The sequence below is a fragment of the Vibrio sp. 1F279 genome, from assembly GCF_041439815.1.
GTDB classification, from domain to species: domain Bacteria; phylum Pseudomonadota; class Gammaproteobacteria; order Enterobacterales; family Vibrionaceae; genus Vibrio; species Vibrio tasmaniensis_A.
In genome coordinates, this window is sequence record NZ_JBGOOU010000037.1 from 1 (window position 1) to 55,467 (window position 55,467).

Below are 55,467 nucleotides of genomic sequence, written 5' to 3' on the forward strand. Positions count from 1 at the left end.
GATCTTATTCTTCGTGCCGGTTAATTAGAATGCGGGGTTCATGACGCGCTTACAGATTAATCGTTGAATTAGCCATTTTAATTTCCTCTCTTAACTGAACTTTTCATATAACAAACATAAAACACCGCAAAAATAACGGCATAGACGGCGAAACTGATCATTGGGCCACTCCTTTTGCTGGTGGCATAATTCGTACTCGGTTTGTTGTGTGCCAACACATTGCATCCCCATTAAACAAGCCGCCTTCGCGTAACTTAGCGCAGCCTTGTGGTAGTTGTTCACCACACTTACCGCAGCAACCGAGATCGCTTTCAATCTTTGGTATCTCGGCATGAACACGGTGAATAAGCGACTGCAAAGCTTCAACTTGCGTGTAAGGTTCGCTTGGGTAAGCGAAGAGCTGGCAAATATCATCAAGCTTTGTCATTTCATTGGGTGATAACGTCACTCTGATATCGTTATTGCCACTGGTCTTACGCTTATCCCTTAGGCGCTGTGCACGAACAGCAGCTTGTTTGCGCTTGCGTTCTTCATTCATTTTTCGGCCTTACGCTTACGAGAGTTCGCTGTCTTTTTCATTGGAGAAAGTAACTGGCGAGCTTTTGCTAAGCAAAAGTCGAAACACTTTCCACCACGGCCTCCGAACGAAGCGGTGGTTCGATAGGTTTCAATTGCGAAATTACATGCGCGATTTGCTTCATGGTGTTCGTAACCTTCACCAAGTAATATTTGATGAATATTTTTATGGATAAACTCTTCCTGAGAGTTTCGAAGTAGGGAATGCGTCATTACACAAAGTTCCTTTGGTTTCTGGGTGAAACCTGGCAATCAGTCTAAGTACTTGAAATTGGTGGTCAGCCAGTTATATACTGATTGCGAGGCTTGGTTCTTTAGTTCTAAGTCTCATTGCACAAAGTAAGCCCTTATTGGTTTGGTCACCGATAAGGGTTTTCTCTTTTTGAGCCTTTCAAAATTTCATTTCATTCAACTTACTACTCAATTGGTCAGAAAGAGCATTGAACTGATGGATCGTTTGGGCGTCTTCTGTGCCTACGCTTACTTCCAAGTTCTTGCACTTATCGCTTAGCTTAACGAGCTGTTCTAGCTCGTCATAAAACGGATCGCTTTTTGGCATTTTAGCTAGGAAGTGTTCGAAGCTCGTTCTATGTAATTGAATGGCTTTAGCGCCTTCTAGAGTTTTGTTGATAGCTGTAAGAGATAAATACGTCATAGGACTTCCTTTTTACTTTAGGTACATTGTTATTTATTGAAATATACCAGTAAGGTACTAATCATATTTGTCCTTGTAAAGTACATTTTTGGGGTTTTATTCGAATTCCATAAATTTAAGGTACAAAAAAAGCCGCTATTGTGAGCGGCTTTCCTTGAGTGATTTTTTGCTACAAGTTCATAATGACTTGTTTTACATAGCCTACTATTCGGCAATTCCCACTGATTGGGATGGGGTCATATTTGGGGTTCAGCGGGACCAAAAACTTATGTGGACCGTCAATCTCTAGCTTTTTAATCGTTGCCTCTGGAGCATCATTAAGTGTAGCTACGACAATCTTTCCATTATCAGGGCAGTTGCATGGTTCAACTACTACAATAGAACCTGCTGGTATAGACGGGGAACCGTGTGGATTGGTCATAGAGTTGCCCGTAACACGCATGGCAAAGGCTTCCTCACTGATATTGCTTGAGGTGGTTTGCCAGTCTAACTCCTCGTAAATAATATCTTTAGAGTCGATTTTACCCCAAGAACCTGCTTGCACATGACTAAGAATAGGTACTCGTCTAGTTTGTGTCGAAGTGAATAGCGTCGAAGCTTCTTTTAGGTCCTCTTCAGTATGATCTGTATCTAACCAACCTTCAGGCATGTTGAAAGATTTCTCTATGTGTCGAGCAATTCTTGGCCCAATAGCGCGTGTGGCGCCTTTTCCCATAAATCGACTGGCTTGAGTTGTAGAACGGTCAATTTTGTCTGCAAATGCCGTAGTACCACCAACTTTTTGAGCGAGAGTTCGTGCATTTTCTCTTCTAATATCTTCTGCAGTTTTCATTACATCTACCTGAGCATTTTTAGCTACTTAGAACATGTTGTTACTTTAAGATTTTGTTCCTAAAAGGTACATGTCCTTGAAGGTACGTTTTGTTTGTGTATTATGTACCTTAGAGGTGCTTAAAATGTATAAAAAATACTGGTGTCAGTTATCTGATACGCAAAGAAAATCTATGGCTAAGAAGCTAAAAACAAGTACAGGGTACTTACGCTTGGTGATTACTGGACACAAAATCCCAGGGGCTTCATTAGCAAAAAAATTACATGACATAACTAATGGAGAAGTCGATAAACATCAACTGAGGCCAGATATTTTCTAACATCATATTAAATTTTTTTAGGTCAAGGCTGACGATCAATATTCTGGATAAACATCCAGTAAGGAATAACCATGCAACCCAGTTTAAAAAGCGTTACGCATAACGCGGTAGTCGCTTGGCGAAGTAACGCGACGAAAGAACAAATTGCAGAATACATTTCTCGTTTCTATCACAAGATGAAAATCTACGAGGAGGAAGACTGCCAAAGGGAACACCTTCTCAAAGTACCGTCGGCTTTGAACAATCCAAACAACACACAAAATCTATTTCGCTATGTCAGCAGAACAAGCACAGAGGCCAAAGCTAATGTTATGGACTTACTGCCAGCCATTATTGCGGCAATGCCTAAAGCTAGGGCAACAGCGGCATTGAATCAGTTCTTAAACCCGCTTGGGTATTCAGTTGCGGCTATTGGCTCCAGCCACGCCATGGCGAACCGTGACCAATTACTGGCCGATTTTAGTAAAGAGTCATCAGAAGCATTCCGCTCGATACTCTTACTCAGTGAACATGCTACGTCTGACCAACTTCGCGATGCTTACCGAGAATTACAAGAGAGTGCCGGTTCTCACGATCCATTACTCAAATACTTAGAAACATTGATGGCGCAAAAAGGCTGACCACCTGAATGCATTTATTCACCACGCTAATTAGCAAAACAAGAGAACTTTGTGCAATGAGTCTTTCTTATCAAAATTACCACGGCCAAATGCTGTGGATAGCAAATAACGGTAACTGTCGTTATGTCGTATCGCGTAGTAAAGCCAAGCAAATTTTACAAACCATGAAGGCGAGGGTGCAGTTATGAAAAACAAGTTAGCTGATCTTAATAACCACCTTTTTGCTCAAATGGAACGCCTGTCTGATGAGGATATAACCGACGATAAATTGAATGAAGAAATTAATCGTTCAAAGGCTATTACCACAGTGTCAAAGCAAATCATCGATAACGCTCGCCTTGCTCTGGATGCTCAGAAGTTTCGTACAGAGTACGCGGGTCGAATTGAATTACCCGAAATGATTGAGGGTAATAAACATGCCTAAAGGTCAATCACATCGTTACACAGAAGCGCAGTGCGCATTCTTAAAAGAAAATAGCACCATGGTGCGGCGTGAATTGACTGAGGCCTTTAATCATCGCTTTGGAACAAGTTTGACGCTCGCTGCAATTAACAGTCGCTGTAAACGCAAAGGTTGGTTTACTGGCCGCGACGGGAAGATAGAAAAAGGGAACAAGCCTTGGAATAGCGGTACAAAGGGCTTGATCAAGGCAAACGCAGGAAGTTTTAAGCCAGGTCAAAAACCAACGAACAGCAAGCCATTAGGGCATGAGCGTATTTGTTCTAAAGATGGGTTTATTCTCGTCAAAGTAGCAGAGCATGATCCGTACACAAAAGCCAAAACGCGTTATAGGGCAAAGCATCAAGTTGTCTGGGAACGTGAACATGGTGAGATACCGGATAACCATGTGATTCGTTTTAAAGATGGGGATAAGCTGAACTGTGCTACCGACAACCTCATCTGCGTTTCATTGGCTGTCAATCTGCGTATGAATCAGAACCGAGTTCAGGACATGCCAATAGAGCTTAAAGCGACAGGGCATGCCATCGCAGAGCTCGAAGTCGCTGCTTTCAACGCAGAGAGGAAAGTCAGATGAGTATGCTCCTTACCGCTCAAGCCATGCAGTTAAAAGTCGGTAATGCGACTCGTAAACTCGTATTACTTAAATTAGCTGACAACGCCAACGACAATGGGGTGTGTTGGCCATCTTATGAATATATTGCTGATATGTGCGAGGTAGACCGCCGAACAGTGATGCGCCATATCAAAACGTTAGAGGAAATGGGGTTTGTTTCAGTTCGCACCCGAAAGGGAGAAAAGGGCAATTCGAGCAATGTATACCAGTTAAATTTAGGTAGTGACAAATTGTCACCCCCTAGTGACACACGATCACGAGGGGTAGTGTCACAGGATCACCAACCTAGTGATCCTATGTCACCCGGAATCAGTCATAGAACCAGTCAATTAGAACCAATAAAAAATAAACAAAAAAAATCGAGTGAACTTGAACCTTGCTTTGACCGTCTCTGGGCGGCATACCCAACCAAGAAATCGAAGAAGAACTCGTTAGCAAAATTCAAAAGTATCGTGACAGCGCAAAGTGAACCTCCGGAAGTGTTCACCGAGATGCTCTGTCGAGATGTAGAAACTCGCGTGGCCAATCGACAGTTTGGTTTCGATAAGCTGCACCTAACGACCTACTTGAATCAAGAACGATGGAACGACGACCATGAAAATACTCGAACAAGTCAGGCTGCACCAAAAAATCGAGTCGAGCAATACAACGCAGAGTTGCTCGAACGATACGGACACACTGCCACATCGATTGGGCGACAAGGTGATTCTTTTGAACTTGGAAGATTGGATCCAAGTCAAGTTTGTGGAGGCTTACGGGACGAAATGGCCGCATCAGGCACTACCATCGACTTGGACTCAAGCGATTACAACGATGTCGGCCAGTGAGATTCGTCGTGCAGTCAATCAGGCTTTGTTGGAAGGGGGTGCATGGCCGCCAAGCTTGCCAGAGTTTGTGTCTATGGGACGTGAAGAGCTGGTTGATATTGACGAGGCATTTATTCGAATGCTTCGTTGTGAACCAAAGGGTGATATCGAGTACTGGACATCGCAAGAGGTGGGTTTTGTTTGTAGAGGCTTGCTAAGCGAACGTGAAGCCAGAGCGAAGTACCGAAAAACGTTGAAGAAGTATGCAGATAAAGCTAAGGCTGGCTCGCTCCCCTCAAGAAACGCGATGCGTTTGACCGATAAAGCTAATGTCAAACCACTCAATGAGATTGAGCGTCCCAATCCTAAGAAGTTTCGTAAGAACTCAGTATTCGCAAGGGTCGCAGCTCTGGGAGCAAAGGTGTAATGCAAATTGAAAAGCTACTGACAAAGTTTAATGCAAAAGGGATCAATTACGAACCCTGTTCTGGCGGTAAGGGGGTACTTTCTCAAGATGAACATCTGGCAATTGTTGGTCTAGCCTGGAAGGAAGCACCAGTAGGTTTTTTGGTGTTATTCGTTGAATATTTGCAAGATAAGCCTGCACTTAAAAAGCTTTACCAAATCACCTTACAGGAAGCCAACATGCTGATGGAAAAATGGCGCGGTCCATATCCCGATAGAGCATTGGAAGCGTTAGTCAGGACAGCTATTGCAGAAGCGACCCAGCAGTTTGGCCAAGTTTGCCCCGAATGCAGTGGCAGCGGTAAGTACATTGCGAAGAACCGAGCAAGAAGAACTTGCCCTTGCTGCGATGGTGGCCGTATAGGCTGGACACAAGAAACCCGCTTTGCTTTCTTCTGCCAAACCTTACCCGTTACTTTCTCCCGCTTTAAAAAGTACGAATCGATTTTAGGTAAGTTGGTAAAACGCTTGGTAGATAGACGCAACGCAGCCGCTTTGGCGTTGCAGGGTAGGTATGAGCAAGAAGAAAGTGTGGCAAGGTGTTAGAAGCAGAGGCGTAATCCTGATTGACAAGCGCCTATTCACGGGGCTAATCTAAAAAGGCACCGGCAAAATCCGGTGTCAGGTTTAGGACCCTGTTTTTCACAAGGCGCATGTCGCCAGCTCTTTGCTGGTTTTTTATGCGTATGCTTCGGCACATCTAAATTATGGTGGGCTGGGCAAGGCTGCTTCGGCAGGCCGTACCTTGTGAGCGGTAGTCCTAACCTTGTTCAGTTCGCCACCCGAAGTTTAGGACCTTTGAGTGGTGATGAAATATTATTCACAAGGAGTCCGTAATGACAACTCTATCTAGCCCAATTGCCTCTGCTACATCATCCGATCTTGTTTTTGTATCAAGTACCAACGGTCTTGTTACGGATTCGCTTCATATTGCTAAGTATTTTGGAAAAGAACACAAAAACGTTCTTCGCAAGATAAGGGCATTAGAATGTTCTGAAGAATTTAGGTCAGCTCATTTTTGTGCGTACCCTTATACGAATGAACAAAACGGTGAAACTTATACAACTTTTCAAATGACAAAAGATGGCTTCATGTTTTTAGTTATGGGGTTTTCAGGTAAAAGAGCCGCTGAAATTAAAGAGCGCTATATAGGGGCTTTCAATGATATGCAAAAACAGTTAACTGTGGCTCAACCAACGTCTGCAATGCTCCCTCAGCAACTTCGATTACTTACTATCATGGAATATGGACAAGTGGTTGGAACAAGTGTCGTTCCGAACGATGCCATGATTTTCAGTCGTTCAGAAATCCCAGCCTTGCTAAGTGAATCCGGTTACTTCAACTCAGAACAACTGGTTGAGATCGCCCAAGCCGCCAATACTCAACTGATTGAACGTGCAAAGCATGGTTATTTCTAACCAACCATCGTAATATAAACATATAGTAAGTTAATCAAACCGCCAGTTAGGAGGGTTTAAAAATGATTAAACAGAAACAAAAAGCTGTGAAAACTCCCACAAAATTTGATGTGAGAACATCAATGAAAGCCATGCTTGCTTTTGAGCGCTTACCTACTAAGGTTCAACGTCAGATTCGGATTGCAGTTGAAGAGCTTAAACGTGGGCATGAGTTTGCTTTACGCAGAGAGAAAATCGAGAATGCTTCGAGAACTTTGTATTCTGGAAGAATAAACAAAAAATTACGCATGATTTATCGTTACAAAGATGATCACGCAATTGAGATTGTCGGCTTTGTAGATCAACGCGAAAACCCTGAATTAGTTAAGGTGCGTGCGTAATGATTCAACTGCTTCAGAATGAGTTGTATGAAGATGAAAGTCGTAAGCAGCTAGATGACTTGAAAGTGTTCTTAGATGCCAAGGATGAATATGGCGAAAAAGAAATACATGATTTTTTTAAAGCTCGTCCTCAGCTTATTTTATTGATGGGAAAGGTTTTACAGGTTAAGAACCCTAGTCGTTACAATGATGAGCTTCCGGTCATTGGGAAATACCGAGCAGATTTCGCCATTACAGATGCAAAGGCTGAGTTCTATGCATTTGTTGAATTTGAAAATGCAGAGAAAAGCTCGATTTTCCAGGTGAAAAAAAACAAAAAGACAGATACATACTTTTGGGCGGCAAGATTTGAGCATGGCTACAGTCAAGTTGTTGATTGGTATTTGCATTTAGCGCGTAACAACGATACTAAGAATATGAAGTCTGAGTTTGGTTCCCAAGAGATTGAATATTATGGTGCGCTAATCATTGGCCGCGACTATAACCTTGATGCTGGCGATAACCGTGACCGTTTTCTCTGGCGAGTAAAAAACTCATTGATAGATAGTCATCCAGTCTATTGCAACACATTTGATGGATTGCTTGATGATATGGAAACTGAGTTTATGACAACCAAGATGCCATCAACTCGGCCATAAACTCCGGCTTGTTAAATCAAGTAGTAAATGGATTCTGAAAAATACATCTAGTGGCTCAACATTGACATTCACACAAGTTGGTGCATAATTACTACATTAGAAAACCTCGTCCACTCGGCGGGGTTTTTTCGTTTCTACTGTTTATAACTGACAAAGCACCCGTTTTCATGTGAAAGCCGGGTGCTTTTTTGTGAGCGCAATATGCAAGAGAAAATCAGTTCTTTCGTTTCATACCTGAGTGCTCTGGCCTATGCAGGCTTTGGTGCATTGACTTTGCAAGATTGGGTCAGCGTAATAGGTTTGATTTTTGTGATAGTGACTTATTTTACTAACCGGTATTACAAAAAAAAGATCGTAGAGATAATCAAAGCGAATCCAGAAAAAGCGGTGAAAGTTTATGCGAAGCGCGATCTCTAAGGGTGTGTGTTCAGTCGCTGTCGTGCTCGCGCTTGCTTTTAACTTAATTTCGGATTTGCGAACTAGCCAACAAGGCTTAAGGCATATTGCCAATTTCGAAGGGTGTCGAACTCAAGCTTACCGATGCAGCGCTAAAGTCTGGACTCATGGCCTTGGCCATACTCAAGGTGTCAAGCAAGGCGATACTGTGACCCAAGAGAAAATCGCCCGCAATTTCATCGCTGATGTGAAAATTGCCGAAAATTCTGTAAATAAACACCTAACCACTGACGTTACTCAAGCTCAGTTTGATGTGCTAGTGAGCTTTGTGTTCAACCTTGGCGTTGGCAACTTTAAACGTTCCACCATGCTTAAGTTATTTAACCAAAACCAACCTTTAAAAGCGTGCCTCGAATTTTCACGTTGGGTCTATGTTAACGGTAAAAACTGCAGGGCCCCTGATAGCCAATGTTCAGGGATCGTGAAACGTCGCGAATTAGAACAACAAGCTTGTTTGAACGGTTGGTAATAAGGGGCTTCATGAACTTCTCTATCAAAAATGCTTTGTTGATAGGTTTGGTTATTTTGCTGCTTGGTAGCTTCGTTTTCTCTGCGTATCTACTTGATTTAACCAAGGTGCAAGCAAAGCGCTACGGTGAGCTTCAGGGGCAGTTTCAAGACTCACTTAACAAAAATAAGTCACTTTCTATCACCGTTAAAACCTTAAGTAATGAAGTTCGGCAAGCGCAACGGGCAGCTGATGTTTTGCTGCTAGCTAAGGCCGAGCGGAATGTTGAAACGATTCGCACAGTGACCCAAATAAAAGAGGTACTGGTTCATGAAGAATGTTCAGATGTGCCTATTCCTGATTCTTCTGAGTGGTTGTACTACCACTGAGGTCATCACTGAATACCAAGACCGGTTGGTTCTTCCTCCTGCGGTTTATCTGACTTCTTGCCAACAGCCTTTTACTGCTCCGCCGCAAACCTATGGCGAAGCGGTAGAACGTGACCCGATATGGCTAGAAGCCTGGCGCAATTGCGCTGACCAAATTGAGCACTTACGTGACTTTTACGGTTACGACAGTGCGCTCCCTAATACGGGTAAATAACACTTACTACTTGGGTGGTCGTCCACCGTTATCCGTTGTTGCCCGTAATTCATTCCTTACGAGGGTGTGCAAGCGTGGGTTCCTCGCTGTCTTGCTTGTTAGCCATGATCATATTCAGCTCGCTGCTGAAACTCCTTATATGTTAGCGCAAGTCCAGATTCAAAAAGGAACAAGCAGAGTTTGAGAGAACTTCATTAATAGGTAACGTCAGCTTAATGCGAATAAGGGCGTGACACTCGGAGAGACGAGACTCATTCAAGAGGGCTTTCAATGAACAATGAAAAACGACTTTGGAATTTAACCGAGTTGGAAGCGTTCGATTATCACCGTTCCACGATCCGCAAAAAGCTTAAGTCTGCAGGTATTGAGCCTATCGCATTTAAGGGACAAACCCCGCTTTATGATGTGGTTCAGGTGACGCCTTATTTATGTAAGGCGCCTTTAAAAGAAAGTGATGCTCCCGATTTGATGGGCTTTAAAACCGCCGCTGAGCTGAGAGCTTACGTTCAGTCTGAACGAGAGAAGTTAGCACTGCAGAAAGACTCAAACGAGTGCATTGCAAAAGAAGACTACGAGAATGAAATAGCCATTTGTATTTCAGGTGTGAAGGGCTTTAAAGACAAAGTGATAACACGCATTGAATCGGCGATCCCAACGGCAACAACGCAGCAGCTAGAAGATTTAGAAAGCTTACTTAATTTTGATTTAAAGGCGGTATCTGATGGGCTTGAACAAGTTTGATTCACGCCTTGGTGTTCAATTCGCCGATGCGGGCAAGATTCGGCGAGAGCTCGCTTATCTCTGTGCACCAACCGATAAAACTCCCATTGAAGCTGCTGACGAAGATTTGTGGATCTCTGATGGGACGGACGTAACGAAGTTTTTGTCCTCATTGGTGCCTTATATGAAAGAGCCAATGAACTGTTTGGCAAGGCGCATTTATGAAGCGGTGATTGTGGTTGGCCCTGCTCGTTCAGGTAAAACCAAAGCGTTAGTCGAAGGGTGGATTAATTACACAGTAACGCAAGCCCCTGGCGATATGCTGCTGATCTACAGCACCAAGACCAAAGCGGCAGATATGTCTAAAGCCGATTTAGACCGCTGCTTTTCAGCGACGCCAGGTATTGCACGTTTAAGAACGGGGCGAAAGTCCGACGATAACATAACGTCTAAAAAGTTTAAAAACGGCATGAATCTCAAGTTAGATTCTGCAACAGAAACCAGCTTATCGGCGTCGACGTATCGTTATGCCGGCGCGACCGATTACGACAGAGCTGATGATGGAGTGGGCCAAGAAGGCTCGAAGTTTGAACTGATGTTAATGCGCGTTCAAAACGCCAAATCTTCAGGCATGGTGATGGCCGAAAGCTCTCCTGGTCGTATTGTTAGGCACCCTAAACCGGAAGAAGAATTACTAGCCCATGAGGCACAACCATGTGGCGGCATCGCATCGTTGTACAACCAAGGCGACAGGCGCCGTTTTTATTGGTCGTGTGACGATTGTCATACGCACTTTAGACCAGAATTCGAAACCTTAAAATGGGACGACAAAGGGGATCCTTTGCTCTCGTCTCAAACCGCATATGTGGCTTGCCCAAGGTGTGGTCATCGTATTGAAGAAGTCGAAAAACATTCGAAGAATCTGAGTGGGCATTGGTTTCGTGAAGGTGCGGTCAGTCAATACGGTGAGTTAGTTGAAGACGAATCAGAGATACGCACAACCAAATGGGCCACGTTTTGGTTTGAAGGGGTGATAGCCGCTTACAGCAGTTGGCAAAACTTGGTGTATCGTTATCTCAATGCCGAAGCCATTTATGAAGACAGTGGTGATGAAGATGCGCTGATCTCCTTCATCAATACCCGAATGGGGCGCTCTTATATTCTGCAATCTCAAGGGCAAGATATTGGTGCTCATGAGCTAATGGAAAAAGCCAAAGGCAATCCTTATCTGCGCGGTGTGGTGCCTGTCGGTGGCCGCTTCTTGATAATGAGTATCGATGTTCAAGGTGGTAAATCCAATGCTCGGTTTGTGGTGCAAGCTCAGGTGTTTGGCGAAGGTCTGCAGCGCTGGGTGATCGACCGCTTTGAAATTTTAACGACACCGCATCGAAATGGTGACCGTATTAACCCTGCCATTTACGCTGAAGATTGGGACCTACTTATCGAGCAGGTGATCAAGAAAACGTATCCCGTTGCCGATGGCAGTGGGCGGGTAATGAAACCGATATTAACGCTGTGCGATTCTGGCGGTTCGGCTTCTGAAAAAGACGGCAAGAAGACCTCCGTGACCGATTTTGCTTACCAGTTCTATAACCGGCTCAAAGCTAAAGGGTTGTCACATTTGTTTCGCCTCGTAAAAGGCGCCAGCAACAAAGATATGGATTCATTGATTAAAGAGTCATACCCAGATAAGCGCAGCAAATTGGCGCATGGCGAGATCCCTTTATTAATGTTGCACACCAATCGACTTAAGAACCGTGTCGTGGCCAGCTATTCCCGTGAAGAATTTGGCTCTCGGTATTTCCATTTGCCCGCCTGGGCGGAAAGAGAGTGGTTTTATGAACTGACGGCGGAATTCATCGATGAAAAAGGCCAATGGATTTGCCCTGATAAGACGCGTAACGAAAGTTTTGATTTATGCGCGTATGCCGAAGCGGGGATGCACTTTCTTGGTGGTGATGACATCCATTGGGAAAGCGCACCCCCTTGGGCGTGTGAATGGCAGATTAACCCGAATGTGATTGATGCTGACTTACAGCCTGTTTTCGAGCGCAAGCCTAAGAAACGTTATAACCACTCAAGAGGTATTTTCGGATGAGTTTAGTGATACCGACCAATCAAGAACGTTTGCAGTGGTACCTCGAAGCCGAACAGAAAATCTTACAGCAACAGTCGGTGAAGACGGCAGAAGATGAAGAGTTGACCTTGGCGAGTTTAGCGACGGTGCGTAAAGAGATAGAGCGTTTGCAGCGCATTATCGCTCTGCAAGTTCAAGGGGGACGACGCTCTATGATACGGAGAAATTATCTTGAGTAGCCAAAACTTGCTCGACAAGCTCGTGGCCATATTCAGTCCTAGGAAAGGGTTGGAACGTGCCTACGACAGACGGCTTTTGAATAAATACAATGCAGCACTTCCCCGTAATCCGCACACCAAAAAGACAAATAAACAATCAAAAGGCGATGCCAATTCGTTGAACAAAGGCGCGAAAGCGGTGTATCAACGTGCCCGACATATGGATGAAAATAACCCGTTTGTTACGGCCATTTTGGATGAGCTTTGCGCCAATGTAATTGGTCCGAATGGCATCATGGTGGAGCCTCAGCCTTTAAACCACAAAGGGGAAGTGCATGTCGAATGCGCTCAGGCGATCATGACCTGGTGGGAGAACTTTTCTTTAAATCAAAACATCGATGCTGAACATTCTCGCGCGGAAACGGAGTGGCTTGCGGGTCGAACATGGTTTCGTGATGGCGAGGTGTTTTGTCGAATGTTCATGGGTAAGCACAGTGATTTGAATTACCCAACAGAGACGCCCTTTGCGGTGCAACCCTTTGAGCCTGATTTTATTCCTTCCCACATAACGGAAGCTGAAGGGGGACTGTTTGAAGGTATCAAGCGAAACAAGCTCGGGCAGGCTGTGAGCTATTTGATTCAGAGAGACTCAAGAGGGTTTGAGTTCGTTGATGTCGATGCGCAGTTTGTCTGCCATTTAAAGTTTACTCGGCGTTTTCATCAAAACCGTGGCATTTCCCTTTTGCATTCCATTTTAGATTTGGTCGATGACATCGAAGATTACGACCAATCTGAGCGTATTAGTGCTCAGATAGCGAGTCGTTTTGCTTATTACATAAAACGAGATCCGACATTGAATTCAAATGCAACGGACGCGTTCGATCGCGGCGGCGATTTGTTTTTAGGGATGGGAAACTCGTTTGAACTGGCACCCGGTGAAGATGCAGGGGTGGTGGAGAACAACCGAAAAGAAACCATGAGCAGCCCTTTTCGAAATGCCCAACTTCGATTAGCCAGTGGCGGCGCGGGAGTGAACAACTCTAGTGTAATCCGAGACTATAGCAACGGCAGTTATTCCGCTCAGCGCCAAGAGTTAATCGATTCGTTCAGTCGTTATCGAGTGTTGCAGCGAAAGTTCGTTTTAGGTTGGACTCGTCCACAGTATCGACATGCTTTGCAGATGGCGATGTTAGCCGGTGAAGTCAACATCCCCGCAGGGGTTAAGCGAGACTCTATTTTGAATGCAATCTATCAGGCACCAGTGATGCCATGGATTGACCCTAGCAAAGAAATGGTAGGCGTCGAAAAAGGAACCCGTTTAGGTTTGCATTCCTTAAGTCATGCACAACGTGAACGTAATATTAACCCGTTGTCGACTCGTCGCGAAATTCAATCTGAACGTCAACAAATGAACGATATGCACATCGTGAGTACGTCGGACCCTGCTCATGCGGTGAAGCTCAACAATCAAAAAGAAGAGGCAAACAATGCCAAAACCAAAGAATAGCTGGTACACGCTTAAGAACGAAGCCGATGTGATTAAGATTTGGGTGCATGGAGATATCAGTGCTTGGGATATTGATGCAATGGAAATCATTGCGGCGTTGCAAGTGGCCAACAATAAAGAGGTTGAATTGCGAATGCTCAGTGGTGGGGGCAGCGTTTACCAAGGTCTTGCAATGTATAACGCACTGAAGGCGCATAAAGGAAAGGTGATGGGCATTGTCGATGGCATGGCCGCAAGCATTGCGACTTATGTCCTGCTTGCCTGTGACTCTATCCGTATGCCTGAAAATGCCATGTTGATGATCCATAACCCTACTATCGGAGCGTGGGGCGGTGAGAAGGAAATCAACTCAGCGTTTCAACAGTTGCAAGCGGCGACCAAGACCATTTCTGAAGCGTACGCTGAAAAGTCGGGTCAACCTCTTGAAGAGGTACTGACTGCCATGGACAAAGAAACGTGGTTCACGGCGCAAGCCGCTAAAGAGTGGGGGATTGTTGATGAGGTGGTTGAAGCGGTCGACCTTAGTAACGCATTACAAAACCTCGATGAATCTGATTTTAAGAATTTCAAACAAGCGCCAGCCGAGTTGATGAATTCGCTAACGCAACAGGTGAATGAACCGACACCTTTAGCAGCGTCTGCTCAGCCAAATGAACCTCAAATAGACAAACCTAAGCAGGTAAGCGACATGCCGAAACCAAATGAAGAATTACAAAACGCTGTAAAAGCAGAGAACCAACGCCAAGCAGATATTCGTGCGTTGTGTGCTCAACATAAAGTCAGCGAGGCACTCACCAATGAAATGCTGGCTGACTTATCGTGCTCAGTGGGACAGGCATCCACTAAGATTTTAGAAAGTATTGGTAGCCAATCAGCGGCAGGTCAGCAAGAGCCTGAAGCGAATTTGACGGCTATACACATGAGACTTAGTAACGGTAACCATGTCAAAGACGAACTGCAAAATGCATTGAATGCACGTTGTGGTGTTGAGGATTTAGAAAAAGACAACGCGTTCGGTCATGAGTCATTATTGAATATGGCGCGCGCTTGCCTCGATGTGAATGCTCGAAGCGCTATTACCAAGAATGAATTGGTGAACCGAGCGTTTAACTCCGGTGATTTTGGCGACATCATCACCGAAGGTATCCGAACCGTGATGCGCGATGAAGCGCAAGCAAGAGCCCCGATGTGGCGTGAACTGGCTAACGTAGAGAACCTGACGGATTTTCGTGAAACTGAGCTAGTGATGGTTAATGACGCGCCGGACTTGATGAAAATAGCGGAAGATGGCGAATACAAAGCGGCGATCTTAAAAGGCAGCGGTGAGCGCATTCAGCTTGCGACCTTTGGGCGTGAAATCCAGTTCACTCGTCATGCCATCATTAATGATGAAATTGGCTTAGTGGCGAAGGTGCCTCGTAAATTCATGCAGTCCGGTTATCGTCTGTCAGACAAGCTGATGTTTAACGCTATCCTCGCAGGCAAGATGGCCGATGGTGGCAATGTATTTAAAGCGGGCAAAGACAAAGGCTGGGGTAATTTCATCAATGACATTCCAGCAGGCGATTACGCGGCGATGATTATGGCTTTGCATAAGGTCTTTGCGACGGCAACCACCATCCCACTGGATGGTGAAGCGGGTCAAGGCGATGCGTTAGATCTTCGTGGTGAGCTCCTGATTGCGAGTCCGGATCATGCTTCAATGTTTGAAGCGGTTTTGAACACCGCGAGCAAACCGGATGCCTTTAACCCAGCCTATAAAAAATTCGGCAAGGTGATTGAAACTGCGCGTTTAAGCGAGGTGAATGGCGCACTGGCGCTGACAGGTAAAGATTTTGATACGGTAGTGATGGGCTTCTTAGATGGCCAGCAAGACCCATGGTTAGAAACGGGCGACGGTTGGAGCAGCGATGGTGCCAAGTTCCGTATTACTTACGACTTAATGTCGAAGGTATTAGACCGCCGTGGTATTGCCCAAGCGGTCTTTAAGTAAAGCTTGGAAGAACAGTTTGATTTGATTGATAGGGTGAGCATGGCTTGCCCTTTTTTAATGGTGACAATATGCGTTTAAGCGATGGGAAAAAGATTGTGGCGACCGTGCCAACGGGTGGTTTTAAGAAAGATGTCCCTTGTCTACTTGGAGCTTTATTAGTGGTGCCCAACTTTACGGCGAAAGCTGGCGATACGGTGGTGTGTTACACACAAGGTCATTTTGATGGCCCGATTAAAGCCGGTGATAGCGTGAGCTTTGCCTCCGAAGCGGCTTACTTTAAAAACGGTGAGTTTACCAAGACAAAGCCCACGGCATCGGGGGACGTATCTCAACCGGTTGGGGTGTTCATTGATGGTGGGGTGCTTCTGACTGGCGGCGTACTCACTGAGTTTGTGACTTAATGAGTTGTGATGAGTGAGTTTGAAGCGGCTCGGCGTCTTATTCGTCAATCTATCCAACGCTGTTTTGGTCGTCCTCTTTTTGTGATGACCCCACAAGGGAAGCAGATTGAAGTGATCGGATACATCCGAAGTCACGAGAAGGGCGTGAATCAAGTGCATTTACTGGCTACGGATTCTGAGCTCCCTGAAAGCTGTACTTTGCTTTATCGCGATAAACGGTACCGGTTAGTGTTTAATACAGCGGCTAAAAGTCCCAACGGGACGAGTCAGCTTATGAGGGAATACGTCCTGGTCTTCGATCCCCAAGGTGCGCAGCATGAGTGGTCTGAATTTTAGTCGTTCCCAATTGCTTTTAGATACGGAGTTTATTCGTCGTTATGAAGCGTTTTCAGAAGAAATTCCGAAAGCAGTACTTCGCGCGGCTTCGCTCACCTCTCGATGGTTACGAGGGGTATCGATGGCAGAGCTTGGTTATGAGCTCAGTATTGATAACAAAGCGCTGCGTTCGCGATTTCGAGTGTACAAAAACGGTCGTGTGTCGAAGCTATGGATTGGTGTGCGTGAGATTGGTGTTCATCGACTGGGTAAGCCCGTTCAAAACCGCTTAGGTGTCCGAGTGGGTGAGCATTTTTTTGCTGGCGCGTTTATTTCTCCGATGGATAGCGATGAACTCTTGGTATGGCGAAGGCGCGGTAAGTCGAGATCTCCCATAGAAAGAGTCAACATCGATATTGCGGATGATGTGGATTCGATTGTTGAGAACTACTTACCCGATATTAATCGTAAATTTGAGGCGTTTTTTCATCGTGAATTCAAACACGTTCTTTCGCTCGCCGCGTGAGTGGGTCTTATTGGTGGTCAATCACTTAGAGCAGCGGCTTACGCTTAAGGTCGATACTGTTTATCGACGCCAAGCGGTGGAGTTGGCCAACACCACCATCAGTTATCACATTGGCGAGGCCGAGCCGGTTAATGAATATGCCAACGACGGGCGTCACCTTCATGACATTGAATTAAGGTTCTTGGTTGAAGTGCCTATCTCCATGGATGAGTTTGATTTGGAAGCGTTGGACGCTTCAACGCGTGTAGAGCGAGAATTGCTGCATCAACAATTTGGTGCGTCGAGCGATTTAGACGGTGCGGTAGTAGTGTCGAATCTTCCTAGCAAATTTGATCCAAAAAATGGGGTGTTTGCACGAACCGTGACGATGAAACAGCGTATTCGATTAGGCCCAGTGGAAGAGAGCTGGCATTACATTGATGGGGGCTCCCACCATGCTAACCAAGCTGATGAAACATGTGAGCGCATTAGAGAAGAAGGTTCTTGAATTACATGAAGAGTTAGAAGAGAACAATCGCGCTTCGGCCAATCTACTACGCCTAGGTGTTGTTGTGAAAGCAGAGGCAAACACCGTCGATATTCAGACAGGGGATAATCTTGTAAAGAGGATCCCTTTTTTTGTGCTTGCGGCAGGAAGAGTCAGCCATTATCGGCGCCCTTCAGTTAACGAGCAATGTTTGCTGATTAATTTGGGAAGCGGTGACAGCTTAAACAATGCCGTGGCGTTAATGGGGTTACCTTCTACTCACTTTCAAAGCCCAACACTCAAAGATAACGAGGTGATGACCGATTACGGTAACGGCATGTCAGAGCTTTATAACGTCGATGACGGCTCTATTATTTGCCGGTATCCAGGGGGCATGAAGATCTATGGTGATACTTGGCAAGATGGGGATTATCAAGCAACGGGAGAGGTCACTGATCATACTCGTTCGATGCAAGCTGACCGAGAGATTTATAACAAACACGAGCATCCAGGCATACTTCCTGGTCCTGCGAAAACCAAGCCAACGGAGCAACAACAATGATTGGTATTGACCCCAAAACAGGACAAACCGTAACCGGTGCCAGCGCCTTGAGCTGTCGTTTTGCAAAGATACTAACGACAGAAGTCAGTTCACGAGTAAAACGTCGAGGCGTTGGAAATCGAGCGGTTTCGCGTTTGGGAAAGCAGCAGACACCCACCGAAGCCATGATAGTTCAAAATCTAACGTTAGAGGCTTTGTCCAACCCATTGAATGGGTTAACGGATTATCAAGGCATTCAGTGCCAAGCAATCCCACACTTGAATGGATTCAGAGTGAAAGTCTCGGGAACATGGCGCGGTGAACCTCTGCAATTAAGAGGGGTATTATGAGCAATAAACCTCAAGCTTTCAGTGAGCCTAACTTTGAATCTCTGCTGGATGAATACAGCAATTTTGCGGTGGAATATTGCGCTCAGCGAGATGAAGATAAAGCGAAACAATTACGCGAGGCCTTTAATAATCAAGGTGAGCTGCTCGCTCAGGTGACACAAGCGTTTGTCTTAAAACGAACCGCTGAAATACGAGAGCAGAACCATCAAGCTTTGCAGATGTTTCGTAAGTACGTGACCGATACCGAAATGGTAGATTTGTTGGCGTTGCAATACAGTTTAAAGCGTCAGGTCATAGAAGCCAGTGATGATACGGTTTTTCCCACAAAGCCTGCAGTCATGGAGTCTAATCAAAGCCTGCTTCAGCGTTTTGATTTAGCGCCTTTCCAGTTTCATACAACGGGCACTCGGCTTGGTTATCGTTTTCATGCCATGACTTTAGAAGAGCGGCCCACCATTACGGTGAATTCTGAAAAAGATGCTCTGGTAATGCGTTATGAGTTTCCTGAAACCTCCTTACCTAACCCTATCAAAGATGCGCAAGCTAGGATGCTAGAACCTAATTCAGGCAAAGTTTGTGTGGCGTTATTAAGCCGCACATCACCCAATGGTGTTCCAAGTGCGGCATTGCTTGAAAGAGCAAGACAATACCTAAACCGCGATGACATCGCGCAAGAGTCGGATGAGGTCACGGTAAAAGCGGCAACGCCTAAGCCTTATCAAATTGAAGTGACGCTTTTTACAGGAGCGGATCCCAACAATGAGGTCGAAAAGGCGTCGGCGGTCGTTGTGGCTTGGCAGTTTGCCGAAAAAGCACAAAGGCTTGGCGGCATTATTGACCGGGAAGAAGTGGCCCATATCTTTTATGAGCTGGGTGCGAAACGGGCCAAGGTTCAAGCACCGGCAGTGGATGTGGTGTGCGCTTGGGATGAAGCGCCACATTGTACGGAGGTGATGGTGAATGTCCGATCTGAATAAGGCGTTTCTATCGGTTCAGCCCAATAATGCTTCTCTTATTGAAGAGGCTTTGGAGTTTGCTTGGACAGAACTTATTCAATCCACTTTTTGTCCGTATCCCAACCTCAAACAACCTTTATTGACGGAGAAAACCTTTGTGGTTTTGCTTGCGGGTGAGCGAGGTGTAACGGATTGGCAGCCAAAAGACACGCTAGAAAGTCAACGTAAAACGGTGGATAAGGCGTTTGATATTCATCGAAAAGCCGGAACGCGATTTGGTTTGTCTATTGCACTGGATGCGATTGATTGTGATGTGGAAGTGACACCTTGGCATCAAATGCAACCAAGACACGCGCCGTATCATATTGAATGTATCGCATGGCAACGAAACCAGCCGCTTGATAAGGCGGCGACAACCCGAGTCTTAAGTCGTATTGAGAGCACTAAGTCTGAGCGAGACACGGTTGATTTCATTATGGCCCTTGGCGCTGAATTTGGGTTTGAATTTTCAGCGGTGAAGCAACATAGCGTTATTGCGAAAGACGATCACTGCAGCGGTAACATTAAAGCATCATCAGGCTTTGCTCCTCTGTATTGGTGCGCAGCCACACGCCTAATTTTTACAACTGATTTTGAATTTGGAGCAGTAGGATGAGTTATATCGTGCAATACACCGATGCGGGGCTCGCTGAGCTTATTAGCGCTCGTCACCAAGGGCTAAAAGGGGCAATTAAATACATTGCCGTTGGTGATCGTAGTTATACACCGACGACAGATCAGAAGGCGTTGAAAAACGAACTTCAACGCGAAGTCATTTTAGATTGGGAGGAGCTCAGCCCAACACAATTGAGAATGGGCGCCGTATTCAAAGGCAGCCAAGAATATGAAGTTCGTGAAGTGGGGTTCTTTTTAGAATCCGGTACTTTGTTGGCGGTGTATTCCGCCCCGAATACATTACTGACATACAAATCGGCGAATTCGAGTTGGTTACAGAAGTTCACACTGGATGTGTCGCCACTGCCGAGCAGCAGCGTGACAATCGAGGTCGGGACCGAGAATGTGAATTTACTGATGTCTGAAGAGGTGCTGACCGCTGCTATCGCAACGATCTCTTTAGGAACAACACAAATTAAAATAGCTCACCAGCATTTGTTGCTGAGTGAGCGGCTAAGAACGGAGCTGGGTTAATGAGTATTGAACAAAAGATTACAGATTTACAGCGAACTTCGGCAGAGCAGACAGCAGCTTCACAAGCGTTGTCGCAAGAAGTGGCAGGTAAAATGGGGGAGATTGATCAAACATTTGTTGAAGCCAAAGATAGCTTTGAGCGTTGGCGTGGCGAAGTTCAAGCAAAAGATATTAATGGTCAAAGTGTCTATGAGTCGGTGATTGATTTGACGGGGTTGAGTACCGACTATTTTTATCCCGTCTGGTGGAAAATGCCAGGTAATGAAGAGGGAGGATCAAGAATCACTATTTCAAGAAGGTACTTGGAAGACCGAAATCTAGATCCTTTCGGAACAAGGAATGTTTTTATTGCAGGGTTAAATCTGCAAATAGAAGGCGCGGGATACCCATTAAGTGGGGATGCAAATTATCTGACCATCAAACGACTTTTTCAAACCTACCGAAAAACTGTCCGAGCCGTTCAGTTTGGCATGAAATGTATTGCTCGCCCCATTTACAATACTAAGCCTTTATATTCAGGGTTTGTCTCCGGGCAGGTCGTAAAGCATGGTCTACGAAGTGGGTGTTACCTCAGAGGCGGGCTGACTTATCACGTAAGAAAAAGTTTCAATAATCAGCTGTGGTATAGCCGAGAAGAGGGGGAGGTGTCAGCAGGAATATCTTCGCCGGCAAATTATGAAATTGACTGGAAAGTTAAGGCGTATCATATCGATGACCCATTTCTTGGCCCTGACTATGAAGAGCGTTGTCTAGCTTATACGTTAGATAACGATAAACGTTATGTAACAAAAGACTGAGGGCGACATGAGTTACTATATCAAAGAGTTGACTTATTCTAATGGAGAGACACTTTACAATGTGCCCGCAGAACTAGGCATTTTGATCGAAATGGGCTTTAGTGAAGATCGAGCTTCAGAGATTTGCCTAGAGGCTGAACATGAGGCTCTATGGGAACTTATTCGAGCTGAGCGTCATTCAAAGCTTATGGAGACGGATTTTACTCAAGTGGGTGATGCTCCAATTACAGAAGAAAAGAAGCTTGCGTTTGCAGCGTACCGTCAAGCGCTTCGCGATTTACCCCAAAACTTTTCCAATCCAAATGACGTCATTTGGCCAGAAAAGCCAACCCTATAAACCGCTTCTAATAAGGCGGTTTTTTTGTATCTAGACAAAGCCCTTTGCAGCAATGTGAAGGGCTTTTTTATTGGAGCGTTTGTCTGTGCAGAAATCAAAAGTGAAAACACTGGAATACCCGATCATCAAAGAGTTTCGATTGAATGGTCGTTGGGTATCTCCAAATGAAAAAACTATCCATCTTTTGCCTCAACAAACGGCCTTCCTTATTCAAAACGGGAAATTAGGGCCAGCGATTGAAGTCAAAGTATCGTCTAAACCCACGGAAAAAGAGGGCAAGTAATGCTCACGCCAATCCAAGATTTTGAACTCAATGGGGTAGAAGTTAACACCATTGAGCCTCAACCAAGCATGGGACCACTTGCATTGCAGGTGGTTCATTTAATTGGTACCGCCCCAAACAAGAATACGGGCTTGAGTTATAACGAGCCAACGCGTTTATGGAATTACAGTCATGCGATGTTATCGCTTGATAGCGTCGGGACCAGGCAAGGCACATTGCCTAATGTGGTTCGCTACTTACTTGAATACGTTAAGTGCCTTGTGTACGTCACGATTGTAGAAGCCAATGCGGACGCATCCGTGACTGAAGCAAATATCATCGGCGGGGTAAACAGTTCTACAGGAGCGATCACCGGCCTTGAAACCGTTAAGGCGTGCGCTGAAACGCCAACCATCATTGCGGCGCCAGGCTTTAACTCGAAAGCCGTGGGTCAAAAGCTGGCGCTTATTGGTCGTGACGTTCGCTGTCGTCCGGTTCTTGATGGCCCAAATACCAATGATATGGCAGCTGCAGAGTTTGCCGCTGAATTTGGCTCGGAAGGGACGGGACAAGATAAACTGTCGATTATCGACCCATGGTTTTTGAAAACCTATGACGGCGTGCAATCTCTTATGCCTGCTTCTATTGCTTTGGTGGCAGCGATGGCCTCGGTTGAAGGCTGGGAGAGTCCGCAAAATCGAGGGGTACTTTGTGATGAAACTGCTCGTAATGTTTCATACAAAATCAACGATAAAACCACTCAAGCCAATTTCCTGAATAAGCATGGTGTGGTGACGATTGCTCGCACACGAATGGGGGGAATATCTATCATTGGTAACCGCTCTAATACCGGGCGCTTTCTTTCTCATGTCGGTTTGGAAGATTTGATGGCGCGTAAGCTGGAAGAAACCAGCCAACCGCTGATGGGTAAGCAGCTTACCGAAGAGTTCATGGATCAAGTTGTTGACCGTTTAACGAACTGGGGCCAAAACTTGGTGGCTCAAGGCGTTATCCCAGTATTCAAAGCATTCCTGCACCCAAGCAAAAACAACCTAGAGAATTATACCTCTGGGCGTTGGTACTTGTGTGTTAACTATGGTCGCTATGCTCCGAATGAGCACATGGTCTATGAAATGAGTGTAGACAACGGCCTTATCGAAGCGTGGTTAGAGGAGGTCGTCAATGGCTGATCGTATTCGCATGCGGCTCTCGGCGCAGATTGAATCTGTGCCACTGATGAACGAAATCGTGGAGTTCACTCCGGTTGATATTAAAACCAAGACGGTGTCCAACGAGGGCTCGTTTGTCGAGTCTGAAGATGTCGTGGGCTTTGAGCCACTTAAGTGGACGCTTAAAGTACGTGGTGATCATCAAAAAATCCAAAATTCCCTTGGCCGCTTCTTTATGGATAACGCTCAAATTAACGTGACGGAAAAAGGAAAAGACACCGATCAGGCGAAGTACCAAGAGGTTTACTCGATGTACGGGCCAATCACCAACATCAAAAAAGATGCAGTGAAGATGGGCGAAAAGCCAACCGTAACCATTGAGGGTACCTGTAAAGCATACAAACTCACCGATACGGGTACCGTCATTCACGACATTAATGTCGATACGGGTAAGACCGTCGTTGGCGGTGTGGATTTGATGGGGACGGCGGGTATTAGTTAGGAGAGGTGTTAAGACACCTCGACCAGTGGCAGGGTAAAGGGTCGTTTGTTTTTATCTTGCTCGATTGGTTTGAGCTTGTTAATGCGAATAACTATTGGTTATTTTGGCGTAACAGAGTTTATTCCCAAGCTATCATAAAGCCACTCGCATCCCAGTCATACGGGAGCGTGTAACCGGAATCGACCAATGATGAGATTATGGGTTTTATGACGGCCTCGACGACAGGCTCTTCACCATCGCACAGTTCAAACTCGTCTAGAGAAATGTAAGCGGTAAAGAGCCCAAGTGCGGAGCGGCGGTGGACTTCATTCGTAATTTGGTTCAGTAAATTCAACTGAAGAGAGTCTTTACTCGCTAATGCTTTTTCTTTTGCTTCGCTTGCGTTTGGAAGTTTCGATTGCGTAGGTTGTTCTTTTAAAAATGAAGTGCTCAAACGACTAACAATCTCGGAGTTTACGGAGATATTGTGTTCGTTTGCTGCTAAATGAAGGTTTTGCTTTAGATCTTCTGGCATACGTACGTTTATTTGAGGAGGACGTTGGCTCATATAAAATTCCTGAAAACAATCTTTGGCAATAATAGCCACTTACTACTATTCTTCAATGGTAGCACTTGGCTACTATTATAGAGCAGGAGAAAGAAGGTGGGGGATTAGAAGTGTAGAAATGAAAAAACCCCAGTGCACTAACACTGAGGTTTAGATTCAATTCAATATTCCTTGGAGGGAAATATGAGAAATGAACAAGTTAATATCATAGCACCGAATCAGATGCCTGTCATTGCAGGTATAGAGATACGTGTCGATGATATGGGCCGTTACAACTTAAATGATTTACATAAAGCTAGCGATCTCGGGAAAAGTAAAGCGCCAAATAAGTGGTTAGAAAATGCTTCTACGAAAGCGTTGGTTTCCGAATTAGACCTAACCCCGAATTTGGGGTTAGCTACGGAATCTGTTCGTTCTGTAAAGGGAGGGATAAATCCTGGTACCTATGCACATGAATTGCTCGCAATCTCATATGCTGGTTGGGTCAGCCCTCGTTTTCAGTTAACAGTCAATCAAGCGTTTTTAGACTCTAAACAAGTAGAACGCCCTGAGCTAACCACAACCGAGATATTGGAGATTGCTTTAGAAGCCTCAAAAGAGCGTGATGTTCTTAGGGTAGAAAACAAAGAACAAGCTGAAAAAATCGAAGGGCTTGAAAACTTATTTAAAGATGGATTGACCGCTCCACAGTTTGGCCGAATGCTTAATGGTATTAACGTCCAACAAATCAACGCTTTTCTTGTTGAGTTAGGGTGGGTGTATAGAGAGCGCGGAAAAAAGTCTGGTTATCGTGTTGCGAGTTATGCAAGAGATAACTATATGACAGAAAAGGAGAACATAATATCTATGCATGGGTATGACTCTTTTGTAACTGCCACTCCAATCTTATTGCAAAAAGGTGCCACTAAGCTATATGAACTGTATCTACAACGTAAGCTACCAATGAAAAAGAGTTGGGGTGGTGAGTACACCCACCTTAAGCTTGGTAAGGAAGGGGTGGTTGCATGAGTAAAACTGCTCACCCAGAATGGGAAGATATTGAGCACGCTCTGATATCATTTCGCAGTATTTCTTCAATGCTCTGTATTGTGCTTGAAGGCCAAGAGCGAAAAACGGATCAGTACTCAGCTATTGAAGGTGTTATTCAGCTAGCTGATTTTCAAGAGCGCAAGCTAAGAAATTTGGTTTGTCAGACTCACTGACCTTACCCAATCAAAACCTAAGCCACCCAAATCGGGTGGCTTTTTTTATGGGAAAAATTCATGAAAAATCAAAGCAAACTGACTTTTTTCTCGCGTGAAAGCGTGACCCTTAAAACGATCCCTGTTGTGCAGTTCCGTAAGCTGCCGCACATCGAAGCCGAACAAGAACTCACGGCTAAACAGCTCTTCGAACAACGTAAAGCCGTGATTATGGCGTGCAGTGATGTGACCAAAGACGAGTTCGAAACCTTAGCGGTGCCTGACTTCAATCAGCTCTATGACGATATCTGTGATTTGATTCTAAAACCATCAGATGAACAGCAGGGTGATCAGCTTAATGGTAAGTCGGTAGAGTTTGCCTTGCTGCATCCTTTCGAAAATGAAGTAGGTGACAAGATTAATAAGGTGAAGTTTGCCATTCCTAAAGTCGCGCATTCCGAAGCGTTGGCGGACATCACCGAAGAGCGAGCGCGTGAAGATTTCATGTTTGAGGTGATCACGGGCTTGCAAAGGTCCGATCTTGATTTTCTCTCAATCAATGATTATCTGGCGCTAAAACCGCAGGTGGGCGCTTTTTTTCAACAATCGGCGGCGTACTTTCGCCCGATGACGTTGAGAGCCTAATCGACCTCGTTCCAATGCACCGAAATACATCTGAGTCTGAACTAAGGCGATGGCCACAAGATGTCGCGGTGCGTCGTTATGAGCTTATTCTCGCCAAACTTGGGGTGAAATAATGTCCGAGAAAATTAACCTCATTCTGAATACCACCGTCAATGGTCTTGAGGACATTGTTTCAACGACCACAGCCACAGAGCGGTTAACCGCGGCACTTGAAAGCCAGCGTGGAGAGGTGATCTCACTTAATGGCAAGCTCAAGCAATTAAATGGTTTTGAGTCTGCCAGCAAGCGAGCCGCTAAGTTAGCCGGTCAGCTTGAGGATGCTAAAGCGAAGGTGACTCGCCTTAGTCAAGAACTGGAAGACAACAAACAGCGAACTTCGGGTCTTCGGGTTGAATACAGTAAGACACAAGCGGAGATAAAAAGCCTCAATTCTCAACTGAAAAAGGCCTCGGGCGAAGGGGCCATTGATTTAAAGAATCGGTTATACGAAGCGCAAAAACGGCTAGATTCGTTTAACGATGAGATTCACCAGGGCAAGGTGAAAACCAATGAGCTGAATGCGGCCTATAAAGCGGCAGGTAAACGGGTTACCCAGCTAACCGATAGCCAAAACAAGCAGCGCGATAAACTCAGAGGGCTGGGCGCCGCGTTAAAAGAGTCTGGGATCAATACTGGCCGTATGAGTGATGAGCAAAGAAAGCTCGAAGCTCAGGCAGAAAAGGCCACAGCGGCTATCGCCAAACAAAACCGTCACTTGAAAGAGATGAAATCAATTCAATCACGCATTGATACTCGCGATGCAAAATTGAGTGAGATTGGCGGTCAAGCGACGTCGCTTGCCATGGCTGCTGCACCAATAGCGGCGACGGTGTGGTCGGCAGTAAAGAACGAAAGCTCGTTTGCTGATGTGAAAAAGGTGGTCGATATGACCCCTGAAGAAGCAGATGCCATGCGTAATTGGTCGCTAAGAACCTCTACTGAAACACCGATGAGAGCCAATGACATCAACGCTATGTTGGCAGCTGGTGGGCAAAGCGGCATCAAAGACAAAGCCGAGTTAAAACAGTTCGTGCTCGATTCTGCACAAATGGGTGTCGCTTTCGATATGGAAGCAGGCCAAGCGGGTGAAACCCTCGCGGTATTTAAAGCCGCATTAGGGTTAGATCAAAATGGTGCGATGGGCCTTGCGGGCCTTGCCAACCATTTATCGAACAACTCGAATGCGAAAGCTAGCGACATTGCAGGCGTAATGGCTAGGCAAGGCGCGTCTGCCAAAATGGCGGGGTTCTCCGCTAATGAAGCCGCGGCGCTTTCGGCGTCGATGTTGTCTGCAGGTATGGGGGAAGAACGCTCTGCAACCGCACTTAAGAATATTTCAGGTCGCCTCACTCTTGGCGGTGCAGCAACCAAAGCGCAGCAAACCGCGTTATCAACCGTAGGTTTCGATTCAGTAGAGCTCGCCACATCAATGCAAAATGATGCTTCGGGGACGTTATTGCAAGTGCTTGAAGCCATAAGAGATGCGCCATTAGAAGAGCAAAGTGCATTAATCACTCAAATCTTTGGTGAAGAAGCGAAAGGGGCTGTGGCTTCACTGGCGGGTAACACGGATCTATTTCGTAAAACGCTCAAGTTAGCTAAGCAAGGGCAAGACGTTCATATTCAGTCATTACAAGACGAATATGAGGCGCGAATAAACACCAGTGAAAACGGCATTTCTCAGTTCATCAACAAGGTGAACCGTTTAAGCGTGATCGTTGGTACCGCTCTTTTACCTGCGCTCAATTGGGTACTTGAGCCATTAGGTGATGGCATCAATCTATTGGCGGATTTTGCCGAAGCTAACCAGGGCGTTACGGCTGCGGTTGGAATTGGTGTTGCTGGCTTATTGGCGTTCAAAGGCGCGATGTTAGCAGGCAAAGCCGCCTCCCTTATCTTTGGTAATACCCTCGATAAAGGGCGCTTGTTTCGAAAGGGCTTAAACCGAGAAACCCAACAAAGTGGCCGAGCCGCGGCTTTTGCAACGAAACAACTTAGCCGGTTAAACCGAGCCATGATGAGTATGGGCTCTGGTCGTGGCGGGAGAGGAAGTGGCGGTGGTTTGGGTGCCAGTGGTCGTCGGTCAAAAAGCCGAATGCCTCCACGTAAGTTACGTTCACGAAACCCACTTGCTCGAGCTTACAACATGGCGAGCACAATGATGACGGCCAACCGTGGCGCTTTGCCATTATCGTTAGGCGGTGGCGCATTAGCGATGATGCCAAGCGTTGCGATGGCGCAAGATGGCATCGCGCTAGTTGGTGATGTGGCTCAAGGTGCGGGTAAAGCAGGCTTAGGCAAATTACTTAGGCCGCTTGATATGGCGATCAGTGCCGGCAATATCGCAACGGCCGTCACCGAAGGCGATACCAAAACCGCCTTGTCCGAAGGTGGTGGGCTACTTGGCAGCATCGGAGGGGCCAGTCTTGGCGCGACTATCGGAACTATGGTCTTCCCTGGTGTCGGTACTGTGATAGGCGGTTTAGCCGGTTCGTTATTAGGCGATCTTGGTGGTGAGTTTTTAGGGGGATGGTTTGGCGATAAGCTGGATTCGCCCGACGATAAACTCATGGCTTCGGAAACGGTATCTGAAAAGTTAGTCGAGAAAGAAAAAAACGAATCTCTCCTCCGTCAAACCCCCAATGTCATCTTTAAAACTGACGTCGCTATTCAGGCCGCACCAGGTATGGATGAACAGAAAATTGCAGCCCAGGTTACCGCTCAAATTGACCAACAAATGAAGTCCCAATATGACTCTTTAACGGGGCTTACCATCGACGATTCCATTAACGTGTCAGCCATTGATAGAGGATAACCATGCATCATTTAGTGATTGGGGAGTTCGTGTTTTCGGTTGGAGATAAAACGCCCATAACGAAGTTTGATAGAACAACGGCAGGCGCTTACTCCGAAGTCGGCCTCATTGATAATGCGCGTTCAGAGCGAACGGGCAGACCACTTGAAACGATAGATGTTACAGCAAAGTGGCTTCAATACAGGGCCGCTAAGTCCGTGGACGTGATTCGTGCCTTGATTGATGAGCCTCAACAAGTGAGTGACGGTCAAGGTTTTAACCTGGGCCGTTGGACGATCAAACAGATTAAAGAGGGGCGCAGTGAGCTTATTCATGATGGGCGCGCCATGGTGACGGATATGTCTTTGCAGCTCTTGGAGTACCGTGGATGAAAATATTTGCGCGTAAAGGGGAATTAATCACTGATTTACTCTTTAAACAAACAGGTCAAGACAGCGATCAGTTAGAGATCGCGTTTTATCGCCTTAATCCGCATGTCCGTGGTGATGCCTTCACTGTAGATACCCATGTCCATATTCCTGAAATATCTACGGTGAAACCCACTCAATCTGTTACGAGGTCTTGGGACTAATGTTCAAACTAGTCGGCAAAAATAGCGAACTGTTATTGGCTCGCCTTAAATCGTGGCGTCTATCTGATGGCAACGGGATTGAGGGGGATAGCCTTTCTTTAACGATCAACTCTGATGACATTGACGGCATTCCCCCGAAGGGAGAAAAGTACTCAGTCTATTTGGGTGAAGTGCTGCGTGATGAATTTCAAATATCGAAACGTTCCATCAGCTTACATCCCCGAGAAGTGACTTTGGTGTTGTCTGTCGCCCCTTTCAGTATTAAAGATGAAACCGGTTATCGAGAGCGTAAATCGATGAGCTGGGACAAGACAACACTGGCTCAAGTTGTTGCGGATAATGTGACCCCTCATGGCTTTCAAACTTTTGTGCATCCGAGATTACAAAAAATTGAAATCGCGCATGTCGATCGCACTGATGAAAGTACGCCTTCGTTTTTGTACCGGCTGGCTAAGCAATATGATGCTGTCGCTAAACCTATCGATGGTCGCTTTATTTTTGCTCCCAAGGGGGAAGCCAGAAGCGCCAGTGGCAAAGACATTGAAACCATCACGTTATCGCAGCCCAGTGGTAATCAGCCACAACTTCCGAATTTCATCAACGTGAGTATCGACCTCGATGGACGAACGGATGTCGCCGGTGTTAAGGCATTTTATCTTTCGACTGAGGACGGCACTCGACAGGAAGTGAGAAAAGGTAAGGCGCCATTTAAATCGATAGGTAAAGACAGAAACAGTCAACAAGAAGCAGAGCAGGCATGCGCGAGCGAACTCAGACGAATGCAGCGAGAGGGACGAAAGCTCAGTATCGAAGCGCCGCCGAACCCAGCGGTATTTGCGGAGGGGCTATTGATTCTCGATAGCTCTTTCCCTGGTGCATTCCAAGGAACGTGCTCAATAGACAGCGTTTCGTTTTCAGGCCAAGGCTTACAACCAAGGCGCATGAGTATTAAAGCCACCTTAACAGGAGAATAGAATGATTAAGTTGAATTCTGGTGTTCATCATGTTGCGACCGTTCGCTGTAAGATTTCTGATGCGCAGATTAAGAGGCATGCAAAACTGCCCCATGTGAAGCAGCTGAAAGACGAACGGTACTCAGTGTACCTGCGCTACAAGAAAAACAGACAACAAGGATCTTGGGTGTTTTATGAATACAAAGGTGGCAATCAGACCGCTCATGTTTTTGGGAAATACCCTAACTTGAGCGCAAAACACATCCCAGACGTTATCGAGCATATAGTAAAAGAGCTCTCCATTGGCACCAGATCTCGCTCTAATGAATTTATGACCGTCGATGAGTTGCTGGTTTGGTATTTAGATATGGAGACGCGAAACGGACATTTATCCAAAGACCGGCTGAGTTCGCTTAAAGCCATGATTGACTCACACCTGGTTTCCCGTCTTCACGGTGTTGAGATTGCTGGGCTTTCACATCGTGAAATTGAAAAACAGTTGATGAAGCCTCTACGCGAAGGGCTGTACTCAATTAGTTATATTCGCTCTATATTTCAGGCGTTAAAAGTCGCATTCAACCAGGCGAAAAAGATGAACAAAATCGGCCATAACCCGCTCAATGACATGATGTTTACTGACTTTGTGAAGGCCAAAATCAAACCAAAGGGATGTAATTTGCTCGTTGGGCATATACCGGGCTTACTTGAGCTGTTTGGTCAAGCCGTGCCGTTGACTCGGATGTTGTGTTTGATGATGGTTAGCCACGGTACCCGCATTGGTGAAACGCGCAAAGCGAAGTGGTGCAACATTTGTTTTGTCACCAAGCGTTGGAAGATCCCGATACGTGATACGAAGACAAGAAAAGAGATCTTATATCCACTCACCGATGAATGGGTCAGTCTGCTGCAGGCCTATAAAGCCTGGCAATTGGCGAATCATTACAAAGGGAACAATCTATTTCCTTCTTCCAAGCGAGATCAACGCCCAGTATCAAGCGCTGATGCCTGTCAGATGATTAGAGCTATAGCGAATGGCAAATGGACCGCTCATGACTTAAGAAAGTTAGCGCGTACTGTGTGGGCTGATATCGGGATTGATTACCTGGTTGCAGAAACGCTATTGAATCATGCAAAGGGAAAACTGGAGCAAGCGTATATTCACACTCACATCGAGCTGCAGAAGTCAGAAGCCCTTAAAACGTATCATTCTTGGCTAAAAAATTGCTGGCGAGACTGTTTTATTGCTGATTTTTAAAAAACGTTCACATTGAAAATGATCGGTTAGATCAACAAGTAAAAACCATCTAGATCATAATTGCAGAGGACAGTATTAGTATGGGTAATTTTGAGGGAAAATGTGATTTTAATCACGCTTTAGCGAAGGCTGCGCGGCTAGCTCCGCACCAGGTGAAATGGGTGAGGTTAAGTAAGACACAATTAAAAGTATTGGATTCGATAAAACAGCATGAAGAAGTGACAGCGCAACTTATTGCTAAGCGATGCGATTTGTCACCAAGTTGGGCAAGTTCTCTTTTGAGAAGTTTATATCTGAGATGCTACCTAACAAGAGTCAATGTTGGGTTAGATTTTGGGGGAGTTGAGTTTCGGTATCGTCGTTTGGTTTCTCGCTGACCGTATCAAACGAACGTTTGAGTGTGTTGTCGCTGTTATGAGAACTTACGGGTGATTTTAAATTATGTATATAAATTAGTTAGATAGGTTCTTCTGGAGCCTGTGAATGTTCAAACGCGTCCAACCCGCGCGAAATGAAAATTTTTCGGGTTGTATGGTCACCACCAGCCCTAAGATTTTTACAATATTGCTGGAAGAACCAAGACTGAGCGTGATGCGTAACGCCAGTGAATTCGATCAATGCCTAATATTTGTCTGGTTAATTTTATAAAAATTGCAATTCCATCTCACATATGAAACAAATTGGAATATTTGGTTTGGAGGTCATAAATGGATCGAGCATATAATGAGACATCAGACAATATTGAATACGCTTTTATGCTCAAAGAGTTTCCAAACGTATATATTGAAAAATCAAAGTACTTTTGTCCCAATCCACTTTGTAGATATGTAGCCACTCCTTGTTCATATAAAGAGCATAACGTTTATCAGCCATATTATAAGTATCTCGATGGACATAGCATGGGGTGTTGCTTCTCACCTGAATTTGGCGGTAGAGAAGCTATTGACGCTAAAGGTAGAAAGAATTGGGTTTTGCCTAAAGTCGTTGAGATCACGTTACCAAAAGATGACAGTGAACTAAAAAGAAACGGTGGACCCGGTTCCTGTAATACATTAACAAATACAAAAAATGGTAATTCTACTGGTAAGAAGGGCAACGGTAAGGGGCAGGGTAAGCTTTCAAGTAGTGTCGCAGCGGCAACAATTTTTTATATGCAAGATGTTGAGAATAACGCCTTGGAGCCATTGACGTTACCTGATGTCAAAGGTAAATATCGTTTTGTTTTTCAACAGATTTTTAATTGGAGCAATATAGAGTCTTACAAACCGGGTCACATTTTTTACGCAGACCTTAGGTATACCTCTGAATTATTCACCTCTGAGGACGTCATTTCTATAACTCTAAATGTGAAAGAACCTCAAAGTTCAAAATGGTTTGAGTTAAAGCTATGTTGTAACGAGTGGTCTAATCGTGAACGTAATGCAATCGTAGATGAACTGAAAAGAGCTCAGAGATTTGCGGCGCTGGCACAGAAAAAAAACGAAGTAGCTTCAGTTTACTTTATTGGTAGACAAAATGAGTCTGAGAAGCATATTTTTGAATGCGATTATGCCCAGTTCCTGTATGTGTTTACGGGAGAGCGAGTAAAATTAGAAAACAACTATTTGGGCTTTAACAGAAAAGCGGAGGTAACTGTTCCGCCAGTCGAAAATTCATCACGCGTCCAACCTAACATACCTTTCGTCGAAGAAATTGAAGAAAACCTACCTCCACGAAACGAATATTTAGGGGGCCCCATAGAAATCCAGCAGCTTAAACCGGATGATAACCATGAAGCGTCAACCTCTGACAATAGTTCCAATATTCAGTCTCATGAAGTCATTGATGGTTTGAACTCACAAACGTCAACAGAACCCCAAATAACTGTGGATGTAGACAAAGCAAAACAAAAAACGGTGACTTTTGATGTTAAGCCAGAGTCAAGCGCCAAACTTGATAAGCATCCAATAAAGCCCGTGGTTGAGAAGCCCTCAATTTTTAAACAAGTATTTAATAAAGTGGCTAGCTTTTTTGTCGATCAATGAGCACAAAGTAAGCTGTCATTTAAAGATACCCAACTTATTCCTACTTGGGTAAAGCTTGATAAAGCTAGCCTAGATGTTGCGAGGCGAGTTATGCAAGTTGTTGATTTTTTGAAAGCAGAAGAGTCATACAAACGACTAAGGCACCAATTGGCGCCTTTATCTATTCAACTCAACAATTTTTTCCCTTCGCCGCTAACAACATCGCCAACCTAGAATTCGCTGTTTCAGCAATTTTCGCGTAATCCTCAATAGAAAAGTAACCAGGCTCCCGCAACAGTTCTGGAATTCTTGAACGCTCGAATACCATCACATCATCACTCATCGGAACTGTACCGATCACGCGGCCATTTTCTAATGTCATTAAAAGTTTGGTGGTAACACGGGGTGGAGTTGAGGTAGGGAGCTGATTGGTTTCGTTGTTCCAGTATCGCCAAAGAACATCATCACATTCATTTTGGTATTGGATCACTTTGTCGCGGATTTCTTTGCGGACTCGATTAGGTTGGAGTGTTTGGAGCCAGCCGAAGAGTTTTCGAAGCGGGATGCAGAGTAAATCGCGGTTTTTAGAATCTTGAGCAACTGTTGCTATAACAGCAACACTCCATCTCTCTTTATTACTACCAAGTTTGCGGGATTGGTAACTCCAATCTAAACCCATACCTTCAACAATTGGCTTCATTGGTATGTGGGCCTCGCTATCGTGGTTGATAACGATTAGGTTTGAACCGTGGAAAGGTACATTGATTTGGTTAGGCATAAGAGCCTCCATCTACGTAGTTTTATGTAAATATCACCACGCAATATGACCAAACATTGGGTGGTGAACTGAACAGAGTTTGGTCATACCGTCTACGCAGGAAACGGCTCGCCGAAGCGACTCCATCCAGCCCACCATAATTTGGGTGTGCTAAAACGCGCGCATAAAAAAACCAGCAGAAAGCTGGCGAATACACGCCTACGTAAAAACTTCAGGTGACCAAACCTGTCATTGGATTTTGCCAATGAAGTTTCATTATGAGTCGATGAGTGTAATAAATCAAGATGCAAAACAGTGGGAATTTAAAGGTGAGTGGTTGTGTGGTGGTAGATTAAACGAGATTGGTCTTACCGCTCCAAGGCGGGCCAGCCAAAGCTGCACTACTCAGTGTTGCTAGTTAAGGGCTACCTGTTTCAGTCCCATTGCACAAAATGCACTATGCAGAAACTTTGTAAGTGTCATGGTGCATATTGGCAACGCTTTAAACAGCTAAATTGGATCAATACGAAAGGGCAAAGGCAAATAGTAACACTTGCCTTATCATTGTAACTGTACAAATATACAAGTATGAGTTCGCTTTTAAGCCATTTGGTGGCTTTCTGCCTTTAAGTCAAATTTGTTATGGATAATACCATATGCATACACACTCTAAAGGCTAGAGTGTTTTATTACAATGAGGGCAATGCTTCGGAACTGACCATAATTTTTTCGAATGGGCAATCTTTCGGCAATATTTGCAAATGGTTGTATTGTACATAGATAAACTAACACTAAAAAAAGCGCCAACAGATAAAATTATTTTGCTAGTTAAAGGGAAATCCTTATTAGGTACGTCAAAATAATTAAAAAATATAGAAATCATTGGAACAAACAATATCGCTGTAAGTAATAGATTCAATCTATATATAGCCAATGCCAATTTATAGCTTTTTATCTTAAATAATCCTAGTTTAAAACTAGTGAAAACTAGGATATTCACTATTAGCATACCAATAACAACAATCTCGCTAAGCATCTAATTAACGCCCTCCCCAAGGACTGTTTACGCCAACCCCACCGTCACTATTTTCATTCACACCCCCAGAGTGGCCAGACTCATTGTCGTTACCATTTTGGGTGTCACCATGTCCTCCAAAATTTGGATTATGGTTATCCGATGAGTCGTTAGAATCATTATTATCATCTGACGGAGTGGGTTCAAAACCAACGGATCCAGTTATATCAACGTCAGGAATTCCAGTTAAACCTAACGTGACTCCAATGCCTTGAATCGACAAATCAGTACTAGACATCAAAATACCTCCTAAACCTACCACTGGGTTTACATCAAACGTTGAAACTATACTGGGACCATACATGATGGCATCCAAGTCATCACTATTGTAAAAAGCTGCATATGCTTCCATTTCTACGTCTGCGTTTGTGAAGGAGCCGCCTACCGAAGCCGAAGGTTCAACTTCGCTAAAGTTAGTTGTAACACTGAAACTTGCAGAGGCATAAGGTACTTGGACATTAATACCTAATTGCACTGACATTGGCTCTGGTTGACGCCAATTATCCGGAGTTGGACAGCCCGGGTCGCAAATCGCACTTTGAGCTATAACTTGATGCTTAGTATGATTATACTCATTTGCAGCAAGCAAAGTAACTGCAGGTGTATATCCTTGTGGGATTGATGTTTGAAGAACAGAGAACTCTATATATTCATAGTTATCGTCAACTCTATAGCCCTTTTCTAATTCAATCATTTCTAGATAACTATACCCATCACCATTCTTCTTTTCCTTTACGAAAGCAGGTCTTTGAAACATCGGCATTTTATGCTTAAATCGTTTTATTTTGGTATTGGTGATTTCAATCGAATTATTGATAGGGTTTCGATAATATTCTCCATTCTTATTTTTGTATTTCACAACAACTATTGCATGATCCAATCTGAATGTTTCATTCTTCCTAATTTTTAACATAAAGGCACTGGACTCAGATCTAATTAGGTTACTCCCCCAATAGGTTTCATTGTAATCTGTGACGGTTTTGAATTCGATACCAAGGTCGGACACCGTTATAGTTTTTACATCATTTGTAGCTAAGTTATCCCAATCGTATTCGTAGCCATCTTTAATTATAGAATTTGGCTTCACAGTTGAAGAAGATATATTTGGTGAGCCATTCCCTAAGGAGATTGTACTTACTCCCGCAATTGTACTCGCAGACACTAATGCTAGTAATGATAAGAGTGTTCTCATTATAAAATTCCTTATTTGTACCAGCTCTTACATATATCCCCATCAGGCTATCTAACGTTATTAATTAATTAAATAAATTATAATTTGTTGCTTGTACTGAATCGGCGCCTTTAATCATTTAAACTCACCATCTCTTTCCTTTCACAGCCAGCAGATCCGCCAATTTAGAATTCGCCGTCTCAGCAATTTTCGCGTAATCCTCAATAGAAAAGTAACCAGGCTCACGTAGCAATTCTGGAAGCCTTGAGCGCTCGAATACCATCACATCATCACCAATCGGAACAGTACCGATCACGCGGCCATTTTCTAATGTCATTAAAAGTTTGGTGGTAACAGGGATTGTACTTGGGGTGGGGAGTTGGTTGGTTTCTTGGTTCCAGTATCGCCAAAGAACATCGTCACATTCGTTTTGGTATTGGATTACTTTGTTGCGGATTCGATTTGGTTGAAGTGTTTGGAGCCAACCAAAGAGTTTTCGAAGCGGGATGCAGAGTAAATCGCGGTTTTTAGAATCTTGAGCAACTGTTGCTATAAAAGCAGCACTCCACCTTTCTTTATTACTATCAAGTTTGCGGGATTGGTAACGAGTAGTAATGAAAATTCACAGACTCTCAGGAAGGGGTGCCTACATTTAACCTAGAAAGAAATAAAGACATAGTTCTCATGCTTTGCTTTAAGTGCAGCATTGTTATTTCATGTTAATTCGCTACAATGCCCCGGTACTTATAAAGGCGCATCTGTATTTGTGCCTAAATTTGTACCAATTCTTACATATATCCCCATTAAGTTTTTTAACTTTTTGAATTGAATATATTAAATAATTTTCATGTGTTGCTTGGTGTGCAACACCACTGTAAAGGACAAATAATGCCAATTATTACTCTTCCTGACGGTAGTCAGCGTCAATTTGACAACCCTGTATCAACTCTAGATGTTGCCCTATCAATCGGTCCTGGTCTTGCGAAAGCAACCATTGCTGGTCGTGTAGACGGCGAGCGTGTTGATGCTTGTGATCTTATCGAAAACGATGCAAGCCTAGAAATCATCACAGCTAAAGATGAAGTTGATGGCCTTGAGATCGTTCGTCACTCTTGTGCTCACCTTTTAGGCCACGCGATTAAGCAGCTTTTTCCAGAAGCGAAAATGGCGATCGGTCCTACCATCGATAACGGTTTCTACTACGATATCGACCTTGAGCACTCTCTAACGCAAGAAGATCTAGAAAAGATTGAAAAGCGTATGAAAGAGCTAGCGAAGACCAAATATCAGGTTGTTAAGAAGAAAGTTAGCTGGCAGGAAGCGCGTGACGCATTCGAAGCTCGCGGCGAGACTTACAAAATCGAAATCTTGGATGAGAACGTTTCTAAAGACGAACGTCCAGGCCTGTACCATCATGAAGAATACATCGATATGTGTCGTGGTCCACACGTTCCACATATGGGCTTCTGCCAACACTTCACGTTACTTAACGTAGCGGGTGCTTACTGGCGTGGTAACAGTGACAACAAGATGCTTCAACGTATCTACGGCACTGCATTCCACGACAAGAAAGCGCTTAAGGCTCACCTAGTGCGCCTAGAAGAAGCGGCTAAGCGTGATCACCGTAAAATCGGTAAGCACTTAGATCTATTCCACATGCAGCAAGAAGCACCAGGCATGGTGTTCTGGCATCACAACGGTTGGACTATCTTCCGTGAGCTAGAAGTATTTATTCGTCAGAAGCTGACTGAGTACGATTACCAAGAAGTTAAAGGCCCATTAATGATGGACCGTGTTCTTTGGGAACGTTCTGGTCACTGGGATAAGTACGCTGAAGCGATGTTCACGACTTCTTCAGAGAACCGTGAATACGCGATCAAGCCAATGAACTGTCCTGGCCACGTTCAAATCTTTAACCAAGGTTTGAAATCTTACCGTGATCTACCGCTACGTATGGCTGAGTTTGGCTCATGTCACCGTAACGAGCCGTCTGGCGCACTTCACGGCATTATGCGTGTTCGTGGCTTCACTCAAGATGATGCTCACGTATTCTGTACTGAAGACCAAGTTCAGCAAGAAGTTAAAGCTTGTATTGAAATGGTTTACGATACTTACACAACTTTCGGTTTCGAAAATATCGTTGTTAAGCTATCTACTCGTCCAGAACAGCGTGTAGGTTCAGACGAAATGTGGGACCGTGCAGAGGCCGATCTTAAGCAAGCGCTTGAGGCGATGGAGATTGCATACGAGATTCAAGAAGGCGAGGGTGCGTTCTACGGACCTAAGATTGAATTTACTTTGCATGATTGTTTGGACCGCGCATGGCAATGTGGTACAGTGCAGCTCGATTTTGCATTACCAGAACGTTTAGGTGCAACTTACGTAGGTGAAGATAACGAGCGTCACACGCCAGTTATGATTCACCGCGCGATTTTAGGTTCACTAGAACGCTTCATCGGTATTCTTATTGAAGAATACGCTGGCTTCTTCCCAACGTGGTTGGCGCCAGAACAAGCAATTGTTATGGGCATTACAGACAAACAGTCTGAATATGTACAAGAAATTGCGAAAAAACTGCAAAAAAGTGGATTTAGAGTCAAAGCAGACTTGAGAAATGAGAAGATTGGCTTTAAAATCCGCGAACATACTTTGAAACGTGTACCGTTCATGCTTGTGTGTGGTGACCAAGAAATGGAAGCCGGCGAAATTGCAGTACGTACACGTAAAGGTAAGGACCTTGGCAAATTTAAAGTGGATGACTTTATTTCATACATCCAAGCCGAGGTTTCAAGCCGTAAGCTCAATCTGGAGGAATAGCTATTAAAGGCGGAAGACGTGGCCAACAACCGGCCAAACAAAACCAGCACCGTTTAAACGGTGACATTCGTGGCGTTCGTGAAGTGCGTCTAACTGGCGCAGACGGCGAAGCTGTTGGTGTAGTAACAATCGCTGAAGCGATGGAAGCTGCAAATGAAGCTGGTATGGATCTTGTAGAGATCAGCCCTAACGCCGAGCCGCCAGTTTGTCGTGTGATGGACTACGGTAAGTTCCTCTTCGAGAAGAGCAAAGCTGCGAAAGAGCAGAAGAAAAAGCAAAAGCAGGTTCAGATCAAGGAAATTAAATTCCGACCTGGAACTGATATTGGAGACTATCAGGTAAAACTACGCAACCTGACTGGTTTCCTTGAAGACGGCAACAAAGTGAAGGTAACAATTCGCTTCCGTGGCCGCGAAATGGCTCACCAAGAAATCGGTGTTGACGTTCTTAATCGTTTGAAAGTAGATACTGAAGAATTTGCAGTTGTCGAATCTTTCCCAACGAGAATTGAAGGTCGCCAGATGATCATGGTGTTGGCCCCTAAAAAGAAGTAATTAACGGCTTTGCAAGTAATTAAACCCTGCAGCCTCAGGTTGCGGGGTTTTATTCGCCCTAATTACTATGTTATTAACAACTCAACAATGCGGAGTTATTCATCATGCCTAAGATGAAAACCAACAAAGGTGCTGCTAAGCGTTTCCAGAAAACTGCTGGTGGTATTAAGTTTAAGCACGCTGGTAAACGTCACATCCTGACTAAGCGTACTACTAAGAACAAGCGTCAGCTACGTCCGAACTCGATCCTTCCTAAATGTGAAGTTGCTCAAGTTCTACGTATGATGCCATACGCTTAATTCTTTTTAGTTTATAAATTCGTTTAGTTTAGGAGAAGCATAATGCCTCGCGTAAAACGTGGTGTACAAGCTCGTGCACGTCATAAGAAAGTTCTAAAACAAGCTAAAGGTTACTACGGAGCACGTTCACGTGTTTACCGCGTAGCTTTCCAAGCAGTTACCAAAGCTGGTCAATACGCTTACCGTGACCGTCGCAACAAGAAACGTCAATTCCGTCAACTTTGGATTGCACGTATCAACGCGGCATCTCGTCAAAATGGTCTATCTTACAGCCGTTTCATCAATGGCCTTAAGAAAGCATCTATCGAGATCGACCGTAAGATTCTTGCTGACATCGCAGTATTCGACAAAGCAGCATTTGCTGTTCTAGTTGAAAAAGCGAAAGCATCTCTATAATTTAGAGTTAGCTTAAAGGTTTAATAAAAGGAGAACTTCGGTTCTCCTTTTTTATTGCCTGCTATTTGGCTTTGCCGCATTCTCTCGCATCTAATTTTTATTCGCTTGAACAAGCATTCTGGTATATAAACATTTACCTAACCTTTAAATGTTAAGCGACCGAGATAAATGACCGCACCGACTACTATGACGTTCTTCGAACGTTTTGAAACTGACATCCTTTCTGGCAAGAAGACGATTACTATTCGCGATGAATCTGAGCGCAATTACCAGCCAGGTAGCGTTGTAGAAGTATCAACGTTAGAGCAGGGACGTGTATTCTGTAATCTTAAGATCATTAGTGTAGAACCAATCTTGTTTGATGACTTAGGTGAGTTCCATGCGGAGCAAGAGAACATGACGCTAGAAGTCCTCAAGGGTGTGATTCAAGATATCTATCCGGGTATCTCTCAACTGTATGTGGTTTCTTACGAGCTTGTGTAACCCGCTTTAAATAGAATTTGTTGATCAATACAGCGTCTAACGCAGAGCAATGAGAAAGGGAAGTCACAATGAGTGAATTACAGAATGGTGCAGCTCAGCAAATTTTGCTCCAACTTTATTGTCGTGAGCAAAATGAGCAGCCGTTAATCTCTAGAACTGATCTCGACATTGCTCTTTATGATAGCGAAGGCTTTCTAGCGTGGCGTGATACAAAGCGTGACTTCATTGTCAGTGATATCGAGAATCGAGTTTGGGTGAAGAGTTGCCCCGGCAGTTACATCACTGAAGTACACTTCAATGCTGACGGTTCTCTGATTGAATATCGTTTGTTCGATCGATTTGAAACAACAGGGCAGTGGCAACTAAAAGATGGGTTGTTACACGTCGAGATTTTGAAGGGCGAGAATCGCTACCAGTTTACTGTTGTGGCTCGTGCTGATCTCAATATTCACTCTGCGGTGGAATATAAAAATGGTGAGCTGCATTCGTATCTGAAATTGGTGCAGGCTGAGCGTTAATCCCTTTTAGCCGACCTTGCTTGTCCATTAGAATAAGTGATATTCCAAGAATAAAAAGCCAACAGTGATGTTGGCTTTGTTGTTTTCAATTCGACCGAGTACTTCTAATCAACGCGCTATTAAGTTAAGCCATTGAGCTTCGAAGTTCGCCAATCGAGTATAAAGCTCGCTGTCTTGGTCTTTCTTTGTACATACCGTCAATAGGTCTTCAATAAAGAACTTCAGTGCACGCGCTTCAATTCGACGAATGCCTTGTTGCTGCTCTTCAGTAAGATAACCGTAGATAGTCGCCGCTCCGAAGTCACCAAAGATCATCTGACCTTGCTCGTCAACTAAAGTGTTGTGTGCGTATAGATCACCATGACAAACCTTATTTGCATGAAGGTGTTCAAACACATCAATCATCTGTTCGGTAATGCTATTAATCTGAGCAATTGAAAGCTCAAAGCCTTCGTTGAACGTATCGCGAGTGCAGCTTTCAAGAGTAGGGGGCAAACCTAGGTTGTAGTAGCTGCTCGGGATAAGCTCCATCACCAATGCTAGGTAGTTCTCTTCATCAACTTGAGCGATAGACTTCACTAGGTTGCTATGTTGGCCTGCTTGAAGACATGCTTCAAGTTCATCATGTGGGTAACCGTCACTGGTCACTTCGCCTTTGAATACTTTAACGGCCACTTCTTGTGGGAAATCAAAGTCACGGTTTAACCAGTTAGCATGTGAAATTACGCCAGACGCTCCTTGCCCAAGTACTTGATTGAGTGAGTAGCATTGTGAGCTCACAGCAGGCACGCTATCTAAACTACTTGGGTGTTTGCAAAACGGATTACCCGCAAACGCTAACCAAGCCAATTTTGGTAGCTTGATAAGGAACTCTGGGAATTCAGTCAGTTGGTTTGCAGACAGACGAACTAGCTCAAGGCTTGATAGGTTTTCCATGCTTTCTGGTAAAATGCGAATCTTGTTACCTGCCAATGCGAGCTTTTGCAGGCGTGGTCTTTCACCTAGTGAGTGAGGGAGAACCTCGATTGCATTGTCTGTCAGGATCAACCAACGTAATTGAGCAGGTAAAGATTGCTCGCTGACGGTTTTAATTTGATTAGATTTGAAGCCAACCATTTCGAGCTTAGGAAGAGTACCTAGAACATCAGGAAGGTGCGTGAACAGGTTATTCGACGCGAAGATGATACGCAGGTTAGTCAGCTGTGATAGCTCGTCTGGTAAGCTTGATAGCTGGTTTCCATAAAGGTCTAGAACCTCTAGAGAATCGGCAAGCTCTAAGATCTCTAATGGAAATTCGGTGAGATCTGCTGACAGTTTTAAGTGCTTAATCCCTTTAAGTTGCCCTGATTTAAGTTGTTCTAGAGTATGCAAACCTTAGCCTTATGAATAGATGTTCGAGGCGTGTAGTTTACTTGTCTCAATAGAGAAAGGCGAGCACCGGAACGATGCTCGCTTAACTACACTAAGTGAACGAATTTACGAAGGTTAAAGTCGTATATGATTTTGGCTGACGCCGACCTCCTCAACAAAGTCGCTGTCATGACTCACCAAGATAAATGCGCCTTGGTATTCACGTAAAGCGGACGCCAATATTTGCTTTGAGTCGATGTCTAGGTGGTTGTCCGGTTCATCGAGTAATAGAAGCGGGGTGTCTTGCTTGTGGCTAACGATCAACATCGCCAGTTTCATTTTTTCACCACCACTTAAATGAGCCACTTTTCGGTATACGGAGTCTCGCCTGAATCCAATTCCAGCGAGCAAGGTTCGTGCGTTACTTTCTGTTAACCCAAAGCTGTGTGTAATCAGGCTTTCGAACATGATGCCGTTGGTGTCTAACAAGCCAAAGTGTTGATCCAAGTATACCGTCGCCCCTAAGCGCTTAATGGATCCAATATAGCTCGAGTGTTGGCCGTGAATGGCTTTTAATAGTGTCGATTTTCCGCATCCATTAGCCCCAGCTAGATAGCATCGTTCCCCTTGTGATAGAGAGAAGCTAATAGGAGCACCAGAACCAAAATTTAGGCGACACTCTTCAACAGTTAATAGTGAGTGTTTTTTAGTAGCATTCGCTTGTTGTAGGTATAACGCTTGTGGCTTCAGTTGCTCTTGTTGTTCTTTAAGAGATTGAAGTTTATGTTGGTTTTGATCCTTTAAATTCTTGTGGCTTGTTGCCGATGCACCTTGGGTTCGCCCTGCTTTATCTTTCATTGCATCCAATAATATCTTGGGTTGGCTACCCGATTTTCGGAGTCGGTTACCTTGAGACTCACGTTGTTGTGCTTTTTCCTTGTTAGTCTGAGCTTGGCGCTCGAGTCGTTTCTTTTCCGATTGATGATGCGTTATTTGCTTGTCCAGTGCTTCACTTTGACTCGACATTTGCGTGAAGTAATCATCGTAATTTCCTTTATAGAAACGCATGCCCAAACTGTTGAGGTGATAGATCCCTTCCATGTGTCTCAATAAACTTCGATCGTGACTGACGATAAGTACTTTACCTTCAAACAACTGGCACTGTTCTAGTAACCAATTACGCCCGTCGCTATCCAAATGGTTTGTCGGTTCGTCGAGAATCAGTACGTCGTAGTTTGATACGAATAAGCGATGAAGCTGCAATAGGGATAGCTGCCCGCCGCTCAATGTATGGCACGGTGTGGTTAACCCACTGGTTATTTTCAATGTGGCTAAAAGTTGCTTTGTGTTCGCTTGTAAATCCCAATCCTCGCCAACGATATTGAAGTGCTGAAGTTCGCAGCTGCCTTGTTCTATGGCATGTAATGCGTCTAACTTTTCGGTGATCCCCAAGAAGTCAGCAATGCTGGTTGTGCTATCCAATAGCTTTGAAGGCAACTGGGAGTAAAAGCCGATCGAGCCTTGTTTGGAAATGCTGCCTGATGTGGGTTGTGTTTGCCCGACCAGTAACGAAAGCAGTAGTGACTTTCCCGCCCCATTTCTTCCGACTAAGCCTGTCAGGCGACTGCTCAGACTAAAGGTGATGTCTTTGAATAACCACTCACCAGTATCGAGCTGGAATGAGAGATTGTTGGCTAATATAGTAGGCATAAAAATACCTCCCTTTACGTGTAAACGAGTAAAAGGGGTGAGGCGCTTTTTCTATATAGAACCCTACACAGAATTCTATGTATAGATCGCCAAAGACGTTACTTAGGTAGCGTACCAATCAAAGATAGGAAATAGAGTGCTGATCTGATTTCTGTCTTTAAGGTGCTGATCTTAAAGATGTAGCTTGTCAAAAAACGGATCTTTAAGAGCTTGGTTTGTCGCGAAAATAGATGACGAAGTAACGCCCACTAACCCCGAGTGTCCAAATGATTTTTATAAAAATAAATCGGATGTCAGGATGTTAGTACTTCATTATGGCGTTATTCTCTTTTGAAATGATGGTGGGATGGTACTGAAAGAGGGTGCTTAAAGTCAATATGGTGATGTGATTAAAATGTATCCAAATAATTAAAGCGCCTCATTCCTATATATAGATATAGCCATGAGGCGCTTTAGAGTGTTCTTTGAAAGCAAGAGCTTCAAATAATGTGCAAATTACAGGTTTTGTCCGCCGACAGCTCGCCAACACATGTCAAAGCTATCGCTGATGTACTTGCCTGACTGCTCTGGAGGTAACTCATTCTGCTCAATCAACCAGTTTGCACAAATCAAAAAATGGCTGTGGATGAAGTGCCTAACAAGATCGATGTCTAATACCATCAGTTCACCAGTTTCTTGTCCTTTCAAAATGATCTCGTCTAATGATGCGAACATCTGTGAGACGATGACTTCTCGAGTTTGAGTCGTTGGGTCGAAATGAACATTAGTGAAGAACTTCATCGCAACTGGATTTTCTAACGCCCATTCAAGCCCTGTAATCCACATGAACTTAAAGGCTTGGTAGCGATCTTGTTCAGCGATTTCTGTGTACTGGTCAAGGGTAGAAAATAGCTCTATTTTCAGTTCACGAAACAGTTCATCAATCAGTAGAGATTTGTTCTCAAAGTGATGAAACAGTGTCGCCTTTGCTACGCCTGCTGTTTTCGCTATTTGTCCTGTAGATGTACCCTCTAGCCCTTGCTGAGAGAAGAGCAGGAGTGCAGCATCTAGGATTTTTTGCCTTTTCGTAATCATCTATTTAGTACTTTGAACAGAATCTTTTTAATTGGGTTGTTGTAAGGAGGGTGCATTAACTTGGTGAAGTTAATTTTTCCTCTACTTAGAACGGTTTTGCCATGGCTAAAGGTCTTAAAGCCTTCAATGCCGTGGTAGTGTCCCATGCCTGAAGGACCAATGCCACCGAACGGCGCATCTTCTGCCGCCACATGCACTAGCGAGTCGTTAATACAAACACCGCCAGAATGTGTATCCGATAAGAACTGGTCTTGGGTTTGTTTATCATGACTCATCAGGTACAGAGCAAGTGGACGTTCTCTTGCTGTGATGTAGCTGATCGCTTCTTCAATAGAGTCATAAGGCACGATAGGCAGAATAGGGCCAAACAACTCTTCTTGCATCGCGACCATGTCGTCGTTCACTTCGGTTAGAAGGTGTGGCGTCATTCTGTGGTTCACATCGTCTTGTGATTGCTCGGTGACAGTGTGAATAACCGCACCTTTAGACTGAGCATCTGCAATCACACCCTTCAAACGATTGTATTGGCGCATATCGATCACTGAGGTTAAGTCTTTGCTTTCAATACCGGCTTTATACAGCTTTTTGAAGTACTGCTTATAAGCTGTGATGAACGCGTCGGCTTTTTCTCGTGGCAATAAGATGTAATCGGGTGCCACGCAAATCTGGCCAGCGTTTAAGCTTTTTGCAAACAGGATGCGTTCAACGGCGTCAGCCACATCAAAGTCAGGGGCAATAATCGTTGGAGACTTACCGCCCAATTCCAAAGTTACTGGCGTTAAGTTGTTGGCAGCTGCTCTCATTACGTGCTTACCCACAGAGGTTGACCCTGTGAATAGAATATGATCAAACGGGAGTTGGCTAAATTTCGCGGAAACGTCAGCTTCACCTTCTATAATCGCAACCTGATCTTCGTTAAAACCCTCAGCCAACATGGCTTTTAAAACTCGGTTGGTCGCTGGAGTGAACTCAGACATCTTGAGCATTGCAGTATTACCTGCCGCCAACGCAGTGATGAGGGGCCCTAAAGAGAGCATCACCGGGAAGTTCCAAGGAACAATGATACCGACAACACCCACTGGCTGATAATGAACGGTGATCTTCGCGGGTGTCAGCATTAAGCCTGCTTTTCTGCGAGATGGCTTCAACCATTTCTTAAGGTTCTTCAGGCTGTAATTGATCTGGTGAAGAGAAGGGGTGATATCAGCAATCAAGCTGTCGTGTTTTGCTCGATGGCCATAATCTTCAGACACCGCATCAATCAATTGCCCTTGGTAGCGCATTAGCAACGCTTTTAATTCCGAGAGGTTTTTTCTTCTCTGCTCAAGCGTTGGATTAACATTACTGCGGTAGTGATTTTTTTGTCGGTTGAATGTTTGATCCATGTCGTTGATGTTCGACGTGGTTGGTTCAAGGTCTAGATTATGGCTCATAGTATCCCCTAAATTCTAAGGCTGACCGATTGGTCGGTCAGTTGAATTTACAAGAAGATCGAATCGAATACAAGATATGCACGAGAAAAGTTCAATAATTGAGCGGCTACAACATTGAAGTGAGCGAGTTTTAGTTGGAAGAACGAAGTGTTTATAGGTATCGAATCACGGGATACAAGTTGTGTTTGTGATAGCGAGAGTTCAGATTGGGAAGTGCGCATATTTGTCACAACCCTGACTTAACTTGACCAGGTTAGCTAAGAATTTTATGTGTCTTTGGTATTTTATTCACCTGATTCTTTGTTAGAAAGTGCTTTAAATCTAATGCACTTCAGCCTGTTTTTTGGCCTAAAACCTTGTAATACCTTACCTGTCACTTTAAGTCGGGTCGACGATAAAAAAACGTAATCGTAACCACAAATATCAATGGTTGGACTCACTCTTAATAATATCGGTTAATGCAGCCAACAAATCGTTTTCGAACGTTTTTTGTTGGGTTATACCTCGCTATTCCAATGAGGTATCTTCTGTCGATGGCCCTATAGTGTGAGGTCTCTAGAATTGGAAAATTCGGTTAATTTGGAACGCATCCGTGCTGAGTATAATGTAAAGCACTGGAGCCAAGGTTTTTATGGAATTGATGATAATGGTGAGGTGTATGTATCACCGAGCGAAACCGATCATCAAGTTCCGCTAAGTCAGATCGTAAAACAGTTAGAGCAGAGAAATATTGGTTTGCCTGCTCTTGTGCGTTTTCCTCAAATAGTGCATCAACGTGTGCACAATATCTGTAACGCATTTAACCAAGCGATCGATGAATATCAGTATGACAACCGTTACTTGCTTGTTTACCCGATTAAAGTTAACCAACAAAAAGAAGTGGTTGATGAGATCTTAGCGAGCCAAGCTCAATTAGAGCAAAAGCAGCTAGGCCTAGAGGCGGGCAGCAAGCCTGAATTATTAGCGGTATTGGCACTGGCTCAAAAAGCGAGCTCGGTGATCGTGTGTAACGGTTACAAAGACAGAGAATACATCCGTCTTGCTCTTATTGGCGAAAAGCTGGGTCATAAAGTATTTATCGTTCTAGAGAAGCTATCTGAGCTTGATCTTGTTCTTTCTGAAGCGAAAGCGCTTGGCGTGAAACCTCGTTTAGGTTTACGTATTCGTCTTGCTTCTCAAGGCGCAGGTAAATGGCAAGCAAGTGGTGGTGAGAAGTCGAAGTTCGGTTTGTCTGCATCACAAGTGCTGACTGTTATTGAACGTTTAAAAGCAGAAGATCAACTCGATGTTCTAGAGTTAGTGCATTTCCATCTTGGTTCACAAATGGCCAATATTCGTGATGTGCGAAATGGTGTGAGCGAAGCGGCTCGTTTCTACTGTGAACTGCGCGATATCGGTGCTCAATTGAAGTACTTAGATGTTGGTGGTGGTTTGGCGGTTGATTACGACGGCACACGTAGCCAGTCTTCAAACTCAATGAACTACGGCTTGCTTGAGTACGCTCGAAATATCGTAATGACAGTAGGGGATATTTGTAAGCTCTACAATCAGCCACAACCCGTGATCATTTCTGAATCTGGTCGTTCGTTGACTGCGCATCACGCTGTGCTTGTTACTAACGTGATCGGTACAGAAAGCTATTCTCCGGAAGATATGGCTGCGCCTGAAGTTGACGCACCAATGTTGCTAAACAACATGTGGAAGAATTTCTTAGAGCTAGATGCGGGTAATGATGACCGCGCGCTGATTGAGATCTACAACGACACGCAAAGTGATATCGCAGAAGCACACAACCAATTTGCGACGGGTATGCTGAACCTTCAGCACCGTGCTTGGGCAGAGCAGATGTCTTTGCGCATTAACTACGAACTTAGCTCTCGTATGAGTACTAAGAACCGTTACCACCGTCCTATTTTGGATGAGTTGAGCGAGCGTTTGGCTGATAAGTTTTTCGTGAACTTCTCGCTGTTCCAATCGTTGCCAGATGCTTGGGGTATCGATCAGGTGTTCCCTGTATTGCCTCTAAGTGGTTTGGATAATGCGGACGAGCGACGCGCTGTAGTATTGGATATTACTTGTGATTCTGACGGTACGATTGACCAGTATGTTGATGGCCAAGGTATTGAAACGACTCTGCCAGTTCCTGCATGGAACCCAGATGAACCATACCTGATGGGCTTTTTCTTAGTAGGCGCATACCAAGAGATCTTGGGTGATATGCACAACCTATTTGGTGATACCCACAGTGTAGTGGTGAATGTTGATGAAAGTGGTCAAGCGAATATCGACTACATCAATGAAGGCGATACGGTTGAAGACATGATGCGTTATGTTCACATTGATACGGATCTGATTCGTCAGAACTACAAAGATTTGGTCACGGCGAAAGTACCAGCACAAGAGCAGCAAAGCGTACTTGAAGAGTTAGAGCAAGGCTTGATGGGTTACACCTATCTTGAGGATTTTTAATGAACGATCTATTTACCAAACCAGATTACTCGCTGTACTCCAACGCGATGACTTTTATGCGTCGTCCATTGGTACAGAACCCAATTGATAACGATGCTGATGTGGTTGTGTTGGGCGCGCCGTTAGATATGGCGACGTCGGGTCGTCCGGGTGCTCGTATGGGGCCTGATGCGATTCGTCGTGCGTCTGTAAACTTGGCGTGGGAAGGCAAAAAATTTCCTTGGGACTTCAATGTATTTGAACACACCTCGGTGATTGATGCTGGCGATCTTGTGTTTGATTGCGGTGATGCAGAAGACTCAACTCAGCGTCTAGAAGCAGCCGCTGATGCGATTCTAAACAGCGGTAAAACACTGTTAGGGTTAGGTGGCGATCACTTCATTACATTGCCTTTGCTAAGAGCATACGGCAAGAAGTACGGTGAAATGGCTCTGATTCATTTTGACGCGCACACTGATACTTACAGTCAGGGTAGTCGTTACGATCACGGTACTATGTTCTACCATGCGCCAAATGAAGGGTTAATCTCGCCTGAGCATTCTGTGCAAATAGGTATTCGTACAGAGTATAAGCAGGAAGGTCATGGCTTTAATGTTATCAATGCGATGCAAGCGAATGACATGAGCGTGGATGAGATCATTGCTCAAGTGAAAGGCATTGTTGGTGATAAGCCAGTTTACCTAACGTTTGATATCGATTGTCTGGATCCTGCTTTTGCGCCGGGTACTGGGACGCCTGTGTGTGGTGGTTTGAACTCAGATAAAGTGCTCAAAATCATTCGTGGCTTACAGGGTATCAACATGGTTGGTATGGACGTTGTAGAAGTGTCTCCTGCCTATGACCAAAGCGAAATTACGGCTCTAGCTGGCGCAACTATCGCACTTGAGCTGCTTTATGTTTGGACTGCAAATCGCTTAACAAAATAAAATAGTTAGCGAGGCATGTTGAACGTGGCAATCTCGTTTTACGGATAAACACCATATTGCGGTACATGATCTTCTAAAAGCCGCCCGAGTTAAACTCGGGCGGCTTTTTTGTATCTATTGTTTTGTCCTAAAACGTATTCCTTTTGATATGTGTGTATCGAATGATAAGTCATGACTATTGTTCCTCCATAGCACCTTAATATGTTGATGGGCATATATGAAATTGGCGAAATATACGCTTAATAAATGGTTTTTCATCCGCTTTGTGCTGAACATTGTCTCAAGTTTGGGACTACTCTCTGCTTTGTTGCTATCACATCGTTTGCCTCAAGCAATGTCTGATATTCGCTCATGATTTATCTACTTTATTCCTGTATATCTTTATAGGATTAAAGAGATGTAACATCGCTGTGAGTTTATTTGCATATAAATCAATGCACTACTAACGTTTAATTTGTGTTTTAGAAATCCATAGAGAATAAGTGAATTTGTGAAAAGGAGTCTCTTAGCACAGACATGGCATTTTTTATGGGGAAGACTAGGCTTAACAGTAAGTAAACTATAAAAAAAACAGGTTAAATACTTATCTCTTTTCAACTCGAAGAGGCACAACAAAAGATTGGCCATTGATGAGGGGTAAGTATGAATTTGATTAAAGCCTGTAATGATTAACAAAAATAATTTGTACAGCTCTAGATAAGAGTGCTTGTGATAACGGGGGATATATGGATATTGAGGTTTCGCGCCAAGCTGCGGTTGTTGAAGCAGTAAGTGGGGATGTGGTTGTAGTAACACCTGACGGCAACCCAAAAAAAGTTCTAGTTGGCGATATCATCCGTGAAAATGAGATAGTCATTACCGCAAATAATGCAGAACTTGTATTAGGTGCTCCAAATGGTGAGGTTCTGGTTGGCGAGAATTGTGTTGGATGTATTGACCAAGAATTGTCTTGGGCTGATGCCCCTATCGCCGGAGAGGTCAATTTCGATCTAGAGCAATCTGACGACGGAGCATTTACTGACGATGATATTGCGGCAATCCAAGAAGCTATTTTAGGTGGCGCCGATCCTACTGAAATTTTGGAAGCAACGGCTGCTGGTGAAGGGCTAGGCTCTGCAAATGCAGGCTTTGTTACGATTGAATACAATAATATTCAAACTCAGCCCTCGACATTCTTTGAGACATCAGGGCTTGCGAAAGAAGAGGTAGAGGAAACTCGAGAGGAATTTAGAACGATCACACGTTCAGCTGGTGGTCAATCGATCAGCGAATCAGTCACTGAAGGTTCCATTTCTGGCAATACCTACCCCCAATCTATTACGACCACAGAAACGATTATTGCGGGCAGTTTAGCTCTAGACCCAGATTCTTTTGTCCCAGACACACTCTCCCTTGCTTCACTCCTAAGTGAGCTTAATAACGACATTACATCAAGCGGCCAAGTTGTCACGTTTACTTACGACTCGGTAACGAATTCCATTGTTGGTGTTCAAGGTACTGACGAAGTATTACGTATCGATATTGATGCTACTAGTGTTGGCAATAATATCGATATCTCGTTAACCACCACGATTTCTCAATCTATTGATCATGTTCCGTCTATCGGTGGTGGGCAGGTCTCTTATACTGGCGATCAAATTAACTTTGCTTTTGATATTCAAGGTGAAGACTCCGCAGGAAACCCAATAGCATCACCAATTAATGCGCTGGTTACTTTATTTGACGGGGTGAATCCGTCTGCTGAAAGCGTGAATATCAATAATGTAGAAACGAGTAGTGCACCTATTGAAGGCACTTTTTCTAATATTGGAAGTGATAAACTTCAATCTGCTGTCTTTGATGCAAGTGCGTTAGGAGAGTTTGATGGGTTGCTCAGTGATAACCAAAATACGGTAGCAAGACTGTCTGATGACGGAACAACGATCACTCTGTCTATTCAAGGGAGAGGTGAGGTTGTTCTCACAATCTCTCTCGATACCGATGGCACATATAATTTCCAACAGTTTAAACCAATAGAAGAAGTGAGCTCCGACACGCTTTCATTCTCTCTACCGATCACGGTTACCGATTTTGACCAGGATGTCGTAACGAATACGATTAAGGTTGATATCTCTGATGGTGATAGCCCGTTCATTATTAATGTTGATGGCATCGATGTTGATGAGTCAGGCATTGTTGGCGGCTCACAAGAAGGAACAACCCCAGTAGGCGGTATTGGCAGTATCACAGCAAGTGTTTTTGAAAGTGACATTATTGACCATTACGAACTTGAACCGACTGAATTTAATACAGCGGGAGCCTTGGTTTCTAATGGTGCTGCCGTTCAATTAGAGTTAGTTAGTCAAACCAATGGTGTGAGAACGTATGAAGGTTATGTTGAGGTCAATGGATCTCGAATTACGGTCTTTGACGTTAAAGTCGATAGTCCATCATTGGGGAATTATGAATTTACTCTGTACGAATCGCTTTCACATCAAGGTTCTGAAGGTGAGTTGCTAACCTTTGTATTGCCCATTTACGCGGTTGACGCGGATGGTGACCGCTCTGCACTATCTGGTGGGTCAAATACACCAGAAGCTGCTGAGATCTTAATCAGTGTAAAAGATGATGTGGTCGAACTCATCGATAATGTCGTTTCCGTCGATGAACCGACCTTAGCTGGTGATACTGTTGTTTCTTACAATCTATTCAACTTTGAGGGTGCGGATGGTTCGACAATCCAATCACTGTCTTACGATGGGGTCGAATACAAGTTAGACCAAAATCTACTCCCAGATGCGGCACAAACTTTCCCATTTACAGAAGGGGTTGCAACGATTTCACTCAATGGTGATTTTAGTTTTGAAGTCGCTCGTGATATCAACCACTCAAGCAGCGAAACCATAGTAAAACAATTTGCCTTTTTAGCTGAAGATGCTGATGGTGACGAGAGCTTCTCAACGCTTGATCTTAGTATTACTGATGGCCAAGATCCGGTAATTAACCTAGTTCCACCAGTGACATTATCTGAAACGAATCTTGGTGACGGATCTTCGCCAAGCGGAAATGCGGTTAGCGCCACTGAAACGATTACGTTTACAGCCGGTAGTGATGATGTCGCGAGTTTTCGGATTGATCCAAACTTATTCAATACCAATGATACGCTCAAATCGAATGGGCTTGTCGTTGAACTCAAGGAAGACCCTCAGAACTTAGGTACTTATATAGGTTTTGTTAACGATGGGGTAAACCCTGATGTCCCAGTGTTCACGATTAGCTTTTCTACAAGTACATTAGGGGAATACACCTTCACGCTGCTTGAAGCGTTAGATCATGAAGATGGCCTTGCAAATAACGACCTGAGCTTTGAACTGCCTGTTTATGCCGTGGACACTGATGGCGATAACTCGCAAATTTCCCCGCTTACAATGACCATCGGTGATGATGTGCAAATCATGAAAGATGGTGTGCTCAATATTGTTGAACCGACGGTTGCGGATTTGGCTGCTGGTAAGGTGACGACTGCCACCATTGATGTGATGCCTGATCAGAGTGCTGATGGCGCGACCATTACCCAGATCACGTATGATAATACCGTTTACACCTTGAATCAGGGCTTAACGGGAGAGCAGCTTATCACTGTGCCTGAGGGAAAACTGTTTGTTACCCTTGAAGGTGAAATACGCTTTGAACCCAATCGCGATTTAAACCACACAAGCAGCGAAGATATCGTTAAGACGATCGTGGTGACGTCAAGTGACTTTGATAAAGATCCGGTGACATCCACCGTTACTTTGACCATCACCGATGGTGATATTCCAATCATCAATACTATTCCAAGCGTCACGCTATCAGAATCCAATCTAGCCGATGGCTCGGCAGCAAGCACCGTGCCTGTGAGTCAAACTGAGATTATTCAGTTTACCAATCAAAGTGATGATGTAGTCAAGTTCCGTATCGACCCTGCTCAATTCAACACCAACGACGCGCTTAAATCGGGCGGGTTAGCCGTCGAGTTACGTGTCGATCCACAAAACAGCAACCAGTACATTGGCTTTGTGAAAGATGGATCCAACCCAGAAGTTCCGGTCTTTACGATTAGCTTCTCTACCAGCACGGTGGGTGAGTACACCTTTACTCTACTTGAAGCATTAGATCATGCTGATGGCCAAGCAAATAATGAATTGAGCTTTGATTTACCCGTTTACGCGGTCGATCGTGATGGTGATGATTCATTGATGTCGCCATTGAAAGTGACGGTCAGCGATGATGTGCAAGGCATGCAAAACCAAACGTTAACCATTACTGAGCCAACGGTGGCTGATTTGGCTGCTGGTGTTGTTACGACTGGCACTGTTGATGTGATGCCAGTGCAAAGTGCAGATGGTGCAACAATCACTCAGTTCGTTTATGACGGACAACTTAGAACATTGGTTCAAACAGATACTGGTGAGCAGCGGTTTGGTTTCACTGAAGGGACGTTAGTCATCACCCTGCAAGGTGAAGTGCGCTTTGAACCCAATCGCGATTTAGTTCATACAAACAACGAAGACATCGTTAAAACAATCGTAGTGACGTCAAGTGACTTTGATAAAGATCCGGTGACATCCACCGTGACTTTGACCATCACCGATGGTGATATTCCAATCATCAATACTATTCCTAGCGTCACGCTATCAGAATCCAATCTAGCCGATGGCTCGGCAGCAAGCACCGTGCCTGTGAGTCAAACTGAGATTATTCAGTTCACCAATCAAAGCGATAATGTCACCAGCTTCCGCATTGAGCCAAGCTTATTTAATACCAACGACACACTTAAATCTAATGGGT

General features: G+C 44.5%; 64 protein-coding genes and 1 pseudogene. 52 read left to right on the top strand and 13 right to left on the bottom strand.

All coding sequences use genetic code 11. From position 1 onward, the window contains the following. Window positions 1-157: 157 nt before the first annotated feature. The 4 genes from ACED60_RS20970 to ACED60_RS20985 all read right to left on the bottom strand — a co-directional run bounded on the left by ACED60_RS20970 (window position 158) and on the right by ACED60_RS20985 (window position 2,063). Window positions 158-538 carry a hypothetical protein gene (locus ACED60_RS20970; RefSeq protein WP_371728378.1) on the bottom strand — a complete coding sequence of 127 codons (381 nt, stop codon included), beginning with the start codon at window positions 536-538 and terminating at the stop codon, window positions 158-160. Next, window positions 535-789, bottom strand: a complete 255-nt coding sequence (locus ACED60_RS20975; protein WP_371728379.1) for a hypothetical protein — start codon at window positions 787-789, stop codon at window positions 535-537. Before ACED60_RS20975 ends, ACED60_RS20970 begins: the two co-directional genes overlap by 4 nt. Before the next feature lie 178 nt (window positions 790-967). After that, on the bottom strand, window positions 968-1,231 hold the full coding sequence (locus ACED60_RS20980) for a hypothetical protein (protein ID WP_371728380.1): 264 nt from the start codon (window positions 1,229-1,231) through the stop codon (window positions 968-970). Window positions 1,232-1,400: 169 nt separating this feature from the next. Further along, the gene (locus ACED60_RS20985) at window positions 1,401-2,063 is read right to left on the bottom strand and encodes a LexA family protein (protein WP_371728381.1); all 663 of its coding nucleotides are present in this window, start codon (window positions 2,061-2,063) and stop codon (window positions 1,401-1,403) included. Window positions 2,064-2,187: 124 nt separating this feature from the next. Here ACED60_RS20985 and ACED60_RS20990 point away from each other — a divergent pair, with 124 nt between their 5' ends. The 33 genes from ACED60_RS20990 (at window position 2,188) to ACED60_RS21150 (ending at window position 23,617) form a co-directional block, all read left to right on the top strand. Beyond that, a complete protein-coding gene (locus ACED60_RS20990) occupies window positions 2,188-2,382 on the top strand; it encodes a hypothetical protein (protein WP_371728382.1) in 195 nt (64 codons plus the stop codon). Between the two features lie 71 nt (window positions 2,383-2,453). Continuing rightward, window positions 2,454-3,002, top strand: a complete 549-nt coding sequence (locus ACED60_RS20995) for a toxin YdaT family protein (protein WP_371728383.1) — start codon at window positions 2,454-2,456, stop codon at window positions 3,000-3,002. A gap of 184 nt (window positions 3,003-3,186) precedes the next feature. Continuing rightward, a complete protein-coding gene (locus tag ACED60_RS21000) occupies window positions 3,187-3,426 on the top strand; it encodes a hypothetical protein (protein ID WP_017078651.1) in 240 nt (79 codons plus the stop codon). Next, a complete protein-coding gene (locus ACED60_RS21005; RefSeq protein WP_371728384.1) occupies window positions 3,419-4,039 on the top strand; it encodes an HNH endonuclease signature motif containing protein in 621 nt (206 codons plus the stop codon). Before ACED60_RS21000 ends, ACED60_RS21005 begins: the two co-directional genes overlap by 8 nt. Then, complete coding sequence (locus tag ACED60_RS21010) at window positions 4,036-4,905, top strand: helix-turn-helix domain-containing protein (protein ID WP_017100360.1); 870 nt, start codon at window positions 4,036-4,038, stop codon at window positions 4,903-4,905. Before ACED60_RS21005 ends, ACED60_RS21010 begins: the two co-directional genes overlap by 4 nt. After that, on the top strand, window positions 4,892-5,311 hold the full coding sequence (locus ACED60_RS21015; RefSeq protein ID WP_371728385.1) for a hypothetical protein: 420 nt from the start codon (window positions 4,892-4,894) through the stop codon (window positions 5,309-5,311). Before ACED60_RS21010 ends, ACED60_RS21015 begins: the two co-directional genes overlap by 14 nt. Then, window positions 5,311-5,895 (top strand): hypothetical protein, encoded by a 585-nt coding sequence (locus ACED60_RS21020; protein WP_371728386.1) that lies wholly within the window; start codon window positions 5,311-5,313, stop codon window positions 5,893-5,895. Before ACED60_RS21015 ends, ACED60_RS21020 begins: the two co-directional genes overlap by 1 nt. A 290-nt stretch (window positions 5,896-6,185) precedes the next feature. Then, on the top strand, window positions 6,186-6,767 hold the full coding sequence (locus ACED60_RS21025) for a Rha family transcriptional regulator (RefSeq protein ID WP_210464336.1): 582 nt from the start codon (window positions 6,186-6,188) through the stop codon (window positions 6,765-6,767). Window positions 6,768-6,829: 62 nt separating this feature from the next. Further along, on the top strand, window positions 6,830-7,147 hold the full coding sequence (locus ACED60_RS21030) for a hypothetical protein (RefSeq protein ID WP_371728387.1): 318 nt from the start codon (window positions 6,830-6,832) through the stop codon (window positions 7,145-7,147). Next, window positions 7,147-7,785, top strand: a complete 639-nt coding sequence (locus tag ACED60_RS21035) for a Shedu anti-phage system protein SduA domain-containing protein (RefSeq protein WP_210443550.1) — start codon at window positions 7,147-7,149, stop codon at window positions 7,783-7,785. The genes ACED60_RS21030 and ACED60_RS21035 overlap by 1 nt, the downstream gene beginning before the upstream one ends. A gap of 201 nt (window positions 7,786-7,986) precedes the next feature. Beyond that, window positions 7,987-8,202 carry an HP1 family phage holin gene (locus ACED60_RS21040; protein ID WP_048616578.1) on the top strand — a complete coding sequence of 72 codons (216 nt, stop codon included), beginning with the start codon at window positions 7,987-7,989 and terminating at the stop codon, window positions 8,200-8,202. Beyond that, a complete protein-coding gene (locus ACED60_RS21045; protein ID WP_048616576.1) occupies window positions 8,183-8,710 on the top strand; it encodes a lysozyme in 528 nt (175 codons plus the stop codon). Before ACED60_RS21040 ends, ACED60_RS21045 begins: the two co-directional genes overlap by 20 nt. A gap of 11 nt (window positions 8,711-8,721) precedes the next feature. Beyond that, window positions 8,722-9,078, top strand: coding sequence for a hypothetical protein (locus ACED60_RS21050; RefSeq protein ID WP_371728388.1), 357 nt, complete (start codon window positions 8,722-8,724; stop codon window positions 9,076-9,078). Then, the gene (locus tag ACED60_RS21055; RefSeq protein ID WP_371728389.1) at window positions 9,035-9,292 is read left to right on the top strand and encodes a hypothetical protein; all 258 of its coding nucleotides are present in this window, start codon (window positions 9,035-9,037) and stop codon (window positions 9,290-9,292) included. Before ACED60_RS21050 ends, ACED60_RS21055 begins: the two co-directional genes overlap by 44 nt. A gap of 270 nt (window positions 9,293-9,562) precedes the next feature. Next, complete coding sequence (locus tag ACED60_RS21060; RefSeq protein WP_004733461.1) at window positions 9,563-10,033, top strand: hypothetical protein; 471 nt, start codon at window positions 9,563-9,565, stop codon at window positions 10,031-10,033. Next, complete coding sequence (locus ACED60_RS21065) at window positions 10,014-12,110, top strand: terminase gpA endonuclease subunit (RefSeq protein ID WP_371728390.1); 2,097 nt, start codon at window positions 10,014-10,016, stop codon at window positions 12,108-12,110. The genes ACED60_RS21060 and ACED60_RS21065 overlap by 20 nt, the downstream gene beginning before the upstream one ends. Next, window positions 12,107-12,328: a hypothetical protein gene (locus tag ACED60_RS21070; RefSeq protein ID WP_048663569.1), complete on the top strand. Its 222-nt coding sequence runs from the start codon at window positions 12,107-12,109 to the stop codon at window positions 12,326-12,328. The genes ACED60_RS21065 and ACED60_RS21070 overlap by 4 nt, the downstream gene beginning before the upstream one ends. Beyond that, window positions 12,321-13,814, top strand: coding sequence for a phage portal protein (locus tag ACED60_RS21075; protein WP_371728391.1), 1,494 nt, complete (start codon window positions 12,321-12,323; stop codon window positions 13,812-13,814). The genes ACED60_RS21070 and ACED60_RS21075 overlap by 8 nt, the downstream gene beginning before the upstream one ends. After that, window positions 13,795-15,807 (top strand): ClpP-like prohead protease/major capsid protein fusion protein, encoded by a 2,013-nt coding sequence (locus ACED60_RS21080; protein WP_371728392.1) that lies wholly within the window; start codon window positions 13,795-13,797, stop codon window positions 15,805-15,807. Before ACED60_RS21075 ends, ACED60_RS21080 begins: the two co-directional genes overlap by 20 nt. A 68-nt stretch (window positions 15,808-15,875) precedes the next feature. Beyond that, window positions 15,876-16,208 carry a capsid cement protein gene (locus ACED60_RS21085; protein WP_210443554.1) on the top strand — a complete coding sequence of 111 codons (333 nt, stop codon included), beginning with the start codon at window positions 15,876-15,878 and terminating at the stop codon, window positions 16,206-16,208. Window positions 16,209-16,217: 9 nt separating this feature from the next. After that, window positions 16,218-16,544, top strand: a complete 327-nt coding sequence (locus ACED60_RS21090) for a hypothetical protein (RefSeq protein ID WP_371728393.1) — start codon at window positions 16,218-16,220, stop codon at window positions 16,542-16,544. Further along, window positions 16,525-17,049: a phage tail protein gene (locus ACED60_RS21095; RefSeq protein ID WP_371728394.1), complete on the top strand. Its 525-nt coding sequence runs from the start codon at window positions 16,525-16,527 to the stop codon at window positions 17,047-17,049. Before ACED60_RS21090 ends, ACED60_RS21095 begins: the two co-directional genes overlap by 20 nt. Before the next feature lie 10 nt (window positions 17,050-17,059). Beyond that, window positions 17,060-17,536 carry a hypothetical protein gene (locus ACED60_RS21100; protein WP_371728420.1) on the top strand — a complete coding sequence of 159 codons (477 nt, stop codon included), beginning with the start codon at window positions 17,060-17,062 and terminating at the stop codon, window positions 17,534-17,536. Beyond that, window positions 17,484-18,077 (top strand): phage baseplate assembly protein V, encoded by a 594-nt coding sequence (locus ACED60_RS21105; RefSeq protein WP_371728395.1) that lies wholly within the window; start codon window positions 17,484-17,486, stop codon window positions 18,075-18,077. The genes ACED60_RS21100 and ACED60_RS21105 overlap by 53 nt, the downstream gene beginning before the upstream one ends. Beyond that, a complete protein-coding gene (locus ACED60_RS21110; protein WP_371728396.1) occupies window positions 18,074-18,406 on the top strand; it encodes a phage baseplate protein in 333 nt (110 codons plus the stop codon). Before ACED60_RS21105 ends, ACED60_RS21110 begins: the two co-directional genes overlap by 4 nt. Next, window positions 18,403-19,383 (top strand): baseplate J/gp47 family protein, encoded by a 981-nt coding sequence (locus ACED60_RS21115; protein WP_371728397.1) that lies wholly within the window; start codon window positions 18,403-18,405, stop codon window positions 19,381-19,383. Before ACED60_RS21110 ends, ACED60_RS21115 begins: the two co-directional genes overlap by 4 nt. Beyond that, window positions 19,367-20,017, top strand: a complete 651-nt coding sequence (locus ACED60_RS21120; protein WP_371728398.1) for a phage tail protein I — start codon at window positions 19,367-19,369, stop codon at window positions 20,015-20,017. Before ACED60_RS21115 ends, ACED60_RS21120 begins: the two co-directional genes overlap by 17 nt. After that, window positions 20,014-20,550 carry a phage tail protein gene (locus ACED60_RS21125; RefSeq protein WP_017100933.1) on the top strand — a complete coding sequence of 179 codons (537 nt, stop codon included), beginning with the start codon at window positions 20,014-20,016 and terminating at the stop codon, window positions 20,548-20,550. The genes ACED60_RS21120 and ACED60_RS21125 overlap by 4 nt, the downstream gene beginning before the upstream one ends. Further along, window positions 20,550-21,347, top strand: coding sequence for a hypothetical protein (locus ACED60_RS21130; RefSeq protein ID WP_371728399.1), 798 nt, complete (start codon window positions 20,550-20,552; stop codon window positions 21,345-21,347). Before ACED60_RS21125 ends, ACED60_RS21130 begins: the two co-directional genes overlap by 1 nt. A gap of 7 nt (window positions 21,348-21,354) precedes the next feature. After that, window positions 21,355-21,684: a tail fiber assembly protein gene (locus ACED60_RS21135; protein WP_371728400.1), complete on the top strand. Its 330-nt coding sequence runs from the start codon at window positions 21,355-21,357 to the stop codon at window positions 21,682-21,684. A gap of 85 nt (window positions 21,685-21,769) precedes the next feature. Then, on the top strand, window positions 21,770-21,967 hold the full coding sequence (locus ACED60_RS21140) for a hypothetical protein (RefSeq protein WP_371728401.1): 198 nt from the start codon (window positions 21,770-21,772) through the stop codon (window positions 21,965-21,967). After that, entirely contained in the window at window positions 21,967-23,136 is a 1,170-nt protein-coding gene (locus ACED60_RS21145; RefSeq protein WP_371728402.1) for a phage tail protein, read from the top strand. Before ACED60_RS21140 ends, ACED60_RS21145 begins: the two co-directional genes overlap by 1 nt. Further along, entirely contained in the window at window positions 23,129-23,617 is a 489-nt protein-coding gene (locus ACED60_RS21150; protein ID WP_105057268.1) for a phage major tail tube protein, read from the top strand. The genes ACED60_RS21145 and ACED60_RS21150 overlap by 8 nt, the downstream gene beginning before the upstream one ends. A gap of 118 nt (window positions 23,618-23,735) precedes the next feature. Here the strand turns inward: ACED60_RS21150 and ACED60_RS21155 are convergent, their stop codons facing one another. Continuing rightward, window positions 23,736-24,164 (bottom strand): Arc family DNA-binding protein, encoded by a 429-nt coding sequence (locus tag ACED60_RS21155; RefSeq protein ID WP_371728403.1) that lies wholly within the window; start codon window positions 24,162-24,164, stop codon window positions 23,736-23,738. A 183-nt stretch (window positions 24,165-24,347) separates the two neighbouring features. Between ACED60_RS21155 and ACED60_RS21160 the strand changes: the two genes are divergently transcribed. The 10 genes from ACED60_RS21160 to ACED60_RS21205 all read left to right on the top strand — a co-directional run bounded on the left by ACED60_RS21160 (window position 24,348) and on the right by ACED60_RS21205 (window position 33,647). Beyond that, on the top strand, window positions 24,348-25,172 hold the full coding sequence (locus ACED60_RS21160) for a KilA-N domain-containing protein (RefSeq protein ID WP_136984886.1): 825 nt from the start codon (window positions 24,348-24,350) through the stop codon (window positions 25,170-25,172). Further along, window positions 25,169-25,366 carry a hypothetical protein gene (locus tag ACED60_RS21165; RefSeq protein ID WP_136984887.1) on the top strand — a complete coding sequence of 66 codons (198 nt, stop codon included), beginning with the start codon at window positions 25,169-25,171 and terminating at the stop codon, window positions 25,364-25,366. Before ACED60_RS21160 ends, ACED60_RS21165 begins: the two co-directional genes overlap by 4 nt. A 60-nt stretch (window positions 25,367-25,426) precedes the next feature. Next, window positions 25,427-25,990, top strand: coding sequence for a phage tail assembly protein (locus tag ACED60_RS21170; RefSeq protein WP_371728404.1), 564 nt, complete (start codon window positions 25,427-25,429; stop codon window positions 25,988-25,990). Between the two features lie 112 nt (window positions 25,991-26,102). Beyond that, the gene (locus ACED60_RS21175; protein ID WP_371728405.1) at window positions 26,103-28,844 is read left to right on the top strand and encodes a phage tail tape measure protein; all 2,742 of its coding nucleotides are present in this window, start codon (window positions 26,103-26,105) and stop codon (window positions 28,842-28,844) included. A gap of 2 nt (window positions 28,845-28,846) precedes the next feature. Next, window positions 28,847-29,215 (top strand): phage tail protein, encoded by a 369-nt coding sequence (locus ACED60_RS21180; protein WP_371728406.1) that lies wholly within the window; start codon window positions 28,847-28,849, stop codon window positions 29,213-29,215. Beyond that, window positions 29,212-29,415 carry a hypothetical protein gene (locus ACED60_RS21185; RefSeq protein WP_017101207.1) on the top strand — a complete coding sequence of 68 codons (204 nt, stop codon included), beginning with the start codon at window positions 29,212-29,214 and terminating at the stop codon, window positions 29,413-29,415. The genes ACED60_RS21180 and ACED60_RS21185 overlap by 4 nt, the downstream gene beginning before the upstream one ends. After that, a complete protein-coding gene (locus tag ACED60_RS21190) occupies window positions 29,415-30,389 on the top strand; it encodes a hypothetical protein (RefSeq protein ID WP_136984890.1) in 975 nt (324 codons plus the stop codon). Before ACED60_RS21185 ends, ACED60_RS21190 begins: the two co-directional genes overlap by 1 nt. Before the next feature lies 1 nt (window position 30,390). After that, on the top strand, window positions 30,391-31,623 hold the full coding sequence (locus ACED60_RS21195) for a tyrosine-type recombinase/integrase (RefSeq protein WP_371728407.1): 1,233 nt from the start codon (window positions 30,391-30,393) through the stop codon (window positions 31,621-31,623). An 80-nt stretch (window positions 31,624-31,703) separates the two neighbouring features. Continuing rightward, entirely contained in the window at window positions 31,704-32,000 is a 297-nt protein-coding gene (locus ACED60_RS21200; protein ID WP_371728408.1) for a MarR family transcriptional regulator, read from the top strand. A gap of 330 nt (window positions 32,001-32,330) precedes the next feature. After that, window positions 32,331-33,647: a hypothetical protein gene (locus ACED60_RS21205; RefSeq protein ID WP_371728409.1), complete on the top strand. Its 1,317-nt coding sequence runs from the start codon at window positions 32,331-32,333 to the stop codon at window positions 33,645-33,647. Window positions 33,648-33,816: 169 nt separating this feature from the next. Here ACED60_RS21205 and ACED60_RS21210 read toward each other — a convergent pair whose 3' ends face one another. The 4 genes and pseudogenes from ACED60_RS21210 to ACED60_RS21225 form a co-directional block, all read right to left on the bottom strand. After that, window positions 33,817-34,404 carry a phage antirepressor N-terminal domain-containing protein gene (locus tag ACED60_RS21210; RefSeq protein WP_371728410.1) on the bottom strand — a complete coding sequence of 196 codons (588 nt, stop codon included), beginning with the start codon at window positions 34,402-34,404 and terminating at the stop codon, window positions 33,817-33,819. A gap of 1,019 nt (window positions 34,405-35,423) precedes the next feature. After that, a complete protein-coding gene (locus ACED60_RS21215; RefSeq protein WP_210441693.1) occupies window positions 35,424-36,650 on the bottom strand; it encodes a hypothetical protein in 1,227 nt (408 codons plus the stop codon). Between the two features lie 124 nt (window positions 36,651-36,774). Next, a complete protein-coding gene (locus tag ACED60_RS21220) occupies window positions 36,775-36,966 on the bottom strand; it encodes a hypothetical protein (protein WP_371728411.1) in 192 nt (63 codons plus the stop codon). Window positions 36,967-37,029: 63 nt separating this feature from the next. Further along, window positions 37,030-37,251, bottom strand: a pseudogene (locus tag ACED60_RS21225) (phage antirepressor N-terminal domain-containing protein); the annotation flags it as partial. A gap of 266 nt (window positions 37,252-37,517) precedes the next feature. Between ACED60_RS21225 and thrS the strand changes: the two are divergent. The 6 genes from thrS to ACED60_RS21255 all read left to right on the top strand — a co-directional run bounded on the left by thrS (window position 37,518) and on the right by ACED60_RS21255 (window position 41,696). After that, on the top strand, window positions 37,518-39,446 hold the full coding sequence (gene thrS / locus ACED60_RS21230; RefSeq protein WP_371728412.1) for a threonine--tRNA ligase: 1,929 nt from the start codon (window positions 37,518-37,520) through the stop codon (window positions 39,444-39,446). A 2-nt stretch (window positions 39,447-39,448) separates the two neighbouring features. After that, the gene (infC, locus tag ACED60_RS21235; RefSeq protein WP_077680304.1) at window positions 39,449-40,000 is read left to right on the top strand and encodes a translation initiation factor IF-3; all 552 of its coding nucleotides are present in this window, start codon (window positions 39,449-39,451) and stop codon (window positions 39,998-40,000) included. 104 nt (window positions 40,001-40,104) lie between these two features. Next, a complete protein-coding gene (gene rpmI / locus ACED60_RS21240) occupies window positions 40,105-40,299 on the top strand; it encodes a 50S ribosomal protein L35 (RefSeq protein ID WP_004738430.1) in 195 nt (64 codons plus the stop codon). A 42-nt stretch (window positions 40,300-40,341) separates the two neighbouring features. Continuing rightward, on the top strand, window positions 40,342-40,695 hold the full coding sequence (gene rplT / locus ACED60_RS21245) for a 50S ribosomal protein L20 (RefSeq protein ID WP_004733517.1): 354 nt from the start codon (window positions 40,342-40,344) through the stop codon (window positions 40,693-40,695). Between the two features lie 168 nt (window positions 40,696-40,863). Further along, the gene (gene yqfB, locus ACED60_RS21250; protein WP_009846506.1) at window positions 40,864-41,178 is read left to right on the top strand and encodes a N(4)-acetylcytidine aminohydrolase; all 315 of its coding nucleotides are present in this window, start codon (window positions 40,864-40,866) and stop codon (window positions 41,176-41,178) included. A gap of 68 nt (window positions 41,179-41,246) precedes the next feature. Continuing rightward, window positions 41,247-41,696, top strand: coding sequence for a hypothetical protein (locus ACED60_RS21255; RefSeq protein WP_371728413.1), 450 nt, complete (start codon window positions 41,247-41,249; stop codon window positions 41,694-41,696). Window positions 41,697-41,804: 108 nt separating this feature from the next. Here ACED60_RS21255 and ACED60_RS21260 read toward each other — a convergent pair whose 3' ends face one another. The 4 genes from ACED60_RS21260 to ACED60_RS21275 form a co-directional block, all read right to left on the bottom strand. Continuing rightward, complete coding sequence (locus ACED60_RS21260) at window positions 41,805-43,067, bottom strand: leucine-rich repeat-containing protein kinase family protein (RefSeq protein WP_371728414.1); 1,263 nt, start codon at window positions 43,065-43,067, stop codon at window positions 41,805-41,807. Window positions 43,068-43,181: 114 nt separating this feature from the next. Then, window positions 43,182-44,756, bottom strand: a complete 1,575-nt coding sequence (locus ACED60_RS21265; protein WP_371728415.1) for an ABC-F family ATP-binding cassette domain-containing protein — start codon at window positions 44,754-44,756, stop codon at window positions 43,182-43,184. 495 nt (window positions 44,757-45,251) lie between these two features. Beyond that, window positions 45,252-45,830: a TetR/AcrR family transcriptional regulator gene (locus ACED60_RS21270; RefSeq protein WP_371728416.1), complete on the bottom strand. Its 579-nt coding sequence runs from the start codon at window positions 45,828-45,830 to the stop codon at window positions 45,252-45,254. Beyond that, window positions 45,827-47,263 carry a coniferyl aldehyde dehydrogenase gene (locus tag ACED60_RS21275; RefSeq protein WP_371728417.1) on the bottom strand — a complete coding sequence of 479 codons (1,437 nt, stop codon included), beginning with the start codon at window positions 47,261-47,263 and terminating at the stop codon, window positions 45,827-45,829. The genes ACED60_RS21270 and ACED60_RS21275 overlap by 4 nt, the downstream gene beginning before the upstream one ends. Before the next feature lie 561 nt (window positions 47,264-47,824). Between ACED60_RS21275 and speA the strand changes: the two genes are divergently transcribed. The 3 genes from speA to ACED60_RS21290 all read left to right on the top strand — a co-directional run. Then, the gene (speA, locus tag ACED60_RS21280) at window positions 47,825-49,732 is read left to right on the top strand and encodes an arginine decarboxylase (RefSeq protein WP_061021896.1); all 1,908 of its coding nucleotides are present in this window, start codon (window positions 47,825-47,827) and stop codon (window positions 49,730-49,732) included. Then, window positions 49,732-50,658 (top strand): agmatinase, encoded by a 927-nt coding sequence (gene speB, locus ACED60_RS21285; RefSeq protein WP_371728418.1) that lies wholly within the window; start codon window positions 49,732-49,734, stop codon window positions 50,656-50,658. The genes speA and speB overlap by 1 nt, the downstream gene beginning before the upstream one ends. A gap of 725 nt (window positions 50,659-51,383) precedes the next feature. Continuing rightward, the coding region (locus tag ACED60_RS21290) for a retention module-containing protein (RefSeq protein ID WP_371728419.1) at window positions 51,384-55,467 on the top strand (4,084 nt) is incomplete at its 3' end.

Excerpts from the sequence above, each read along its gene's own strand:
- ACED60_RS20970 (WP_371728378.1), bottom strand. The coding sequence starts at position 538 with ATGAATGAAGAACGCAAGCGCAAACAAGCTGCTGTTCGTGCACAGCGC.
- ACED60_RS20975 (WP_371728379.1), bottom strand. The coding sequence starts at position 789 with ATGACGCATTCCCTACTTCGAAACTCTCAGGAAGAGTTTATCCATAAA.
- ACED60_RS20980 (WP_371728380.1), bottom strand. The coding sequence starts at position 1,231 with ATGACGTATTTATCTCTTACAGCTATCAACAAAACTCTAGAAGGCGCT.
- ACED60_RS20985 (WP_371728381.1), bottom strand. The coding sequence starts at position 2,063 with ATGAAAACTGCAGAAGATATTAGAAGAGAAAATGCACGAACTCTCGCT.
- ACED60_RS20990 (WP_371728382.1), top strand. The coding sequence starts at position 2,188 with ATGTATAAAAAATACTGGTGTCAGTTATCTGATACGCAAAGAAAATCT.
- ACED60_RS20995 (WP_371728383.1), top strand. The coding sequence starts at position 2,454 with ATGCAACCCAGTTTAAAAAGCGTTACGCATAACGCGGTAGTCGCTTGG.
- ACED60_RS21000 (WP_017078651.1), top strand. The coding sequence starts at position 3,187 with ATGAAAAACAAGTTAGCTGATCTTAATAACCACCTTTTTGCTCAAATG.
- ACED60_RS21005 (WP_371728384.1), top strand. The coding sequence starts at position 3,419 with ATGCCTAAAGGTCAATCACATCGTTACACAGAAGCGCAGTGCGCATTC.
- ACED60_RS21010 (WP_017100360.1), top strand. The coding sequence starts at position 4,036 with ATGAGTATGCTCCTTACCGCTCAAGCCATGCAGTTAAAAGTCGGTAAT.
- ACED60_RS21015 (WP_371728385.1), top strand. The coding sequence starts at position 4,892 with ATGTCGGCCAGTGAGATTCGTCGTGCAGTCAATCAGGCTTTGTTGGAA.
- ACED60_RS21020 (WP_371728386.1), top strand. The coding sequence starts at position 5,311 with ATGCAAATTGAAAAGCTACTGACAAAGTTTAATGCAAAAGGGATCAAT.
- ACED60_RS21025 (WP_210464336.1), top strand. The coding sequence starts at position 6,186 with ATGACAACTCTATCTAGCCCAATTGCCTCTGCTACATCATCCGATCTT.
- ACED60_RS21030 (WP_371728387.1), top strand. The coding sequence starts at position 6,830 with ATGATTAAACAGAAACAAAAAGCTGTGAAAACTCCCACAAAATTTGAT.
- ACED60_RS21035 (WP_210443550.1), top strand. The coding sequence starts at position 7,147 with ATGATTCAACTGCTTCAGAATGAGTTGTATGAAGATGAAAGTCGTAAG.
- ACED60_RS21040 (WP_048616578.1), top strand. The coding sequence starts at position 7,987 with ATGCAAGAGAAAATCAGTTCTTTCGTTTCATACCTGAGTGCTCTGGCC.
- ACED60_RS21045 (WP_048616576.1), top strand. The coding sequence starts at position 8,183 with ATGCGAAGCGCGATCTCTAAGGGTGTGTGTTCAGTCGCTGTCGTGCTC.
- ACED60_RS21050 (WP_371728388.1), top strand. The coding sequence starts at position 8,722 with ATGAACTTCTCTATCAAAAATGCTTTGTTGATAGGTTTGGTTATTTTG.
- ACED60_RS21055 (WP_371728389.1), top strand. The coding sequence starts at position 9,035 with ATGTGCCTATTCCTGATTCTTCTGAGTGGTTGTACTACCACTGAGGTC.
- ACED60_RS21060 (WP_004733461.1), top strand. The coding sequence starts at position 9,563 with ATGAACAATGAAAAACGACTTTGGAATTTAACCGAGTTGGAAGCGTTC.
- ACED60_RS21065 (WP_371728390.1), top strand. The coding sequence starts at position 10,014 with ATGGGCTTGAACAAGTTTGATTCACGCCTTGGTGTTCAATTCGCCGAT.
- ACED60_RS21070 (WP_048663569.1), top strand. The coding sequence starts at position 12,107 with ATGAGTTTAGTGATACCGACCAATCAAGAACGTTTGCAGTGGTACCTC.
- ACED60_RS21080 (WP_371728392.1), top strand. The coding sequence starts at position 13,795 with ATGCCAAAACCAAAGAATAGCTGGTACACGCTTAAGAACGAAGCCGAT.
- ACED60_RS21085 (WP_210443554.1), top strand. The coding sequence starts at position 15,876 with ATGCGTTTAAGCGATGGGAAAAAGATTGTGGCGACCGTGCCAACGGGT.
- ACED60_RS21090 (WP_371728393.1), top strand. The coding sequence starts at position 16,218 with ATGAGTGAGTTTGAAGCGGCTCGGCGTCTTATTCGTCAATCTATCCAA.
- ACED60_RS21095 (WP_371728394.1), top strand. The coding sequence starts at position 16,525 with ATGAGTGGTCTGAATTTTAGTCGTTCCCAATTGCTTTTAGATACGGAG.
- ACED60_RS21105 (WP_371728395.1), top strand. The coding sequence starts at position 17,484 with ATGCTAACCAAGCTGATGAAACATGTGAGCGCATTAGAGAAGAAGGTT.
- ACED60_RS21110 (WP_371728396.1), top strand. The coding sequence starts at position 18,074 with ATGATTGGTATTGACCCCAAAACAGGACAAACCGTAACCGGTGCCAGC.
- ACED60_RS21115 (WP_371728397.1), top strand. The coding sequence starts at position 18,403 with ATGAGCAATAAACCTCAAGCTTTCAGTGAGCCTAACTTTGAATCTCTG.
- ACED60_RS21120 (WP_371728398.1), top strand. The coding sequence starts at position 19,367 with ATGTCCGATCTGAATAAGGCGTTTCTATCGGTTCAGCCCAATAATGCT.
- ACED60_RS21125 (WP_017100933.1), top strand. The coding sequence starts at position 20,014 with ATGAGTTATATCGTGCAATACACCGATGCGGGGCTCGCTGAGCTTATT.
- ACED60_RS21130 (WP_371728399.1), top strand. The coding sequence starts at position 20,550 with ATGAGTATTGAACAAAAGATTACAGATTTACAGCGAACTTCGGCAGAG.
- ACED60_RS21135 (WP_371728400.1), top strand. The coding sequence starts at position 21,355 with ATGAGTTACTATATCAAAGAGTTGACTTATTCTAATGGAGAGACACTT.
- ACED60_RS21145 (WP_371728402.1), top strand. The coding sequence starts at position 21,967 with ATGCTCACGCCAATCCAAGATTTTGAACTCAATGGGGTAGAAGTTAAC.
- ACED60_RS21150 (WP_105057268.1), top strand. The coding sequence starts at position 23,129 with ATGGCTGATCGTATTCGCATGCGGCTCTCGGCGCAGATTGAATCTGTG.
- ACED60_RS21155 (WP_371728403.1), bottom strand. The coding sequence starts at position 24,164 with ATGAGCCAACGTCCTCCTCAAATAAACGTACGTATGCCAGAAGATCTA.
- ACED60_RS21160 (WP_136984886.1), top strand. The coding sequence starts at position 24,348 with ATGAGAAATGAACAAGTTAATATCATAGCACCGAATCAGATGCCTGTC.
- ACED60_RS21165 (WP_136984887.1), top strand. The coding sequence starts at position 25,169 with ATGAGTAAAACTGCTCACCCAGAATGGGAAGATATTGAGCACGCTCTG.
- ACED60_RS21170 (WP_371728404.1), top strand. The coding sequence starts at position 25,427 with ATGAAAAATCAAAGCAAACTGACTTTTTTCTCGCGTGAAAGCGTGACC.
- ACED60_RS21175 (WP_371728405.1), top strand. The coding sequence starts at position 26,103 with ATGTCCGAGAAAATTAACCTCATTCTGAATACCACCGTCAATGGTCTT.
- ACED60_RS21180 (WP_371728406.1), top strand. The coding sequence starts at position 28,847 with ATGCATCATTTAGTGATTGGGGAGTTCGTGTTTTCGGTTGGAGATAAA.
- ACED60_RS21185 (WP_017101207.1), top strand. The coding sequence starts at position 29,212 with ATGAAAATATTTGCGCGTAAAGGGGAATTAATCACTGATTTACTCTTT.
- ACED60_RS21190 (WP_136984890.1), top strand. The coding sequence starts at position 29,415 with ATGTTCAAACTAGTCGGCAAAAATAGCGAACTGTTATTGGCTCGCCTT.
- ACED60_RS21195 (WP_371728407.1), top strand. The coding sequence starts at position 30,391 with ATGATTAAGTTGAATTCTGGTGTTCATCATGTTGCGACCGTTCGCTGT.
- ACED60_RS21200 (WP_371728408.1), top strand. The coding sequence starts at position 31,704 with ATGGGTAATTTTGAGGGAAAATGTGATTTTAATCACGCTTTAGCGAAG.
- ACED60_RS21205 (WP_371728409.1), top strand. The coding sequence starts at position 32,331 with ATGGATCGAGCATATAATGAGACATCAGACAATATTGAATACGCTTTT.
- ACED60_RS21210 (WP_371728410.1), bottom strand. The coding sequence starts at position 34,404 with ATGCCTAACCAAATCAATGTACCTTTCCACGGTTCAAACCTAATCGTT.
- ACED60_RS21215 (WP_210441693.1), bottom strand. The coding sequence starts at position 36,650 with ATGAGAACACTCTTATCATTACTAGCATTAGTGTCTGCGAGTACAATT.
- ACED60_RS21220 (WP_371728411.1), bottom strand. The coding sequence starts at position 36,966 with ATGACATTAGAAAATGGCCGCGTGATCGGTACTGTTCCGATTGGTGAT.
- thrS (WP_371728412.1), top strand. The coding sequence starts at position 37,518 with ATGCCAATTATTACTCTTCCTGACGGTAGTCAGCGTCAATTTGACAAC.
- rpmI (WP_004738430.1), top strand. The coding sequence starts at position 40,105 with ATGCCTAAGATGAAAACCAACAAAGGTGCTGCTAAGCGTTTCCAGAAA.
- rplT (WP_004733517.1), top strand. The coding sequence starts at position 40,342 with ATGCCTCGCGTAAAACGTGGTGTACAAGCTCGTGCACGTCATAAGAAA.
- yqfB (WP_009846506.1), top strand. The coding sequence starts at position 40,864 with ATGACCGCACCGACTACTATGACGTTCTTCGAACGTTTTGAAACTGAC.
- ACED60_RS21255 (WP_371728413.1), top strand. The coding sequence starts at position 41,247 with ATGAGTGAATTACAGAATGGTGCAGCTCAGCAAATTTTGCTCCAACTT.
- ACED60_RS21265 (WP_371728415.1), bottom strand. The coding sequence starts at position 44,756 with ATGCCTACTATATTAGCCAACAATCTCTCATTCCAGCTCGATACTGGT.
- ACED60_RS21270 (WP_371728416.1), bottom strand. The coding sequence starts at position 45,830 with ATGATTACGAAAAGGCAAAAAATCCTAGATGCTGCACTCCTGCTCTTC.
- ACED60_RS21275 (WP_371728417.1), bottom strand. The coding sequence starts at position 47,263 with ATGAGCCATAATCTAGACCTTGAACCAACCACGTCGAACATCAACGAC.
- speB (WP_371728418.1), top strand. The coding sequence starts at position 49,732 with ATGAACGATCTATTTACCAAACCAGATTACTCGCTGTACTCCAACGCG.